Annotated in this window: 53 protein-coding genes, 2 tRNA genes, 1 pseudogene and 1 other annotated feature (1 of these 57 running past the window's edge); of the genes and pseudogenes, 27 read left to right on the top strand and 29 right to left on the bottom strand. The window is 54.8% G+C overall.

From position 1 onward, the window contains the following. Nucleotides 1–1,018, bottom strand: the 5' portion of a protein-coding gene (locus QLG07_RS07410) for a YeaH/YhbH family protein (protein ID WP_282468889.1). It extends 263 nt beyond the left edge of the window; 1,018 of the gene's 1,281 nt are visible here — the first part of the coding sequence; it begins with the start codon at nt 1,016–1,018; its stop codon lies beyond the left edge, outside the window. A gap of 69 nt (nt 1,019–1,087) precedes the next feature. Then, a complete protein-coding gene (gene yeaG, locus QLG07_RS07405; protein WP_048915903.1) occupies nt 1,088–3,022 on the bottom strand; it encodes a protein kinase YeaG in 1,935 nt (644 codons plus the stop codon). Between the two features lie 422 nt (nt 3,023–3,444). On the opposite strand from yeaG, the gene QLG07_RS07400 reads away from it, so the two are divergent. Next, nucleotides 3,445–4,194: a MipA/OmpV family protein gene (locus QLG07_RS07400; RefSeq protein ID WP_048915904.1), complete on the top strand. Its 750-nt coding sequence runs from the start codon at nt 3,445–3,447 to the stop codon at nt 4,192–4,194. Nucleotides 4,195–4,276: 82 nt separating this feature from the next. After that, on the top strand, nt 4,277–5,128 hold the full coding sequence (locus QLG07_RS07395) for an aldo/keto reductase (RefSeq protein WP_282468888.1): 852 nt from the start codon (nt 4,277–4,279) through the stop codon (nt 5,126–5,128). Between the two features lie 27 nt (nt 5,129–5,155). Here QLG07_RS07395 and QLG07_RS07390 read toward each other — a convergent pair whose 3' ends face one another. Both QLG07_RS07390 and gapA read right to left on the bottom strand, forming a co-directional pair. Next, entirely contained in the window at nt 5,156–6,034 is an 879-nt protein-coding gene (locus tag QLG07_RS07390) for a D-hexose-6-phosphate mutarotase (protein ID WP_282468887.1), read from the bottom strand. 70 nt (nt 6,035–6,104) lie between these two features. Then, complete coding sequence (gapA, locus tag QLG07_RS07385) at nt 6,105–7,100, bottom strand: glyceraldehyde-3-phosphate dehydrogenase (RefSeq protein ID WP_048915907.1); 996 nt, start codon at nt 7,098–7,100, stop codon at nt 6,105–6,107. Nucleotides 7,101–7,441: 341 nt separating this feature from the next. Between gapA and msrB the strand changes: the two genes are divergently transcribed. Continuing rightward, the gene (gene msrB, locus QLG07_RS07380) at nt 7,442–7,852 is read left to right on the top strand and encodes a peptide-methionine (R)-S-oxide reductase MsrB (protein ID WP_048915908.1); all 411 of its coding nucleotides are present in this window, start codon (nt 7,442–7,444) and stop codon (nt 7,850–7,852) included. A gap of 6 nt (nt 7,853–7,858) precedes the next feature. After that, the gene (locus tag QLG07_RS07375) at nt 7,859–8,137 is read left to right on the top strand and encodes a DUF1315 family protein (RefSeq protein WP_282468886.1); all 279 of its coding nucleotides are present in this window, start codon (nt 7,859–7,861) and stop codon (nt 8,135–8,137) included. Nucleotides 8,138–8,211: 74 nt separating this feature from the next. On the opposite strand, the gene pncA is transcribed toward QLG07_RS07375, so the two are convergent. From pncA to sppA, 3 genes are all read right to left on the bottom strand, one after another. Next, nucleotides 8,212–8,826 (bottom strand): bifunctional nicotinamidase/pyrazinamidase, encoded by a 615-nt coding sequence (gene pncA / locus QLG07_RS07370; protein WP_282468885.1) that lies wholly within the window; start codon nt 8,824–8,826, stop codon nt 8,212–8,214. A gap of 15 nt (nt 8,827–8,841) precedes the next feature. Continuing rightward, on the bottom strand, nt 8,842–9,855 hold the full coding sequence (gene ansA, locus QLG07_RS07365) for an asparaginase (protein ID WP_048915911.1): 1,014 nt from the start codon (nt 9,853–9,855) through the stop codon (nt 8,842–8,844). A gap of 99 nt (nt 9,856–9,954) precedes the next feature. After that, entirely contained in the window at nt 9,955–11,811 is a 1,857-nt protein-coding gene (gene sppA / locus QLG07_RS07360; RefSeq protein WP_282468884.1) for a signal peptide peptidase SppA, read from the bottom strand. A gap of 170 nt (nt 11,812–11,981) precedes the next feature. Between sppA and QLG07_RS07355 the strand changes: the two genes are divergently transcribed. The 4 genes from QLG07_RS07355 (at nt 11,982) to QLG07_RS07340 (ending at nt 16,002) form a co-directional block, all read left to right on the top strand. Beyond that, nucleotides 11,982–12,533 carry an NAD(P)H nitroreductase gene (locus tag QLG07_RS07355; protein ID WP_048915913.1) on the top strand — a complete coding sequence of 184 codons (552 nt, stop codon included), beginning with the start codon at nt 11,982–11,984 and terminating at the stop codon, nt 12,531–12,533. Between the two features lie 155 nt (nt 12,534–12,688). Next, entirely contained in the window at nt 12,689–13,735 is a 1,047-nt protein-coding gene (selD, locus tag QLG07_RS07350) for a selenide, water dikinase SelD (protein WP_282468883.1), read from the top strand. An 18-nt stretch (nt 13,736–13,753) separates the two neighbouring features. Next, nucleotides 13,754–15,676, top strand: a complete 1,923-nt coding sequence (locus tag QLG07_RS07345; RefSeq protein ID WP_282468882.1) for a DNA topoisomerase III — start codon at nt 13,754–13,756, stop codon at nt 15,674–15,676. After that, a complete protein-coding gene (locus QLG07_RS07340) occupies nt 15,676–16,002 on the top strand; it encodes a YnjH family protein (RefSeq protein WP_048915915.1) in 327 nt (108 codons plus the stop codon). Before QLG07_RS07345 ends, QLG07_RS07340 begins: the two co-directional genes overlap by 1 nt. A 132-nt stretch (nt 16,003–16,134) precedes the next feature. On the opposite strand, the gene xthA is transcribed toward QLG07_RS07340, so the two are convergent. The 5 genes from xthA to QLG07_RS07315 form a co-directional block, all read right to left on the bottom strand. Further along, a complete protein-coding gene (xthA, locus tag QLG07_RS07335; RefSeq protein ID WP_048915916.1) occupies nt 16,135–16,941 on the bottom strand; it encodes an exodeoxyribonuclease III in 807 nt (268 codons plus the stop codon). Nucleotides 16,942–17,096: 155 nt separating this feature from the next. After that, a tRNA-Tyr gene (locus QLG07_RS07330) sits at nt 17,097–17,181 on the bottom strand. Nucleotides 17,182–17,258: 77 nt separating this feature from the next. Next, nucleotides 17,259–17,343, bottom strand: a tRNA-Tyr gene (locus QLG07_RS07325). Nucleotides 17,344–17,487: 144 nt separating this feature from the next. Beyond that, nucleotides 17,488–18,336 carry a formyltetrahydrofolate deformylase gene (gene purU / locus QLG07_RS07320; protein WP_048915918.1) on the bottom strand — a complete coding sequence of 283 codons (849 nt, stop codon included), beginning with the start codon at nt 18,334–18,336 and terminating at the stop codon, nt 17,488–17,490. 40 nt (nt 18,337–18,376) lie between these two features. After that, nucleotides 18,377–18,838, bottom strand: a complete 462-nt coding sequence (locus QLG07_RS07315; protein WP_230048640.1) for a YchJ family protein — start codon at nt 18,836–18,838, stop codon at nt 18,377–18,379. Between the two features lie 105 nt (nt 18,839–18,943). Between QLG07_RS07315 and rssA the strand changes: the two genes are divergently transcribed. The 5 genes from rssA (at nt 18,944) to QLG07_RS07290 (ending at nt 24,453) form a co-directional block, all read left to right on the top strand. Then, nucleotides 18,944–19,855 carry a patatin-like phospholipase RssA gene (rssA, locus tag QLG07_RS07310; protein WP_048915920.1) on the top strand — a complete coding sequence of 304 codons (912 nt, stop codon included), beginning with the start codon at nt 18,944–18,946 and terminating at the stop codon, nt 19,853–19,855. Between the two features lie 93 nt (nt 19,856–19,948). Next, entirely contained in the window at nt 19,949–20,962 is a 1,014-nt protein-coding gene (gene rssB, locus QLG07_RS07305) for a two-component system response regulator RssB (protein WP_282468881.1), read from the top strand. A 193-nt stretch (nt 20,963–21,155) separates the two neighbouring features. After that, entirely contained in the window at nt 21,156–22,064 is a 909-nt protein-coding gene (gene galU / locus QLG07_RS07300; RefSeq protein ID WP_048915922.1) for a UTP--glucose-1-phosphate uridylyltransferase GalU, read from the top strand. A gap of 26 nt (nt 22,065–22,090) precedes the next feature. Continuing rightward, nucleotides 22,091–23,431 (top strand): UDP-glucose/GDP-mannose dehydrogenase family protein, encoded by a 1,341-nt coding sequence (locus tag QLG07_RS07295; RefSeq protein WP_048915923.1) that lies wholly within the window; start codon nt 22,091–22,093, stop codon nt 23,429–23,431. A gap of 14 nt (nt 23,432–23,445) precedes the next feature. Beyond that, a complete protein-coding gene (locus QLG07_RS07290) occupies nt 23,446–24,453 on the top strand; it encodes an NAD-dependent epimerase (RefSeq protein WP_282468880.1) in 1,008 nt (335 codons plus the stop codon). Nucleotides 24,454–24,578: 125 nt separating this feature from the next. On the opposite strand, the gene hns is transcribed toward QLG07_RS07290, so the two are convergent. Further along, entirely contained in the window at nt 24,579–24,986 is a 408-nt protein-coding gene (hns, locus tag QLG07_RS07285) for a histone-like nucleoid-structuring protein H-NS (RefSeq protein WP_048915925.1), read from the bottom strand. A 358-nt stretch (nt 24,987–25,344) separates the two neighbouring features. On the opposite strand from hns, the gene tdk reads away from it, so the two are divergent. Next, on the top strand, nt 25,345–25,962 hold the full coding sequence (gene tdk, locus QLG07_RS07280; RefSeq protein ID WP_048915926.1) for a thymidine kinase: 618 nt from the start codon (nt 25,345–25,347) through the stop codon (nt 25,960–25,962). A 126-nt stretch (nt 25,963–26,088) separates the two neighbouring features. On the opposite strand, the gene adhE is transcribed toward tdk, so the two are convergent. After that, a complete protein-coding gene (gene adhE / locus QLG07_RS07275) occupies nt 26,089–28,773 on the bottom strand; it encodes a bifunctional acetaldehyde-CoA/alcohol dehydrogenase (RefSeq protein ID WP_099753649.1) in 2,685 nt (894 codons plus the stop codon). A 475-nt stretch (nt 28,774–29,248) separates the two neighbouring features. Here adhE and QLG07_RS07270 point away from each other — a divergent pair, with 475 nt between their 5' ends. The 7 genes from QLG07_RS07270 (at nt 29,249) to oppF (ending at nt 37,914) form a co-directional block, all read left to right on the top strand. Further along, nucleotides 29,249–29,896, top strand: coding sequence for a YchE family NAAT transporter (locus tag QLG07_RS07270; RefSeq protein WP_048915928.1), 648 nt, complete (start codon nt 29,249–29,251; stop codon nt 29,894–29,896). Between the two features lie 626 nt (nt 29,897–30,522). Beyond that, entirely contained in the window at nt 30,523–32,157 is a 1,635-nt protein-coding gene (locus QLG07_RS07265; protein WP_282468879.1) for an ABC transporter substrate-binding protein, read from the top strand. Nucleotides 32,158–32,329: 172 nt separating this feature from the next. Beyond that, nucleotides 32,330–33,961 (top strand): oligopeptide ABC transporter substrate-binding protein OppA, encoded by a 1,632-nt coding sequence (gene oppA, locus QLG07_RS07260; RefSeq protein ID WP_048915930.1) that lies wholly within the window; start codon nt 32,330–32,332, stop codon nt 33,959–33,961. 84 nt (nt 33,962–34,045) lie between these two features. Next, the gene (gene oppB / locus QLG07_RS07255; RefSeq protein WP_048915931.1) at nt 34,046–34,966 is read left to right on the top strand and encodes an oligopeptide ABC transporter permease OppB; all 921 of its coding nucleotides are present in this window, start codon (nt 34,046–34,048) and stop codon (nt 34,964–34,966) included. A gap of 14 nt (nt 34,967–34,980) precedes the next feature. Next, entirely contained in the window at nt 34,981–35,889 is a 909-nt protein-coding gene (gene oppC / locus QLG07_RS07250) for an oligopeptide ABC transporter permease OppC (protein ID WP_048915932.1), read from the top strand. Nucleotides 35,890–35,899: 10 nt separating this feature from the next. Then, complete coding sequence (locus tag QLG07_RS07245; protein ID WP_048915933.1) at nt 35,900–36,916, top strand: ABC transporter ATP-binding protein; 1,017 nt, start codon at nt 35,900–35,902, stop codon at nt 36,914–36,916. Further along, nucleotides 36,913–37,914, top strand: coding sequence for a murein tripeptide/oligopeptide ABC transporter ATP binding protein OppF (oppF, locus tag QLG07_RS07240; protein ID WP_048915934.1), 1,002 nt, complete (start codon nt 36,913–36,915; stop codon nt 37,912–37,914). Before QLG07_RS07245 ends, oppF begins: the two co-directional genes overlap by 4 nt. A 388-nt stretch (nt 37,915–38,302) precedes the next feature. On the opposite strand, the gene QLG07_RS07235 is transcribed toward oppF, so the two are convergent. Beyond that, entirely contained in the window at nt 38,303–38,632 is a 330-nt protein-coding gene (locus QLG07_RS07235) for an HI1450 family dsDNA-mimic protein (RefSeq protein ID WP_208864915.1), read from the bottom strand. 40 nt (nt 38,633–38,672) lie between these two features. Next, nucleotides 38,673–40,133 (bottom strand): cardiolipin synthase, encoded by a 1,461-nt coding sequence (gene cls / locus QLG07_RS07230; RefSeq protein WP_048915936.1) that lies wholly within the window; start codon nt 40,131–40,133, stop codon nt 38,673–38,675. 165 nt (nt 40,134–40,298) lie between these two features. On the opposite strand from cls, the gene QLG07_RS07225 reads away from it, so the two are divergent. Next, entirely contained in the window at nt 40,299–40,472 is a 174-nt protein-coding gene (locus tag QLG07_RS07225; RefSeq protein WP_099753651.1) for a YciY family protein, read from the top strand. 45 nt (nt 40,473–40,517) lie between these two features. Here QLG07_RS07225 and QLG07_RS07220 read toward each other — a convergent pair whose 3' ends face one another. Then, the gene (locus QLG07_RS07220; RefSeq protein ID WP_048915937.1) at nt 40,518–40,814 is read right to left on the bottom strand and encodes a YciI family protein; all 297 of its coding nucleotides are present in this window, start codon (nt 40,812–40,814) and stop codon (nt 40,518–40,520) included. A 203-nt stretch (nt 40,815–41,017) separates the two neighbouring features. Between QLG07_RS07220 and tonB the strand changes: the two genes are divergently transcribed. Then, nucleotides 41,018–41,740 carry a TonB system transport protein TonB gene (tonB, locus tag QLG07_RS07215; RefSeq protein WP_048915938.1) on the top strand — a complete coding sequence of 241 codons (723 nt, stop codon included), beginning with the start codon at nt 41,018–41,020 and terminating at the stop codon, nt 41,738–41,740. A 24-nt stretch (nt 41,741–41,764) separates the two neighbouring features. On the opposite strand, the gene yciA is transcribed toward tonB, so the two are convergent. The 3 genes from yciA to QLG07_RS07200 all read right to left on the bottom strand — a co-directional run bounded on the left by yciA (nt 41,765) and on the right by QLG07_RS07200 (nt 43,616). Further along, nucleotides 41,765–42,193, bottom strand: coding sequence for an acyl-CoA thioester hydrolase YciA (gene yciA, locus QLG07_RS07210; RefSeq protein WP_187497679.1), 429 nt, complete (start codon nt 42,191–42,193; stop codon nt 41,765–41,767). A gap of 69 nt (nt 42,194–42,262) precedes the next feature. Next, nucleotides 42,263–42,802, bottom strand: coding sequence for a septation protein A (locus QLG07_RS07205; RefSeq protein WP_048915940.1), 540 nt, complete (start codon nt 42,800–42,802; stop codon nt 42,263–42,265). 76 nt (nt 42,803–42,878) lie between these two features. Further along, nucleotides 42,879–43,616 carry a YciC family protein gene (locus QLG07_RS07200; RefSeq protein ID WP_282468878.1) on the bottom strand — a complete coding sequence of 246 codons (738 nt, stop codon included), beginning with the start codon at nt 43,614–43,616 and terminating at the stop codon, nt 42,879–42,881. 343 nt (nt 43,617–43,959) lie between these two features. On the opposite strand from QLG07_RS07200, the gene ompW reads away from it, so the two are divergent. Further along, entirely contained in the window at nt 43,960–44,595 is a 636-nt protein-coding gene (ompW, locus tag QLG07_RS07195) for an outer membrane protein OmpW (protein WP_187497678.1), read from the top strand. A 55-nt stretch (nt 44,596–44,650) separates the two neighbouring features. Here ompW and QLG07_RS07190 read toward each other — a convergent pair whose 3' ends face one another. The 6 genes and pseudogenes from QLG07_RS07190 to QLG07_RS07165 form a co-directional block, all read right to left on the bottom strand. Continuing rightward, nucleotides 44,651–44,965 carry a BON domain-containing protein gene (locus tag QLG07_RS07190; RefSeq protein ID WP_048915943.1) on the bottom strand — a complete coding sequence of 105 codons (315 nt, stop codon included), beginning with the start codon at nt 44,963–44,965 and terminating at the stop codon, nt 44,651–44,653. Between the two features lie 154 nt (nt 44,966–45,119). Then, entirely contained in the window at nt 45,120–45,923 is an 804-nt protein-coding gene (trpA, locus tag QLG07_RS07185; RefSeq protein ID WP_191149370.1) for a tryptophan synthase subunit alpha, read from the bottom strand. Further along, entirely contained in the window at nt 45,923–47,116 is a 1,194-nt protein-coding gene (gene trpB, locus QLG07_RS07180) for a tryptophan synthase subunit beta (RefSeq protein ID WP_099754611.1), read from the bottom strand. The genes trpA and trpB overlap by 1 nt, the downstream gene beginning before the upstream one ends. Before the next feature lie 13 nt (nt 47,117–47,129). Continuing rightward, nucleotides 47,130–48,491, bottom strand: coding sequence for a bifunctional indole-3-glycerol-phosphate synthase TrpC/phosphoribosylanthranilate isomerase TrpF (trpCF, locus tag QLG07_RS07175; RefSeq protein ID WP_099754612.1), 1,362 nt, complete (start codon nt 48,489–48,491; stop codon nt 47,130–47,132). A gap of 2 nt (nt 48,492–48,493) precedes the next feature. Next, nucleotides 48,494–50,088, bottom strand: a pseudogene (trpD, locus tag QLG07_RS07170) (bifunctional anthranilate synthase glutamate amidotransferase component TrpG/anthranilate phosphoribosyltransferase TrpD). Further along, nucleotides 50,088–51,650, bottom strand: coding sequence for an anthranilate synthase component 1 (locus QLG07_RS07165; RefSeq protein ID WP_099754613.1), 1,563 nt, complete (start codon nt 51,648–51,650; stop codon nt 50,088–50,090). The pseudogene trpD and the gene QLG07_RS07165 overlap by 1 nt, the downstream one beginning before the upstream one ends. A gap of 23 nt (nt 51,651–51,673) precedes the next feature. Beyond that, nucleotides 51,674–51,772 (bottom strand) — a sequence feature (Trp leader region). A gap of 157 nt (nt 51,773–51,929) precedes the next feature. On the opposite strand from QLG07_RS07165, the gene QLG07_RS07160 reads away from it, so the two are divergent. After that, on the top strand, nt 51,930–52,805 hold the full coding sequence (locus tag QLG07_RS07160; RefSeq protein WP_048915950.1) for a PHP domain-containing protein: 876 nt from the start codon (nt 51,930–51,932) through the stop codon (nt 52,803–52,805). A gap of 33 nt (nt 52,806–52,838) precedes the next feature. Further along, on the top strand, nt 52,839–53,459 hold the full coding sequence (locus QLG07_RS07155; RefSeq protein WP_048915951.1) for an L-threonylcarbamoyladenylate synthase: 621 nt from the start codon (nt 52,839–52,841) through the stop codon (nt 53,457–53,459). Between the two features lie 55 nt (nt 53,460–53,514). On the opposite strand, the gene QLG07_RS07150 is transcribed toward QLG07_RS07155, so the two are convergent. Then, nucleotides 53,515–54,129 carry a trypsin-like peptidase domain-containing protein gene (locus QLG07_RS07150; protein WP_048915958.1) on the bottom strand — a complete coding sequence of 205 codons (615 nt, stop codon included), beginning with the start codon at nt 54,127–54,129 and terminating at the stop codon, nt 53,515–53,517. A gap of 975 nt (nt 54,130–55,104) precedes the next feature. Here QLG07_RS07150 and rluB point away from each other — a divergent pair. After that, nucleotides 55,105–56,016, top strand: a complete 912-nt coding sequence (gene rluB, locus QLG07_RS07145) for a 23S rRNA pseudouridine(2605) synthase RluB (protein ID WP_048915952.1) — start codon at nt 55,105–55,107, stop codon at nt 56,014–56,016. Nucleotides 56,017–56,059: 43 nt separating this feature from the next. On the opposite strand, the gene cobO is transcribed toward rluB, so the two are convergent. Next, a complete protein-coding gene (cobO, locus tag QLG07_RS07140) occupies nt 56,060–56,650 on the bottom strand; it encodes a cob(I)yrinic acid a,c-diamide adenosyltransferase (protein ID WP_099754614.1) in 591 nt (196 codons plus the stop codon). Beyond that, nucleotides 56,650–57,411 (bottom strand): YciK family oxidoreductase, encoded by a 762-nt coding sequence (locus QLG07_RS07135; protein WP_282468877.1) that lies wholly within the window; start codon nt 57,409–57,411, stop codon nt 56,650–56,652. Before QLG07_RS07135 ends, cobO begins: the two co-directional genes overlap by 1 nt. Nucleotides 57,412–57,448 lie beyond the last annotated feature (37 nt).

Here is a 57,448-nt window from a genome sequence, read left to right as displayed (position 1 = left end):
AGATATTCCACTGCGCCGGGTCATAGCGCTCTTTAACCACTTCATCCATCAGTTTTAACGCGCTGGAGACGATAGTGCCGCCGGTCTCCTGCGAGTAGAAGAACTCCTGTTCATCCACTTCTTTCGCCTGAGTGTGATGACGGATATACACCACATCCACGTTCTTGTAAGTGCGGCTGAGGAACAGATACAGCAGGATATAAAAGCGCTTCGCCATATCCTTGGTAGCCTGATCCATGGAACCCGAAACGTCCATCAGGCAGAACATCACCGCCTGGCTGGAGGGCTCCGGGCGCTTCTCGAAGTTCTTATAACGTAAGTCAAAGGTGTCAATAAACGGCACGCGTTTAATGCGCGCGCGCAGTTCGGCAATCTCTTTACGCAGCCGCTCTTCTTCCAGCAGCTGAGCCGGTTCGCTGTTCTCCACTTTCAGCAGGGTGGCTTCCAGTTCGCCCAGCTCGCGCCGCTTGCCGGCGGTCATGGCGGTGCGCCGCGCCAGAGAGTTTTGCAGTGACCGCACCACGCTGATGTTGGCTGGAACGCCGTTAGCGGTGTAGCCGGCGCGGTGGGTTTTATATTCATTCATCTGCCGGTGCTGATTTTTCTTCAGGTTAGGCAGTGCCAGATCTTCAAACAGCAGGTCGAGATACTCATCTTTCGAGATATTGAAGACAAATTCATCCTGTCCCTCACCATCCTGTCCGGCATTTCCCTGACCGCTACCGCTGCCACCGCCGCCGCCCTGCGGGCGCTCAACGCGGTCGTTTTGTACAAAGTGGTCATTACCTGGATGAACGCGATGACGCTGGCCGCCGCGCCCCTGGTGGAAACTCGGTTCATTGATATCTTCTACAGGAATAGAGACGGATTCGCCGCTTTCAACGTCGGTAACCGAACGCTTATTAATGGCCTCGGAGATCGACTGTTTGATTTGCGACTTATAGCGGCGCAAGAAGCGCTGGCGGTTCACCGCGCTCTTGTTTTTGCCGTTAAGACGCCGATCGATAAAATAGGCCATAGCTCCCCCAAACAACGTTGCAATCCGGGGCAGGGACCGGCCCTGACCCGATTGGATGCGACTTTCTGGTTACGACGATTTTCTCACGCGCAGATACCATTCGCACAGCAGACGTACCTGTTTGCGGGTGTACCCTTTTTCCATCATACGGTCGACGAAATCGTCGTGTTTCTTCTGTTCGTCGGTCGACGTTTTGGCGTTAAATGAAATGACCGGCAGCAGCTCCTCAGTATTCGAGAACATTTTCTTCTCGATCACGGTGCGCAGCTTCTCGTAGCTGGTCCAGTTCGGATTACGACCATTGTTATGCGCCCGGGCGCGCAGCACGAAGTTGACGATCTCATTACGGAAGTCTTTCGGGTTACTGATCCCGGCCGGCTTCTCAATTTTCTCCAGTTCGGCATTCAGGGATTCACGGTCAAACAGCTGGCCGGTGTCCGGATCGCGGTACTCCTGATCCTGAATCCAGAAGTCAGCGTAGGTGACATAGCGATCAAAAATGTTCTGGCCATATTCGGAGTAGGACTCCAGATAGGCAGTCTGAATCTCTTTGCCAATAAACTCGGCGTATTTCGGGATCAGATAGCCTTTCAGGTGCTCGAGATATTTCTCTGCCTGCTCCTGTGGGAACTGCTCACGGTCAATCTGCTGTTCCAGCACGTAAAACAGATGCACCGGGTTAGCTGCCACTTCGACATGGTCAAAGTTAAACACGCGCGACAAAATTTTGAAGGCAAAGCGGGTAGATAACCCGTTCATTCCCTCATCGACGCCAGCGTAATCACGATACTCCTGGTAAGACTTCGACTTAGGGTCGGTGTCTTTCAGGCTTTCACCGTCATACACGCGCATTTTAGAGTAAGTGCTTGAGTTTTCCGGCTCTTTAAGGCGCGACAGGATAGAGAAGCGTGCCAGGGTTTCCAGCGTGCCGGGCGCGCAAGGTGCATGGGTCAGCTCACTGTTGACCAGCAGTTTCTCGTAGATTTTTATCTCTTCAGAAACGCGCAGGCAGTAAGGCACTTTGACGATGTAGACACGGTCTAAGAACGCTTCGTTGTTCTTGTTATTACGGAACGTTACCCACTCAGATTCGTTCGAGTGCGCAAGGATAATCCCGTTAAACGGCAGGGCGGAGATACCTTCCGTCCCGTTATAGTTCCCTTCCTGGGTGGCGGTCAGCAGCGGATGCAGCACTTTAATCGGTGCTTTAAACATCTCGACGAATTCCATAATCCCCTGGTTAGCACGGCATAACGCGCCTGAATAACCGTAAGCATCCGGATCGTTCTGGGCGTGGTTCTCCAGTTTACGGATGTCGACTTTACCCACCAGTGCGGAGATATCCTGGTTGTTTTCATCGCCCGGTTCAGTTTTGGCAATCGCCACCTGTTCCAGAATTGACGGCCAGACTTTCACCACTTTGAAGCGGGTGATGTCACCGCCAAATTCATGCAGGCGTTTAGCCGCCCACGGCGACATGATGGTGCCAAGATAACGGCGCGGGACGCCATACTCTTTATCCAGGATATTGGCATCTTCCTGCGGGTTAAACAGGCACAGCGGATGGTCATTAACCGGGCTGCGCTCACCGTCGGCGGTCAGCACGTAAATGGGTACGCGCTGCATTAAAGATTTCAGCCGTTCAGCCAGTGAGGATTTACCGCCACCGACCGGGCCGAGCAGATAGAGAATTTGTTTCTTCTCTTCCAGCCCCTGCGCCGCATGCTTCAGGTAGGAGACGATCTGTTCAATCGCATCCTCCATACCATAAAACTCTTCGAACGCCGGGTAGCGTGCGACCACACGGTTAGAGAACAGTCGGGAAAGGCGTGGCTCCAGGGCGGTGTCCACCATTACTGGCTCACCGATAGCCATTAACAGTCGTTCCGCCGCGTTGGCGTATGCACTGCGATCCTGCCGGCAAACCGCAAGGAACTCCTGCAGTGTGAACTCTTCGTCCTTGGCAGCTTCATAACGCTGACGATAGTGATCGAATATATTCATGGCGATGCCCGTCCTTTCGTTTTTAGCACAGGTACCAGGAGCCTAATTGGGGTCAGCCCCTGAAGGAACTTGTTAATGAGTACAGCAACCCTTATGCCAACCTGACTGTTTTAGCGGAAAACACAATTTTTTTTGGTTACTCTGCTCGTCAAAATTTAGCGTCTTACAATTAAGCGTAGATCGCATTTAGGAAATTTCCTGAACCGCTCGACATTTTCAATGAAATTTCAATAACAAAGTCATTTTGTCACTAAGCGCTGGCCTTAACTGATGCGGGCTGAGGCGGTTTTTGTCAGAACAATGGTCAATTTTTAACAGTTCAATTGATTCTGAGTGCTACCAGTTGTGTAAATATCTGACTAACAATCCACTTACTGTTTAAACTATTACGCTAATTGTTATATTTATGGAACGGATAAATTGTGAACCATTTCAAAGTTACCGCGCTTGCTGCCTTTTTACCTCTCTGTTTTGCGGCACCCTTCGCACAGGCGAACCCACTGACGCTGGGCGCTTCACTGCTTTATAGCCAGAGCCCATATAAGAGCGGCCAGGACCGTTATTACCCTGTTCCCATCGTCAATTATGAGGGCGACAGTTTCTACATTCGCAGCCTGCAGGCGGGTTATTACCTGTGGAAAGACAGCCAGGATCAGCTGTCATTAACCGTGCTGGGTTCCCCGCAGAACTTCGACCCGGATGATGTGGATGATGGTGATATGAAGTCGCTGAATAAGCGTCATATGACTCTGATGGGCGGTGTGGCTTATCGTCATAGTGCCGACTGGGGTATCGTGCGTACCACGCTGGTTGGCGATATGCTCGATAACAGTAACGGAATCATCTGGGATCTGACCTATCTGTACCGCTTCGAATTTGGCCGTTTCAGCCTGACGCCGGGCATCGGTGCGCTGTGGAACAGCTCGAATCAGAACGACTACTATTACGGGATTTCCTCTGCTGAATCTCGCCGCAGCGGGCTGGACAGTTACGATCCTGACAGCAGCTGGAGCCCCTATCTGGAAGTGACTGCCGGCTGGAAAATTGCCGACAGCTGGAATGCCACGCTTTCAGGTCGCTACACCCGTCTGGGCAGTGATATCAAAGATAGCCCGATGGTGGACCAGGACTCTCAGGTTCTGCTCTGGACCGGAGTCAGCTATACCTTCTGACGCCGCAGGTATGCACTGATAAAGGGCGCTCTGCGCCCTTTTGCACATCTGTAGCGCACCAATAAAGTGCATGGAGATTGCGATGAGCCGAATTGTTACCTTTGCTGATGGAACCCCCTTGCCTGCGATTGGACAGGGGACCTGGTATATGGGGGAGAGCCCGGATTTGCACCGCCAGGAAGTGAGCGCATTACAGGCCGGACTGGATTGCGGGTTAACGCTGATTGATACTGCTGAAATGTATGCTGACGGCAGGGCGGAAGAAGTGGTTGGCGTGGCGCTGAAACAGCGCCGTGACCAGGCGTTCGTCGTGTCAAAAGTTTACCCCTGGCACGCCGGGCAGTTGGAGGCTATTGAAGCCTGCGAGCGTAGCCTGCAACGTCTGCAAACGGATTATCTCGATCTCTACTTGCTGCACTGGCGCGGTAATATCCCGCTGGAGGAGACGCTACGGGCAATGGAACAGCTGCAGAGCCAGGGCAAAATTCGCCGCTGGGGCGTATCCAATTTTGACGTCGAGGATATGCAGGAGCTGCTGGCTGAAGAGGGCGGAGAGCATTGCGCGACCAATCAGGTGCTGTACCACCTGGCCTCACGCGGTATTGAGTATGATCTGCTGCCGGAATGTCAGCAGCTGGCAATGCCGGTGATGGCCTACTGCCCGCTGGCACAGGCCGGAAAATTGCGCAGCGAACTGATGCAACACCCGACGCTACGCGATATTGCACAACAAAAGGGCATCAGCGTCGCTCAGCTGCTGCTGGCATGGGCAATCCGCAAGGAAGGGGTACTGGCCATTCCTAAAGCCAGCACTATTGCCCATGTGCAGGAGAATGCGGCTGCACTTGAGGTGACTTTATCCAGTGCAGAGCTGGCGCTGATTAACCAGGCTTACCCGCCCCCGGGCAGCAAAATGCCGCTGGATGTGGTGTAAGGAGCGGCGTTAGCCGCCCCTGAGCGATTAAACTTTGCTACGCACCCGGAAGGTGGTTGCCAGCCGCGCCGGGTTTTCTCCGGCACTTTTCATCGCGCTGCTGACGTGGGCGGTTTCAACACAGACCATGGTTTGATAGCCGTCATTCGCCATATCCCCCATGCTGCATGAGAGTTCAGCCCCCGGGTTCCACGTGACAACGTCACTATTATGATGGTGGTAGACCTCAATAACGCGCTGACCCGCCTTGTCGTTAATGACGCTGCAATCCGCTGGCGCGGTATAGATGCGGTCAATGCGCTGCGGATAGGTCTGCTTACCGTCGTCTGAGTGCCCCTCTACGCCGTGATTAACCTTATCGATAAAGCGGTTGCCAAGCCCGCTCACCTCTACGCCCTGAATATCCGCGACTGCAAAGTAGCTGTGCAGGGCCGCTGTCGCCTCAAAGTCACCGTGGGCTTCCAGCTCAATTTCGCAGCGGTCGCTGAAGCGGAAACGGGCAAACAGGGTGAAATCATGCGGCCACAGCTTCTTAGTCTGTTCATTGCTTTCCAGCACCAGCGTCAGCACCACGCTGTCGGCATTCTCATCGTGGGCGGAGAGTTTCCACGGCAGGTTACGGGCGAATCCATGCGCAGGTTCACCGGCAGGGCCGAACCATGGCCAGCAGATCGGGACGCCGCCGCGAATGGCTTTCCCACTGTTCCACGCGGTTTTGTCGCTGAGCCAGATGACCGGCTTCTCGCCTGAAGGCTGCCAGGCAATCAGCTGGGCGCCCTGCAGGGTGACGGCAGCGCGGACTTTAGGATGGGTGACGACGATTGTCGGCAATTCACCTATCTGGCGCTGGGTGATGTAGGGGCTAATTTGGTTAATGACCGGCAGTGAAAAAAGTTTCTCGTTCATGAGTCAGCCTTCTGAAATTTAACCATAAAAAAAGGGCGACTCACGTCGCCCTCAGATTCTCTCGCGTCGCTTATTTAGCGATGTGAGCAACCAGGTCCAGGACCTTGTTGGAGTAACCAGTTTCGTTATCGTACCAGGAAACCAGCTTAACGAAAGTGTCGCTCAGTGCGATACCGGCTTTCGCATCGAAGATAGAAGTCAGCGTTTCGCCGTTGAAATCGGTAGAAACAACTTCGTCTTCGGTGTAGCCCAGAACGCCTTTCATTTCGCCTTCGGCAGCAGCTTTGATTGCAGCACAAATTTCTTTGTAAGATGCAGGCTTAGCCAGACGTGCAGTCAGGTCAACAACGGAAACGTTAGGGGTAGGAACGCGGAACGCCATACCAGTCAGTTTGCCGTTCAGCTCAGGGATCACTTTACCTACGGCCTTAGCAGCACCGGTAGAAGAAGGGATGATGTTCTGGGATGCGCCGCGGCCGCCGCGCCAGTCTTTGTGAGACGGGCCATCAACAGTTTTCTGAGTCGCGGTGGTTGCATGCACAGTGGTCATCAGGGCTTCAACGATGCCGAACTTGTCGTTGATCACTTTAGCCAGTGGTGCCAGGCAGTTGGTGGTGCAAGATGCGTTAGAAACGATATCCTGGCCAGCGTATGACTTGTGGTTCACGCCCATAACGAACATTGGGGTGTCATCTTTAGATGGGCCAGTCAGAACAACTTTCTTAGCGCCAGCTTCGATGTGTTTACGGGCAGTTTCGTCGGTCAGGAAGATACCGGTCGCTTCTGCAACCACATCCACACCGACTTCATCCCACTTCAGGTTAGCCGGATCGCGCTCAGCGGTAACACGGATGGTTTTGCCGTTAACAACCAGGTGGCCGTCTTTGACTTCCACGGTGCCGTTGAAGCGGCCGTGAGTTGAGTCATATTTCAGCATGTAAGCCATGTACTCGGCGTCCAGCAGATCGTTGATGGCAACGATTTCTACATCAGAACGTTCCTGAGCAGCACGGAAAACAATGCGACCGATACGGCCAAAACCGTTGATACCTACTTTGATAGTCATATATTCCACCAGCTTGTTGATAGTGAATAAAAGGTTGGCTGTAAAATTACAAAAACCTTACCAGGCGTCAAGCGGAATCGTGTCAATTGTTGCGACAAATCAAACTGTCGAGCAGGAATTATTCGACACAAAACCTATTTCTTGACCCGCGAACTACATTGATATTGGGATACTGTGCCCGAATATAAAGGGATGGGCGATCCGAATGGTGATCTGCATCACAGTTTGAGATATGACAGAATTCTCTCAGCGCCCGGACGCGAAAAATTCACCTGATCTTGTTAAGTATTTGTTAGAATACCCACCGATCTTTTCAGAACAACACTGCCAGAGAGTCTAGCATGGCTAATGAAAATACACCTTTCTCACCCGAAAATGAGTTGAATGAGATGCAGCGCTACGTTACTCAGCAGCGCGGCACCGAACCTCCGTACTCCGGTAAACTGTTGCATAACAAAGACGCAGGCATATACCACTGCCTGGTGTGCAAAGCTCCGCTGTTCCTGTCGGGCAGTAAATATGATTCCGGCTGCGGCTGGCCGAGCTTCTACGAACCCTACAGCGATGAGGCTATCCGCTATCTGGAAGACGATTCCCACGGTATGCAGCGCGTTGAAATCCGCTGTGGCAGCTGTGATGCCCACCTGGGGCATGTGTTCCCGGATGGCCCGCAGCCGACCGGTGAGCGCTTCTGCGTGAACTCTGCCTCGCTGAGCTTCACCGACGAAGACGGCAACAGTACTCAGGGGTAAGGCGCAATGGAACTGGATGAAATGATTGCCAGCATGACGCCGGAAGTGTATCAGCGTCTGGCGACTGCGGTAGAAACCGGCAAGTGGGCTGACGGCGTGGCATTAACCGCAGAGCAGAAAGAGAACAGCCTGCAGCTGGTATTGCTGTGGCAGGCGCGTCACAACGATAATCCGCAGCACATGAGCGTGGCGAAGGGCGGGGAGATCGTGACCAAGAGTAAGAAACAGCTGAAAGAAGAGTTTGGCATTGGCGATGACGACGTCACGCACATTACGCTGCAGTAAATTATTCCTGTAGGAATAATTCGTACAAAGAATCGCCGGTCCGCTCTGTTGACGTCCCGGCGTTTTTCATCCATTCAGAGGATCACCGCTCCGGCGTTGGCCATCTCTTGCAGCGCTTTCTGGCTGTCATCCGGCCTAAGGTTGACACCACGGCAGCCTGCCGACACCAGCGTGACCTGATAACCGAGTGCCAGCGCATCCAGCACGCTGTACTTCACGCAGTAGTCCGTTGCCAGCCCCATTACCGTCAGTGAGGTGACAGCGTGCTGCTGCAGCCACGCGTGCAGATGCGTCTGCTGACGCTGCCCGTTATCAAAAAACGCGCTGTAGCTGTCAATCTGCGGATTTTCGCCTTTACAGATCTGCGTGCTAATCAGCGAGCGGTCCAGTTCAGGGTGCAGCTGGGCGCCTGGGCTGTGCTGGATGGCGTGATCCGGCCACCACACCTGGGGTAAACCCTGCAGTTCACCCACGGTGCCGGGGATATTACCCGCCGTGGAGGCAAAACTGCCGTGCCCGGCAGGGTGCCAGTCGAGCGTGGCGATGACCGGCTCACCGCGCGCGCAGAACTCAGCCGTCAGACGGTTAGCCACCGCGATGGTCTGATCACCTTCGGCCACCGCCAGCGCGCCGCCCGGACAGAAATCATTCTGTAAGTCGATGAGTAACAGTGCCTGACGTGCGCTCATACCACTCTCCACGGGTTAATCCTGAGTTAATTCGCCGCGCAGGTTCTGCGTCATCAGCTGGCGGATCTCTTCACTGCTCAGATCCTGGCTCAGCAGGAAGTGCAGCTTGGTCAGCGTTGCTTCCACGGTCAGGTCAGCTCCGCTGATCACTCCGGCGTGCGCCAGGGCATTGCCGGTGGCGTAACCGCCCATATTCACCTTGCCTGACATGCACTGGGTCAGGTTAACCACCACGATCCCGCGGTCAGATGCTTCCTGAAGTTCGCGCAGGAACTCTTTATTCTGCGGCGCGTTACCGACGCCGTAGGAGCGCAGGATCAGCGCTTTCACCGGCTGCTGCAGGAAGTTACTCACCACTTCGGACGAAATCCCCGGGTAAATCGTTACCACGCCGATCGGCTGCGGCGTGATTGGATGCACGATCAGCTCGCCGTTGCCGGTTGGGGCCGCAGGTGTATTGAGGCGGCGAATATGAATACCGGCTTCCAGCAGCGGGGCAAGGTTGGGCGAAGCAAAAGCGTTAAAGCCATCGGCGTGCGCCTTAGTGGTGCGATTACCGCGGAACAGGGTATTGTTGAAGAACAGGGTGACTTCGTTGATCGGGTAGTTTGCCGCCACAAACAGCGAGTTGAGCAGGTTCTGCTGCCCGTCAGAGCGCAGCTGCTCCAGCGGGATCTGTGACCCGGTGACAATGACCGGCTTCGCCAGATTCTCCAGCATAAAGGAGAGCGCAGAGGCGGTGAACGCCATGGTGTCGGTGCCATGCAGGATCACGAAACCATCGTATTTGTCATAGTTCTGGCGAATATCATCCGCAATCGATTGCCAGTCCTGCGGCGTCATGTCCGAGGAGTCAATCAGCGGGGCGTATTCGTGGATGGTGAAATCCGGCATTTCCGGGCGATGGAATTCTGGCATATTTGCCAGCTGATTTTGCAGGTGGCCAGAAACAGGGATAAAGCCATGTTCGGAACGCTGCATGCCGATGGTACCGCCGGTGTAGGCGACATAAATCGATTTCTTTTGCATTGGTTAACTCAGGGCTTGCCGAAAAGGCGCAGTATAAGGGGAATTGTCAGGAAAACCAGCCCGACCAGAGGTAGCCGGGCTGTTTAGTGCGTCAGTTCACTATTTTACATCGCCACAGGTCAGGCAGAATGCATAGCGATTTTGCGGATCGTTGAGATTATCCAGCAGGCTTGGCTGTTTCTTCATCGCGGCCATAACGTCGAACATGGGGGCAGGCAGGTAAGCGCGCAGCGCCGCAGGCAGTGCTGCCTGTGCTGAAGCATCTACCTGGCTAAACAGCACGTCGACCATGCTCGGTTCATCCTGATACCAGTTCAGCTGTGGCTGTTTGATCTTCGCCAGCTCGGCAGCTTTTGCCACTGCATCGTCGAAATCGCCCAGCGCATCCACCAGACCGTTAGCTTTGGCATCGCTGCCGGTCCAGACGTGACCCTGTGCGATCTGATCGATCTGTTCGGGCGTTTTGTTGCGTGATTTTGCCACCAGACCGAGGAAGTTTTTATAGCCGTTTTCGATGGTCAGCTGCATCAGCTGCTGAACTTCCGGCGGCAGGGCTTTGGTACTGGCGACATCCGCCAGCGGAGAAGTTGCTACGCCGTCGGTATGCACGCCGATAGCATCCAGTGAGTTCTCCACGGTGTTGATCACGCCGAAGATGCCAATAGATCCGGTCAACGTATTCGGGCTGGCAATAATATAGTTAGCCGGAGTTGAAACCCAGTAGCCGCCTGATGCCGCCATGCCGCCCATGGAAACCACCACCGGTTTACCCGCGGCTTTTGCCGCCGCCAGCTCTTCACGGATAGTTTCAGAAGCGGTCACGCTGCCGCCAGGGCTGTTGACGCGGAACAGAATGGCTTTGATCTTCGGATCGAGGCGCGCTTCACGAATTTCCAGCGCGGTGGTATCACCACCGACGCTGCCCGGGGTCTCTTCGCCGTCCATAATCGCACCGTTCGCCACGATCACCGCGATATTGCCGTCGGTAGTAGGGGTGTTTTTCAGCGGATAGTCATAGATGCTGGTGCCGTTGTAATCCTTCGCCTCTTTATCCCAGCCAAAGGTTTTCACCAGCTGCTGGTCGACCACTGAAGGTGAGGCCAGCTCATCCACCAGCTTATTGTCTTTGGCGTACTGCGCGCTGTCGCCGCCCACTTTGTTCAGACCATCGAGCACGCCCTGAGCGCCAGGGAACACCTGATTGGCAGTGATCTGACGGTTTGCCGCCAGCGTATTGACATAGTTCTGCCACAGCTCGCCAACCCAGCGGCTGTCGGCATCGCGCGCGGCAGGGGACATGTCATCACGCAGGAACGGCTCTACCGCCGATTTGTAGGTACCGACGCGGAACACGTGCGAGCTGACTTTCAGCTTGTCCAGCAGGGTTTTGTAATAGAGGCTGTTGGTGGCAAAACCGTGCAGATCGACAGTGCCCTGCGGCGAGAGGGTGATCTTGTTGGCGAAGCTGGCGAGGTAGTACTGTGCCTGGCTGTAGCTGTCGCCGCGGGCATAGATTGGCTTACCGCTGTCGCGGAACTCACGCAGCGCTTTACCAATATACTGCAGCGACGGCTGGTCAGCGCCCGCAAAGTTGTGCAGGTCGAGCACCATGCCGGTAATTTTATCGTCGTCTTTCGCCTGGCGAATGGCATCCACCACGTCGAACAGTGAGTTCTCTTTCAGACGATCGCTGCTGGCGCCTAACAGCTGGCGGCCAATCTTACTCAGCTTGTTGCTGACGGAAGGTTTATCTACCACCACGCCGCTGAGATCGAAGATCAGTGCGCCTTTCTGCACTTCAGCCGGTGCATTGGCGCTGCTGACGTGCAGCCAGATACCCACGCCAACCACGATCAGCAGAATAAGGAAGAGATTAAGGATAAATTCGCGAACAAAATTCAGGACTCGCCATGTCCACTTAAAAATGCCAGCGATCATTCGCCATAACACGCGCATAGATACTCCAGGGTCGCAATGAAATGCCAGAAGCAGAGGTCCGGGCAGGAATAGCACACATCCTAATTAGCAAGGGGGCAATTGTCAGCATGAAAAAGCGCAATGCTGTAACAAAACATCATCCTGTGCTAGTTTTTGCGGGATGAGAATCACTATCACAGGAGGACATCATGGACGCTCTGGATTTACTGGTTAATCGTCGTTCCGCATCACGGCTGGCAGAACCTGCGCCGACAGGTGAAGCGCTGGAGAACATTCTGCGCGCCGGTATGCGCGCGCCGGATCACGGCACTTTGCAGCCGTGGCACTTCACTATTGTCGAGAATGAAGGGCGCGATCGCCTGAGCGCGCTGCTGGAGAAGGTATCGCGAGATGCGCAGCTGGAAGAGAAAGCTATCGATAAGGCAAAAAATGCACCCTACCGTGCGCCGATGATTATTACGGTGGTCGCGCGTTGTGAAGAGCACCCGAAAGTGCCGCGCTGGGAGCAGGTGGTGTCGGCAGGGTGTGCCGTGATGGCGATGCAGATGGCCGCTGCCGCACAGGGCTTTAACGGTATCTGGCGCAGCGGGGCGTGGACCGAAGATGAAGCGGTGCGCAGCGCGTTTAACTGTCGCCCTCAGGACGCCATCGTCGGTTTCCTCTACCTGGGAACCCCGCAGCTGAAATCATCCACCACCGTGTTAGCGCCCGACAGCGCCCCGTTTGTCAGTTATTTCTGAATGACATTTTCGCTGTTAGCAGGCAGGGTTGTGAGCGGCCCTGCAATTCGCCGGGATAATGAGCAAACAACGGGCATAATCGTCGGTTAGTCTTATCACTCTCTGGCGAAAACGCTACCATGACTTCCGGTGAAGCTAACAGGGAACAGATCTTCATGAACTTAGATAATGTCCGTCTGACTCAGTACAGCCACGGCGCAGGCTGCGGTTGTAAAATCTCGCCTGCGGTGCTGGATACCATTCTGCACAGCGACCACCCGTTACGTAAGGACCCGCATCTGCTGGTGGGTAACGAAACCCGTGACGACGCGGCCGTATACGATCTCGGCAATGGCACCGCGGTGGTCAGCACCACCGACTTCTTTATGCCGATCGTGGATGACCCTTTTGACTTTGGGCGCATCGCCGCGACCAACGCCATTAGCGATATCTGGGCGATGGGGGGCAGACCGATTATGGCGATCGCCATCTTCGGCTGGCCGGTTGACCAGCTGCCGCCGGAGGTTGCCCGTAAAGTGATCGAAGGCGGGCGCAGCGTCTGCGAGCAGGCGGGGATTACCCTGGCGGGCGGGCACTCTATCGATGCCCCGGAGCCGATCTTCGGCCTGGCGGTCACCGGCGTCGTGGCCACCGATCAGGTGAAGCGCAACAGTGAAGCACGGGCAGGATGCCGCCTTTTCCTCACCAAGCCACTGGGCATTGGCGTTCTCACTACTGCCGAAAAGAGATCTCAGCTCAAGCCGGAGCATCAGGGGCTGGCGACGGCCACCATGTGCCAGCTCAATCAGATTGGGGCCGAGTTTGCCGGTGAAGCGGGCGTCAGCGCGATGACCGATGTCACCGGCTTTGGGCTGCTGGGGCACCTCAGCGAGATGTGCCAGGGTGCCGGCCTGCATGCCGACCTGTGGTACAGTGCCATCCCGCGTTTGCCGGGAGTGGATGAATATATCGCCGCAGGCTGCGTGCCGGGCGGTACCGAAAGAAATTTCGCCAGCTACGGGCAGCTTATCGGCGCCATGACGCCCGCGCAGCGCCAGCTTCTCTGCGACCCGCAGACATCGGGCGGGCTGCTGCTGGCAGTACTGCCGGAAGCAGAGGCTGCGGTGCAGGCGATTGCCGCCACGCAGCAAATTACACTCACCCCGATTGGTGAACTCCTGACGGCTCAGGCCGGAAGGGCCGTTATTGAAGTCAAACCCTGAGCAGGAACTCACCCCAGCATGCGTTTGTTTATTGCCGAAAAACCCAGCCTTGCCCGCGCGATAGCGGACGTTCTGCCTAAGCCGCACCGTCGTGGCGACGGCTTTATCGCCTGTGGGCAGGATCAAATGGTGACCTGGTGCGTAGGCCACCTGCTGGAACAGGCGCAGCCTGACAGCTACAACAGCCGCTTTGCCCGCTGGTCGCTGGCCGATTTACCGATTGTGCCGGAAAAGTGGCAGCTGCAGCCGCGTCCGTCGGTGGCAAAGCAGCTCAACGTGATTAAAGGTCTGCTGGAGCAGGCCAGTGAAGTGGTCCATGCCGGTGACCCGGATCGTGAAGGACAACTGCTGGTGGATGAGGTGCTCGACTACCTGACCCTGCCGGCAGAAAAGCGGGCGAAAGTGCAGCGCTGCCTGATTAACGATCTCAACCCGCAGGCGGTTGAACGCGCCATTGGCCGCCTGCGTGAAAACCGCGAGTTTATTCCCCTGTGCGTCTCCGCGCTGGCGCGCTCGCGTGCAGACTGGCTTTACGGTATCAACATGACCCGCGCCTACACCTTACTGGGGCGCAACGCGGGCTATGACGGTGTGCTCTCCGTTGGGCGCGTTCAGACCCCGGTGCTGGGGCTGGTGGTACGGCGTGATGAAGAGATTGAGAACTTTGTCGCCAAAGACTTCTTCGAGGTCAAAGCGCATATCGTCACCCCGCAGGATGAACGCTTCGTGGCGCTGTGGCAGCCGAGTGACTCCTGCGAGCCTTATCAGGATGAGGAGGGCCGCCTGCTGCATCGCCCGCTGGCCGAGCATGTGGTGGCGCGTATCGACGGCCAGCCCGCGCTGGTGACCAGCTATAACGACAAGCGTGAAAATGACACTGCGCCGCTGCCGTTCTCGCTTTCGGCGCTGCAGATTGAGGCCGGCAAGCGCTTTGGCCTCAGCGCGCAGGCGGTGCTGGATACCTGCCAGCGCCTGTATGAGACCCACAAGCTGATTACCTATCCACGTTCCGACAGCCGCTATCTCCCTGACGAGCATTTCGCCGGACGTCATGCGGTTTTGAATGCAATCAATGTTCATCAGCCGGACCTGACGCCTCCCGCTGATTTCAATAGCGATCAAAAAAATCGCTGCTGGGACGACAAAAAAGTCGACGCGCACCATGCGATTATCCCGACTGCGCGCAGCAGCAAGGTCAACCTGTCGGATAATGAGCAGCAAATCTACCGTTTGATTGCCACCCAATACCTGATGCAGTTCTGCCCGGATGCGGTGTACCGCAAATGCGTGATCGAGCTGGATATCGCCGGAGGCAAGTTTATCGCCAAAGCGCGTTTCCTGGCTGAGGCTGGCTGGCGTGCCTTACTCGGCAGCAAGGAGCGGGATGAGGAGAATGACGGTACGCCGCTGCCGGTGGTGGCCAGGGGTGATGAGCTGCTGTGCGAGCGTGGCGAAGTGGTCGAGAAGCAGACCCAGCCGCCGCGCCCGTTCACCGACGCTACGCTATTATCGGCGATGACCGGTATTGCCCGCTTCGTACAGGATAAAGATTTAAAGAAAGTGCTGCGCGCGACCGATGGTTTAGGTACGGAGGCAACGCGCGCCGGGATTATCGAGCTGCTGTTCAGACGCACCTTCCTGTTTAAGAAGGGGCGCTATATTCACTCCAGCCCGGCCGGACGTGCGCTGATCCATTCACTGCCGGAGATGGCCGCGCGGCCAGATATGACCGCGCAATGGGAGTCAACGTTGACTAAAATCAGTGAGAAGCAGTGTCGCTACCAGGACTTTATGCACCCTCTGGTGGAAACGCTGCACAGTTTGATCTCTCAGGCCCGTCAGCAGCCCGCCGCACATGCGTTTCGCGGCGTTACGGCTCCGGCAACGGTCGCCAAGAAAAAACCGCGACGTAAAGCGGCGAAGGAAAAGGAAAGCGAGTAATGAAAATGCATCTGGCACTGGCACTGCTGCTGGCCGTTAGCTCATCGGCAATGGCCGAGCGCTATATCAGCAGCGGGCAAGGGCATGGCAACAGCGGCGGCAATAACGGTAACGGCGGCGCTAATGCGGACGTGGTAGTCGATATGCCGCCAGAAGTCTGGACGCAGGGGCAAAACAACAGCCAGCCCTGTAACCGCTGCTGCATCTATGAAAACCGCAACTACACGGAAGGGGCGGTGCTGAAGAGTGAAGGGGTACTGTTGCAGTGCGCGCGCGACCCGCAGTCGCTGGGCACTAATAATCTTATCTGGCGCATCGTCAAATAAATCCCCTTCCTCTTTCACGCTGCAGGTGTGTTGGCTGCCTCTATTCCCCCGGTCACTGACTCAGGTAAGCTCCCGGGGATTTATTCAGTTGCCGCCTTCCTGCAGCGCGAAATCGATTGGGGATTATAACAATCAGTAGCTAAACTGGGCCCAGATCGGTGCATGATCGGAGGGCTTTTCCATCGCGCGAATATCGTAATCAATCCCGGTTGCTATGCAGCGTTCCGCCAGCGGCTTGCTGGCCAGCACCAGGTCAATGCGCAGGCCGCGGTTATCGTCAAAGCCTTTTGAGCGGTAGTCGAACCATGAGAAGCGGTCGTTAACTTCGCTGTTCTGCGCGCGCCAGGTATCGACCAGGCCCCAGTTCATCAGGCGGTCCATCCATTCGCGCTCTTCCGGCAGGAATGAGCACTTACCGGTGCGCAGCCAGCGCTTGCGGTTATCCTCGCCAATGCCGATATCCAGGTCGGTGCTGCTGATATTCATGTCGCCCATAATCAGTACCTGATTTTCCACTTTCTGCTGCTGCTCAAGGTAGCTTTGCAGGTCGCGATAGAACTTCTCTTTCGCCGGGAATTTGGTCGGATGGTCGCGGCTTTCCCCTTGTGGAAAATAGCCGTTAATCACGGTGAGCGGACCGGCTGGCGTTTGAATGTCCGCCATAATGATACGGCGCTGGGCGTCTTCGTCATCACCCTCGAAACCGCGACGCACGGCGATCGGCGGCTCTTTAGTCAGCAGTGCCACGCCGTAATGCCCTTTCTGACCGTGATAAAACACGTTATAGCCGAGTTTCGCCACGTCTTCGAGCGGGAACATGTCATCATGAACTTTGGTTTCCTGCAGGCCAATCACATCTGGCTGATGCTGTTCGACAATAGCGGCAAGTTGATGAGGGCGAGCACGCAGCCCATTGATATTAAAAGAAACAAATTTCATAGCGCAGGCCATTTAGCGTCGGAAAAGATGGCGGAATGGTAGCAGAAGTCGGGGCGAGAAAGAAATATTGCTGCGATAGATGATTCAGCTTCTCATCCTTCCCATCGGGAAAATGAATGAGTCGTGCAAGTTTGAAATATCCGGGGACTTGAAGATGGTGGTGGGGGAAGGATTCGAACCTTCGAAGTCGATGACGGCAGATTTACAGTCTGCTCCCTTTGGCCGCTCGGGAACCCCACCAGGGGAAGCGTGTTAACAAACTCAGCGTAGTGATATGAACGCGGTGTGACAGGCATTTCATATCGTGAAACAGGAAATGGTGGTGGGGGAAGGATTCGAACCTTCGAAGTCGATGACGGCAGATTTACAGTCTGCTCCCTTTGGCCGCTCGGGAACCCCACCACTGGCCTTACTGCTGTGCTTGTTAAGCGGGGCGCATCATATCAGATGAACTGACGCTGTAAAGCCCCGTTTAAGAGAAAGCGTTGCGATTGCCGTTTTTTTGCCCGCGCTGCTGTTTTGTCATACAAAACAGCAGCATCCGGCTTACAGGATGATGGTGCGGTTGCCGTAAACAAATACCCGCTGCGCCAGCACCTGGTAAAGTGCGCGGCTCAGCGCATTCTTCTCTACGTCACGCCCGGCACGCATCATATCTTCTGCGGTATAGGTATGATCGACGTGAATAACATCCTGCATGATGATTGGGCCTTCATCCAGATTGTCATTCACGTAGTGCGCTGTCGCACCGATGATCTTCACGCCGCGTTCATACGCCTGGTGGTAGGGACGAGCACCAATAAAGGCAGGCAGGAAGGAGTGGTGAATATTGATGATCTGGTTCGGATAACGCTGCACAAAGGCCGGGGTCAGCACGCGCATGTATTTTGCCAGTACCACATAGTCTGGCTGATAGCGGTCAATTTCCGCCGCCATATTATTGTCGTGCTCTTCCCGGGTTAAGCCTTCGTGACTGACCAGAACAAACGGCACATCGAAACGCTCAACCAGCGTACGCAGCGTTTCGTGATTACCGATCACCGCCGCAATTTCAACATCCAGACCACCGTACGCGCTTTTCATCAGCAGATCGCCAAGGCAGTGCGCCTCTTTGGTCACCAGAATAACAATACGGCGGCGGCCCGCTGGCTGCAGCTCGCGCACTGAACCGGCCGGCAGCGCGCTGTCAAGGTCGGCCAGCAGCGTGGTGTCGTTGAAAATGCCTTCCAGCTCGGTGCGCATGAAGAAGCGCCCGGTGCGGTGATCAACAAACTCATTATTCTGTACAATGTTCAGTTCGTGCTTGTAGCAAATATTGGTGATTTTGGCGATCAGCCCTTTTGCATCCGGGCAGATGGTCCGTAAAACTTTTCGTTGCAGTGTTTGCGCTTGCATTGCGATGGTAATCCTGTCGATACAATTGGGAAATCAGGGGTCAAGAGTGACCGCAGCATTTCTTGTATTTCTTGCCGGAGCCACATGGGCACCGATCGTTGCGCCCGATTGGCGGGAAGGTTCCGTCGATATAGTACCAGCGTTGCTCCTCGCGAAGAAAGCGTGAACGTTCATGAATAGAGCGTTCGCGCTGATTTTCAGAGAACCTGGCAAAAAAAGTCACATAACCCTGTTGGCCATCCGCGATAACTTCGCTGCTTAATACCTTCAACCCGAGCCATTCGGTGTGGGCAAAACTCTCTTCTATACTGGCTGCAAAAGCAGAGGCTTGACATGACGGGTGCCAGGTTGCAACCAGGTAACCCACATCCTGTTTGACATAAGCACAGTAGCGCGAGCGCATTAATGCTTCAGGATGAGAAGGTTGCGCCGCACCGCTTAGAAACGGCTGGCAACATAGGCTATACTGCGATCCGCTACCGCACGGACAAAGTTCAGACACGTAAACTCCGATTAGCTAATAACAGGGTTAAAATTTTAGGCATCATGATAACCGGGCAGCATCGGTGATGCCATTTTGTTAGTGAATTTCATGCCAGAGGGTGGAATGAGACAGGTTAAAATCGGGCTAGCGCTGGGGTCGGGTGCCGCAAAGGGATGGGCACATATCGGGGTGATAAACGCTCTTGAACGCGCTGGCATCCGTATCGACGTCGTGGCCGGATGCTCCGTGGGTGCCCTGGTCGGGGCCGCATATGCCACGCAGCGACTGACGCTGATGGAGCGCTGGGTGCGCTCATTCAGCTACTGGCAGGTGATACGCCTGATGGATTTTTCATGGCAACGTGGTGGGCTGCTGCGCGGTGAGCGCGTGTTCAGCCACGTGCGTGAGCTGATCGGCAAAAATAATATCGAACAATGCGGTTTACCTTTCGGTGCTGTGGCGACTAACCTTAGTACCGGCCGTGAGCTATGGCTGACGGAAGGCGACCTGCATCAGGCCGTGCGCGCATCCTGCAGCATGCCCGGTTTACTGGCACCTGTGAGCTGGAACGGTTACTGGCTGGTGGATGGCGCGGTGGTCAACCCGGTGCCTATTTCCCTGACGCGTGCGCTGGGCGCTGATATTGTGATTGCCGTGGATTTGCAGCACGATGCGCACCTGATGCAGCAGGATTTGCTGTCAGTGACGCCAGAATCCGGCGATGAGCATCCTCAACCGCAGCCTGACAGCTGGAGCGGCCGCCTGCGTCAGCGCATTAGCAACCTTAAGCTACGTAGAGTTAATCACACACCCGGCGCCATGGAGATTATGTCTACCTCTATCCAGGTGCTGGAAAATCGGTTGAAGCGCAATCGTATGGCGGGTGACCCACCAGATGTGTTGTTACAACCCTTCTGCCCACAAATTTCTACCCTGGACTTCCACCGGGCTGAAGAGGCCATTGAAGCGGGGAGACTGTCCGTTGAGAAAAAAATGGATGAATTGTTACCTCTGGTTCGCGACAGGCAACAATAGCGTGGTCAAAAAGCGACGACTTCAGCCAATTCTGAGAGGCGCAAAGAGCGTTTATAGACCACTATTGAGGTATCTGTTATGCAGGGGGAAGCAATGGAAAAACCATTAAGTGGAAAACATATTCTCATCGTTGAGGACGAAGTCGTTTTCCGTTCCCTGCTGGATAATTTTCTCTCTGCGCTCGGTGCGGTGGTCACTTTGGCTGATGACGGCATACACGCACTTGAATCCCTGAGCCGTACTCTGCCGGATTTGATGATATGCGACCTTGCCATGCCACGCATGGACGGTATCAAACTGGTGGAGCATCTGCGCAGCAAGGGAAACACATTGCCCATCCTGGTTATCTCTGCCACGGAAAATATGTCGGATATCGCCCACGTGCTGCGTCTGGGCGTGCAGGATGTGCTGCTCAAGCCGGTTAAAGATCTTGCTCGCCTGCGTGAAGCGGTGTTCGAGTGCCTCTATCCCTCAATGTTTACGTCTAAAGTGGAAGAGGACGAACAGCTGTTTCAGGACTGGGACGCGCTGGTCAGTGACCCGCAGGCTGCCGCCAAGCTTCTTAAACAGCTGCAACCGCCGGTGCAGCAGACAATCGCTAACTGTCGCATCAACTATCGCCAGCTGACGATGGCAGAGCAGCCTGGACTGGTGCTTGACGTGGCGGCATTATCGGAACGCGATCTTGCTTTCTATTGTCTCGATGTCACCCGTGCCGGTGATAACGGCGTGCTGGCCGCACTACTGCTACGCGCTCTGTTCAATGGACTGCTGCAGGAGCAGCTTTCCGGTCAGGGGCAGCGCCTGCCCGAGCTGGGCGGCCTGTTAAAGCAGGTCAATTTACTGCTGCGCCAGGCCAACCTGAAAGGTCAATTTCCACTGCTGGTGGGCTACTACCATCAGGGTTTAAAGAATCTGATCCTCGTTTCTGCTGGTTTAAACGCCACTCTCAACATTCATACCCACCAGATCCAGCTGAGCAATGGTGTCCCTCTTGGCACCATGGGCAGCACACATCTTAATCAAATCAGCCAGCGGTGTGATGCCTGGCAGTGTCAGGTTTGGGGCGCCGGAGGCCGACTGCGCCTGATGTTGTCTACGGATTAACCGCTGCTTCACTATTTTCATCTGGCCCTGGAAGACAGGGCCAGAGATAAGCTTTACACTTGGGTAATAGTCTTAATTTGCACTGAAAAGGTTTATCCAGGATAAATCCGCGTGGGTTCAACTGGTATACTCAACTCGTTTTTAACTCGACATATCAAGTAATAACTTGAACGGCCTAAAGAGAGGTACTTAGATGTCTGCCTATAAGTCCAAAGTAAAAAAAGCGGTTATCCCTGTTGCTGGTTTGGGAACGCGTATGCTGCCAGCCACCAAAGCTATTCCAAAAGAAATGCTGCCGCTGGTTGATAAGCCGTTAATTCAGTATGTCGTTAACGAGTGTATCGCTGCTGGGATCAACGAGATTGTGCTGGTTACGCACTCTTCTAAAAACTCGATTGAAAACCACTTCGATACCAGTTTCGAGCTGGAAGCGATGCTGGAAAAACGCGTTAAGCGCCAGCTGCTGGAAGAGATTCAGTCTATCTGCCCACCGCACGTCACCATCATGCAGGTTCGTCAGGGTCTGGCGAAAGGCCTGGGTCACGCGGTTATGTGCGCATGGCCAGTGATTGGCAATGAGCCCGTTGCGGTGATCCTGCCGGACGTTATTCTCGACGAATATGAGTCAGACCTGTCGAAAGATAACCTGGCTGAAATGATGAAGCGCTTCGACGAAACCGGTCACAGCCAGATCATGGTTGAGCCAGTCGCTGACGTGACCGCTTACGGCGTGGTTGACTGCCAGGGTGCAGAGCTGAAGCCTGGCGACAGCGCACCAATGGTGGGTGTGGTTGAGAAGCCAAAAGCGGACAAAGCGCCGTCTAACCTTGCGGTTGTTGGTCGCTACATTCTCTCTGCGGACATCTGGCCACTGCTGGCGAAAACCCCTCCGGGCGCCGGTGATGAGATCCAGCTGACTGACTCCATCGCCATGCTGATGGAAAAAGAGACCGTAGAAGCTTATCACCTGAAAGGTGTGAGCCATGACTGCGGCAACAAGCTGGGCTATATGCAGGCCTTCGTTGAGTACGGTGTGCGTCACAACACGCTGGGCAGCGATTTCAAAGCGTGGCTGGAAAGCACCGTAGGCAATAAAAAGTAAGTTTAATTTCTAACCGGGACAATTCAATGAAAGTCACCGTATTTGGTATCGGCTATGTTGGTCTGGTTCAGGCTGCGGTTTTGGCCGAAGTCGGACATGACGTTCTTTGCATCGATGTCGACGAAAATAAAGTCGAGAATCTGAAGAAAGGGATCATTCCTATTTTTGAACCGGGCTTGACGCCGCTGGTTATGCAGAACTATGAGGCCGGACGCCTGAAGTTCTCCACTGACGCAGCAGCTGGCGTTAACCACGGGGTTATGCAGTTTATCGCGGTGGGTACGCCGCCTGATGAAGACGGTTCAGCAGACCTGAAATATGTTACCGCCGTGGCGCGTACCATTGCTCAGCATATGCAAGAGCATAAAGTGGTGCTCGACAAGTCAACTGTGCCAGTGGGTACGGCTGACCGCGTGCGTCAGGTAATGGAAGAGACGTTGAAAGGGCGAGGCGTAGAGCTGACCTTTGACGTGGTCTCCAACCCTGAGTTCCTGAAAGAAGGGGCAGCAGTCAGCGACTGTATGCGTCCTGAGCGTATTGTTATCGGTACGGATAACGACGAAGTGGTTGAACTGCTGCGCGAGCTGTATGAGCCGTTTAACCGCAATCACGATCGCATGATCCTGATGGATATTCGTAGTGCTGAATTAACCAAGTATGCGGCCAACTGCATGCTGGCGACCAAAATCAGCTTTATGAATGAAATCTCTAACCTGGCTGAACGCCTGGGTGCAGATGTCGAAAAAGTGCGTCAGGGCATTGGCTCCGATTCACGCATCGGCTACTCATTCATTTATCCTGGCTGTGGCTACGGCGGCTCCTGCTTCCCGAAAGATGTTCAGGCGCTCATCCGCACCGCAGAGCAGATCGGCTACAAGCCACGTTTGCTGCAGGCGGTTGAAGACGTTAACGATTCGCAGAAGACCAAACTGCCGACGTTTATCAAGCGTCATTTCGGTGAGAATTTGCAGGGCAAAACCTTTGCGCTGTGGGGGCTGTCATTTAAGCCAAACACCGACGACATGCGTGAAGCTTCCAGCCGCGTGCTGATGGAGTCACTGTGGCAGGCGGGCGCAACCGTGCAGGCTTTCGACCCGGAAGCGATGGACGAAGCGCAGCGTATCTACGGTCACCGCAGCGATCTCAAGCTGATGGGAACCAAAGAAGCTGCCCTGCAGGGCGCAGATGGCCTGGTGATCTGTACCGAATGGCAGAACTTCCGCGCACCTGATTTTGACGTGATTAAAAATGCTCTAAAAGAACCCGTGATTTTTGATGGTCGTAACCTGTATGATCCAGAAAGAATCAGCAAGCGCGGTTTTGTTTATTATGCAATCGGCCGCGGAGCATCTCTTCAAACTGCATAATAAATGAGGGTAGTATGAAATATCTGGTTACCGGCGCAGCAGGCTTTATTGGCTTTCATGTCACCCAACGTCTGTTGGCTGCCGGTCACCAGGTTGTCGGTCTCGACAACCTGAATGACTATTACGATGTTAATCTTAAGACAGCCCGTCTTGACCTGATTAAAAACCATCCCGAATTCACCTTTGTGAAAGGCGATCTCGCCGATCGTGAAGGCATTGCCGAACTGTTCCGCGCTCAGCGCTTCCAGCGTGTCATTCACCTCGCCGCGCAGGCGGGCGTACGTTATTCATTAGAGAACCCACTGGCTTATGCCGACGCCAATTTAATTGGCCATCTCAATATTCTGGAAGGGTGCCGCCATAACCAGGTTGAGCATCTGTTATATGCATCATCCAGCTCGGTGTATGGATTGAATCGCAAGATGCCGTTCTCAACCGACGACTCGGTTGACCACCCGGTATCGCTGTATGCCGCGACCAAAAAAGCCAATGAGCTGATGTCCCATACCTATTCACATTTATATGGTATTCCTACCACTGGCCTGCGCTTCTTCACCGTTTATGGTCCGTGGGGGCGTCCGGATATGGCGCTGTTTAAATTTACCCGCGCGATGATTGCCGGTGAAAAAATCGACGTCTATAACCACGGCCAGATGCGTCGTGATTTCACCTATATTGACGATATTGCCGAAGCTATTCTGCGTTTACAGGATGTTATCCCACAGGCGGATATTAGCTGGACGGTTGAAAGCGGCAGCCCGGCAACCAGCTCTGCGCCTTACCGCGTATACAATATCGGCAACAGCCAGCCCGTTACGCTGATGTCGTATATCGAAGCGCTGGAGAGTGCGCTGGGGCAGACCGCGCAGAAAAATATGCTGCCTATGCAGCCGGGTGACGTGATGGAAACCAGCGCCGATACCAGCGCATTATATAAGGTGATCGGCTTCAAGCCGCAGACGTCAGTCGAAGACGGCGTGGCGCGCTTTGTGGCGTGGTATAAAGATTTCTACCGCGTATAAGCCCACCAGCCCAAAGAAAAAGGAAGCCGTGATGGCTTCCTTTTTTTCTTTGCCTGGTGGCTGTAACAAAATGGGACGAAACGCCCCATTAAATTTAGGTCTAAAGAACCGGAGTTTGAGCGAAATTACAGCAGAAAGTCTTCCAGCTTCTTGCCTTGCTCTTCAATGGCTTTTTTGATTACGGCAGGTGTACGACCCTGGCCGGTCCAGGTTTTGCTTTCGCCATTCTCATCGACATAAGAATATTTTGCCGGGCGCGCTGCACGCTTAGCTTTACCAGGGGCTTTAGCCGCAGCCAGAGTAGACAGTAATTCATTCGGGTCGATACCGTCTGCAATCAGCATATCGCGATACTGCTGCAGTTTACGGCTGCGTTCTTCAACTTCAGCCTGTGCCTGGCTCTCTTCTTCGCGGCGTTCATTAACCACTACTTCCAGTTTTTCCAGCATTTCTTCCAGCGTTTCCAGGCTACATTCTCTCGCCTGAGCACGCAGCGTGCGGATATTGTTCAGGATTTTAAGTGCTTCGCTCATTGTCCAATTCTCTAAATTATATTGATGGGTTACTAATGCTCGATAATAATAGTGTCGGGCTATAAGAACTGCAATAGTTAATTTTGTAAGAAAAGTAGAAGTGCTAATAGTCAGGAATCTCTGACATGATAAAAGGCGATAAAATATGATTCGCTGGCTAAATATCCTGCTGTGAAAAGAAGGGTGATGGTATGGAAACAGTGAATTCCATATCATCAGAAAATTGAAAAATCCTGTTAAGTTGTGCTGAAGCCACCTGTTCAGCCACTATTTCTTCGGGTTATTGCAGGCGTGAAGGCTCTCGCTGCGGCGGTTTATGGTACACTGCCGCCATCTTGGTGATTCGGAGTAGGGGCTGATGGCTCAGCTATATTTCTATTATTCCGCGATGAATGCTGGAAAATCGACGGCTTTGTTGCAATCTTCTTATAATTATCGTGAGCGCGGCATGCGTACTCTGGTGTATACCGCAGAGATCGATAATCGCTTCGGCGCCGGTAAAGTGAGTTCGCGTATCGGCCTCTCTTCCCCAGCAAAATTGTATAATAAAGACACGTCGTTGTTTGCTGAGATAAGTGCTGAGCACCAGCGGGAAACCGTTCACTGCGTGCTGGTGGATGAAAGCCAGTTTCTGACGCGTGAACAGGTTAAAACATTATCCGAAGTGGTGGATGTTTTAGATATACCTGTACTTTGTTATGGCTTACGTACAGATTTTCGCGGCGAGTTATTTATCGGTAGCCAATACCTTTTAGCCTGGTCAGATAAACTGGTTGAATTAAAAACCATCTGCCACTGCGGCAGAAAAGCCAGCATGGTATTAAGGCTCGATCAGGACGGTAAGCCCTTTAAAGAAGGGGAGCAGGTGCAAATTGGCGGTAATGAGCGCTATGTATCCGTCTGCCGTAAGCATTACTACGAAGCGCTGGAGAGTGGTTCACTGCACGCCATTTATGGCAGCAAGGGGCCGGAGTAATATTGAACTGCCGCGGCGGTTAACGCAAAGAAATGTGCCGTCGATATTTCACAACTCTATAAGCGTTTCTTAATATTTCCTGATAAAAACCCGCCAGCTGGCGGGTTTTTATTCTTACGCTCGGGCTTAACGTTTCACTTTCTTTTCAACTTTCCTGGCTTCGACGGGCGCAGCGGCCACGGCTTCGGCAATGTTAGCGAAAGGTTCAACATAATCGCGGCCGTAGAAGCTATCCAGCATGATCTGTTTCAGTTCAGCAATCAGCGGGTAGCGTGGGTTAGCGCCGGTACACTGGTCATCGAAAGCATCATCAGCCAGCTTATCGACCTTCGCGAGGAAGTCCGCTTCCTGCACGCCTGCTTCGCGGATGGACTTAGGAATACCCAGCTCCGCTTTCATCCCGTCCAGCCAGCTCAGCAGCTTCTCAATTTTCTGTGCGGTGCGGTCGCCCGGTGCACTGAGGCGCAGGTGATCGGCGATTTCAGCGTAGCGGCGGCGCGCCTGCGGACGGTCATACTGGCTGAAGGCCGTTTGCTTGGTTGGGTTATCGTTGGCGTTGTAGCGAATCACGTTACAGATAAGCAGCGAGTTCGCCAGACCGTGTGGAATGTGGAACTCTGAACCCAGCTTATGCGCCATCGAGTGACAGACCCCAAGGAAGGCGTTAGCAAACGCGATACCGGCGATAGTCGCGGCATTGTGTACACGCTCACGCGCCACCGGGTTTTTCGCCCCTTCACGGTAGCTGGCCGGCAGGTTTTCCTGCAGCAGTTTCAGCGCCTGCAGGGCCTGACCGTCGGAGTATTCGTTAGCCAGCACCGAGACGTACGCTTCCAGCGCGTGGGTTACGGCATCCAGACCACCAAAGGCGCACAGTGACTTCGGCATATCCATCACCAGGTTGGCATCCACAATCGCCATATCCGGGGTGAGGGCATAATCAGCCAGTGGATATTTCTGACCGGTGGCGTCGTCGGTCACGACCGCAAATGGCGTAACTTCTGAACCTGTACCTGAAGTGGTGGTGACGGCAATCATTTTCGCCTTCACGCCCATTTTCGGGAACTTATAGATGCGTTTACGGATATCCATGAAGCGCAGTGCCAGCTCTTCGAAATGCGTTTCCGGATGTTCGTACATCACCCACATAATTTTCGCCGCATCCATCGGCGAACCCCCGCCCAGGGCGATAATCACGTCCGGCTTGAAGGAGTGCATCTGTTCAGCACCTTTACGCACGATGCTCAGCGTTGGGTCAGCTTCCACTTCGAAGAAGACTTCAGTTTCCACCCCGCGCGCTTTCAGCACGTTGATGATCTGGTCAGCGTAGCCGTTGTTAAACAGGAAGCGGTCGGTGACGATAAAGGCGCGTTTGGCTCCGTCGGTGGCCACTTCATCAAGGGCAATGGGCAGTGAACCACGGCGGAAGTAGATAGACTTAGGAAGTTTATGCCACAACATATTCTCAGCTCGCTTGGCCACGGTTTTCTTGTTAATCAGATGTTTTGGTCCGACGTTTTCAGAAATCGAGTTGCCACCCCACGAGCCGCAGCCCAGCGTCAGTGACGGTGCGAGTTTAAAGTTGTACAGGTCGCCGATACCCCCCTGAGAGGCCGGAGTGTTGATCAGGATGCGCGCTGTCTTCATTTTGTCGCCGAAGAAGTTAACGCGTTCACGCTGATTATCCTGGTCAGTGTACAGGCAAGAGGTATGACCGATACCGCCCATCGCCACCAGCTTCTCAGCTTTACTTACCGCATCAGCAAAATCTTTGGCGCGATACATCGCCAGAGTCGGTGACAGTTTTTCATGAGCAAAAGGTTCCGACTCATCGACCAGTTTCACTTCACCAATCAGGATTTTAGTGTTGCCCGGGACGCTGAGGCCGGCCATTTCAGCAATTTTCACCGCAGGCTGACCGACGATAGCGGCATTCAGCGCGCCATTCTTCAGAATGATATCCTGAACCGCTTTCAGCTCGCTGCCCTGCAGCATGTAGCCACCGTGGCTGGCAAAGCGCTCGCGCACCGCCTCATACGCGCTGTCGACCACAATAACTGACTGCTCAGAAGCACAGATTACGCCGTTATCGAAGGTTTTCGACATCAGGATAGAAGCCACGGCACGTTTGATGTCCGCCGTTTCGTCAATCACTACCGGAGTATTACCTGCGCCCACGCCGATAGCCGGTTTGCCGGAGCTATAGGCGGCTTTCACCATACCCGGGCCGCCCGTGGCGAGGATAAGGTTAATATCAGGGTGGTGCATCAGCTGGTTAGACAGCTCAACGGAGGGCACATCGATCCAGCCGATAATGTCTTTGGGTGCCCCGGCCGCAATGGCGGCCTGCAGTACGATATCGGCCGCTTTGTTGGTGGCATCTTTCGCACGAGGATGCGGCGAGAAGATAATCCCGTTACGGGTTTTCAGGCTGATCAGCGCTTTAAAGATAGCGGTAGATGTTGGGTTGGTTGTCGGGACAATCCCGCAGATGATGCCGGTGGGTTCCGCGATAGTGATGGTGCCGAAAGTGTCATCGGTTTCAAGAATACCGCAGGTTTTTTCGTCTTTGTAGGCGTTGTAGATGTATTCAGAAGCAAAGTGGTTTTTGATCACTTTATCTTCGACGATACCCATGCCAGATTCGGCAACGGCCATTTTAGCCAGTGGGATACGGGCATCAGCAGCTGCTAATGCCGCAGCCCGGAAGATTTTGTCTACTTGTTCTTGAGTAAAGTTGGCGTATTCACGCTGGGCTGTTTTAACACGTTCAACAAGTGCGTTAAGTTCAGCGACATTAGTAACGGCCATAATGCTCTCCTGGAAAGTTAAACTCTATTAGTAAACAAGTGAGAACTAGCAAGTATAGTCATGGCTGGTTACCGGGCCGTGTTAGGGCGGGCCAACCTGCTAAACAGGTTCTTCCGGGTTTACTGAAAGAGTCTGCGCTCTGCACGCGCTGTGGGTCACTTTCGGTAAGTTACTAACTCCTTTTGGTAACACTGAGCATAGCGCTTGTACTGGGGGCAAATAATGATTTGGATCATGTTTACTGGTGGCTGACACCTTTCAGCCTGTGATTAAAATATGACCAGCTTCAAACTATCGCAAACCTGGCGTCGAAAGTTAAGAATAAGTTTCATCTGCTAATCTTCAGCGTCGTAATGGCGATATCCACTGCCTGCGGCGCAGCACAATGGCGTGATATTCCAGGGGGCGGGGGATAGTCATTATCACGGATTTGAATTACATTAGCGCCCATCAATCAGCCCAACAGGAGCATGGTGTGAATCCTGCACTTTTAGACCTCTCTGGATATATTAAATTTTTCGTTGGCCTGTTCGCGCTGGTCAACCCGGTGGGGATCATTCCTGTTTTTATCAGCATGACCAGCTATCAGGTTCCGGCAGCGCGCAATAAAACCAACCTGACCGCCAACCTGTCCGTGGCGATTATCCTCTGGACGGCGCTATTCCTCGGCGACGGCATCCTGCACATTTTCGGGATCTCTATCGACTCATTTCGTATTGCGGGCGGCATTCTGGTCGTCACCATTGCGATGTCGATGATCAGCGGCAAACTGGGCGAAGATAAGCAGAATAAACAGGAGAAGTCAGAAACGGCTAACCGGGAGAGCATCGGGGTCGTACCGCTGGCGCTGCCGTTGATGGCGGGACCGGGGGCGATCAGTTCGACGATTGTCTGGAGTACGCGCTACCACAGCTGGCAAAACCTGCTGGGCTTTAGCGTGGCGATCGCGCTGTTTGCCTTCTGCTGCTGGCTCTGCTTTCGCGCTGCACCGTTAATGGTCAGAGTGTTGGGGCAGACTGGAATTAACGTGGTGACCCGTATTATGGGATTGCTATTGATGGCGTTAGGAATAGAGTTTGTGGTGACCGGGATAAAAGCGTTGTTCCCGGGGCTGGTCAACTAGCCTGTTTTAATTCTGAAATAATCATATTAAAGCGCATATTCTGCGCTTTTTTTATCTCTGTATTCTTGTGGTGCACTATATCAGGTCAACTTACCGTGCAGCCGCATCATTATGGTGCAATTATTCATGGCGCTTAATTGAGGTCGCTGATTATTAATGTAATTACTGCAACTGCCGGTTCAATCGCTTAGTTACCACCGTTTGTGAGATTTATTACATTTCAATCTGGCGGTGAGAGACGGATTTATCAAAATTTAATGCTAGTCGCCCGGCAAAACCCGGAATTTTTGTGACGAATTTAGTGTTTCCGGCAAAATTTGCTTATTTTTTGCTTTGAAATCGCTTTATTTATGTTCGAAAGTCAGGTTTTAGTCATTAAATTCATTTTCTTTCATAAGCTTAGCCGTTATTTCACAATGCTAAATAACACTTTGCCCCTGCTTTTTCTCATGATAAAAGAGAATTGGTTAACATTTTTGTTATTTTGCTTTAGCGCAAATGTCCCCCTTCTGATAATTTTTCTGCCAGTTGATAAAAACTGGCACCAGATGTGCAAAACGTTAACCTCATCCGTCCCGGCAGTTCTGACGGTAGTCGTTGGTATCACCACACAGGGTTTTAGCTGAATGAAATGTTTTACATCATTACGCCACATCGCGAGCGGAACAGGGTTACTGCTGGGCCTTATCACTCTCAACGCCGTGGCAGCTGACGTTCCGGACGGGGTCAGCCTGAGCAAGCAGCAAAATCTGGTGATCAACAATGGCACTGAAGTTTCATCTCTCGACCCGCAAAAAACAGAAGGGGTGCCCGAGACCGATGTGATCCTCAATCTGCTGGAAGGATTGGTCAGCACCGACAACAACGGCCACCTGGTGCCCGGCGTGGCACAAAGCTGGAGCAGCGAGCAGGGTAAGGTCTGGACCTTTACCCTGCGGCCAGATGCGAAGTGGAGCAACGGCGAACCCGTCACGGCCGGCGATTTCGTCTACAGCTGGCAGCGGCTGGTGGACGCTAAAACCGCATCGCCTTATGCCAGCTATCTGCAGGCCGCTCACGTGGCTAACGTTGATGAGATCCTGGCGGGTAAACGCCCGGCCAGCGATCTCGGGGTGAAAGCGCTCGACGATCGTCACTTCCAGGTCACGCTCAGTCAGCCGGTCCCTTATTTCCTTGCTATGGCGGCACACACCGCGTTGAAACCGGTCAACCGGGCTGCGATTGAACGCTGGGGGGAGAAGTGGACTTTGCCTGCGCACTACGTGGGGAATGGGGCTTATACCCTGAGCGACTGGGTGATCAATGAAAAAATTGTGCTCAAGCGCAATCCGCACTACTGGAACAACGGTAAGACGGTGATTGAGCAGGTGACATTCTTACCGATCGTCTCCGAAACCAGCGATGTTAACCGCTATCGCAGCGGGGAAATTGATATCACTAACAGCGCCTTGCCGCCCGAGCGTTTTCAGCAGCTGAAAAAAGAGCTTGGCCCGCAGGTCAGAGTCAGTCCTTATCTCTGTACCTTCTACTATGAACTGAATAACCGCCGTCCGCCGTTTGACGATGCGCGCGTGCGCACCGCGGTGAAGCTGACCCTCGACCGCGACATCATTACCGGGAAAGTGATGGGCCAGGGGCAGATCCCGGCATGGAGCCTGACGCCGCCGTTTACTGACGGCGCGCAGTTCAGCGCACCGCAGTGGTTCCACCTGACGCAGGATGAACGGAACCAGCAGGCTAAAGCGTTGCTCGCGCAGGCGGGCTACAGCGCGTCAAAACCGCTGCGTTTCTCACTGCTGTATAACACCTCTGACGTCAATAAAAAGCAGGCCATTGCGGCCGCATCGATGTGGAAAAAGAATCTCGGTGCCGACGTGACGTTACAGAATCAGGAGTGGAAAACCATGCTTGATACTCGTCATCAGGGGAATTATGACGTGGCCCGCGCCACCTGGTGTTCCGACTATAATGAACCCTCTACCTTCCTCACTATGTTGCTGAGCGACTCCTCAACCAATACGGCTTTTTACCGCAGCCCGGCGTTTGACCAACTGATGGCGCAGTCGCTCAACATGAGTGATGACGCCGAGCGGGCAACCGTCTATCAGCAAGCGGAGCAGCAGCTGGATAAGGATTCTGCCATTGTGCCGGTCTACTACCGGGTGAGTGCGCGGCTGGTGAAGCCGTGGGTAGGGGGCTTTACCGGTAAAGATCCGCAGGACCTTACCGATGTTAAATACTTTTATATAACCAGTCACTAAACCGTGCGGCTCTGCCGGGCGGTAAAGGGTGATAGCAAAGCAGTACCGATGAAATAAAAAAAGACAAGCCGGGTGGAATCGTTCCTCTACCCGGTGAAGTTTTCCCGCAAACGGGGGTAGCCACGGTGCCCGGCACACGTTGGCATTAATAAAAACTGGAGTAGGTAATAAGATGATCAACATCACGAAAAAAACTTTGATCGCCGCAGGCGTTATGGCCGCGCTGACTGGCAATATGGCCTATGCCGCCAATGTACCGGCGGGCGTTCAGCTGGCAGATAAGCAGGAGCTGGTCAGAGGTAACGGTGCTGAGCTGCAGTCGCTTGACCCGCACAAAATTGAAGGCGTCCCGGAATCTAACGTTAACCGTGATGTGCTTGAAGGCCTGGTGATTAACGATGCGGACGGGAAAATCATCCCTGGCGTTGCGGAATCATGGGAAAACAAAGACGGCGGTAAAGTCTGGATATTCCACCTGCGTAACACCGCCAAGTGGTCAAACGGCGAGCCGGTGACCGCGCAGGATTTCGTTTACAGCTGGCAGCGCCTGGCCGACCCGAAAACAGCGTCCCCTTACGCCAGCTATCTGCAGTACGGCCATCTGCTGAATGTGGATGACATCATTGCCGGTAAAAAAACGCCTGATACCCTCGGCGTTAAAGCACTGGACGCTCACACCCTGGAAGTGACGCTGAGCGATGCAGTTCCCTATTTCTATAAGCTGCTGATCCATCCATCTATGTCGCCGGTGTACAAGCCAGCGGTAGAGAAATTTGGCGAGAAGTGGACCCAGCCTGCAAACTTCGTTGGTAACGGTGCCTTCAAACTGAAAGAGTGGGTGGTGAACGAGCGCATCGTGGTTGAGCGTAACCCTGAGTACTGGGATAACGCGCACACCATCCTGAATCAGGTCACTTTCCTGCCGATCCCGTCTGAAGTCACCGACACCAACCGCTACCGCAGCGGCGGCAGCGATATTACCTACAACTACCTGCCAATCGAGCTTTACCAGAAGCTGAAAAAAGAGATCCCGAAAGAGATCCACGCCGATCCGTATCTCTGTACTTACTACTATGAGATCAACAACCAAAAGGCACCATTTAACGATGCGCGCGTGCGTACCGCGCTCAAGCTGGGCCTGGACCGCGATATCATCGTCAACAAAGTGAAAGCGCAGGATGAAGATCCCGCCTACAGCTTCACACCGCCATTCACCGACGGCATCAAGCTGGATAAGCCAGAGTGGATGAGCTGGACCCAGGAAAAACGTAACGAAGAGGCGAAAAAACTGCTGGCGGAAGCCGGTTACACTGCCGACAAACCGCTGACGTTCGACCTGCTGTATAACACCTCCGATCTGCATAAAAAACTGGCGATTGCTGCAGCCTCCATCTGGAAGAAAAACCTCGGTGTCAACGTTAAGCTGCAGAACCAGGAGTGGAAAACCTTCCTCGATACTCGCCATCAGGGTAACTTCGATGTGGCGCGTGCGGCCTGGTGTGCTGACTACAACGAACCGACCAGCTTCCTGAACATCATGCTGTCAGACAGCAGCAACAACACCTCGCACTATAAGAGCCCGGCATTTGACAAAATTATGTCAACGGCACTGAGCGCGAGTGATGAAGCGAAACGCGCGGAAGTTTACGCCGAAGCGGAGAAGCAGCTCGATAAAGATTCCGCCATCGTGCCGGTCTACTACTACAAAAACCTGCGTTTAGTGAAGCCTTACGTTGGTGGTTATACCGGTAAAGATCCACTGGATAACAGCCACGATAAAGATCTGTACATTATCAAGCACTAACAATTCGGGCGGCGATGCTGCTCTTTTAAAGCAATGTCACCGCAGGGGTTCGCCCCTGCGGTGTAAAGCCAGCAGGTACGGGCAATGTTAAAATTTATACTGCGTCGTTTTCTCGAAGCGATTCCGACGCTCTTTATTCTGATTACCATCTCCTTTTTCATGATGCGTATGGCACCCGGCAGCCCGTTTACCGGTGAACGTACGTTGACCCCGGAAGTGATGGCTAATATCGAAGCCAAATATCATTTAAACGATCCGATGTGGAAACAGTATCTCAACTATCTCCAGCAGTTGGCGCATGGGGACTTTGGACCGTCGTTTAAATACAAAGACTATTCGGTCAATGACCTGGTGGCGGGTTCATTCCCCGTATCCGCCAAGCTGGGCGCTGCGGCCTTTCTGTTTGCTCTGGTGTTTGGCGTGACGGCTGGCGTTATCGCCGCCCTCAAGCAGAACAGCAAATGGGACTATGCGGTGATGGGGGTCGCCATGACCGGCATCGTTATTCCGAGCTTTGTGGTGGCGCCACTGCTGGTGCTGCTGTTCTCGATCACCTTGAAATGGCTGCCGGGCGGCGGCTGGAACGGCGGGGCGCTGAAATATATGATCCTGCCGATGGTGGCGCTCTCCCTGGCCTATATTGCCAGCATTGCGCGCATCACCCGAGGTTCGATGATCGAAGTCTTGCACTCCAACTTTATCCGCACCGCGCGCGCGAAAGGGCTGCCGATGCACCGCATCGTACTGCGCCACGCGCTGAAGCCCGCGCTGCTGCCGGTTCTCTCTTATCTCGGCCCGGCCTTTGTCGGCATTATTACCGGTTCAATGGTTATCGAGACGATTTATGGTCTGCCGGGTATCGGTCAGCTATTTGTCAATGGCGCGCTGAACCGTGACTATTCGCTGGTGTTAAGCCTGACTATTCTGGTTGGGGCGTTAACCATTCTGTTTAACGCGATTGTTGACGTGCTGTATGCCGTTATCGATCCAAAGATTCGTTATTAATCCGGGAGCTGGCAATGATTTTAAGTAAAAAAAACAGCGAAGCTCTGGATAACTTCACTGAAAAACTCGAAGTGGAAGGGCGCAGCCTTTGGCAGGATGCGCGCCGCCGCTTTATCCATAACCGTGCGGCGGTTGCCAGCCTGTTTGTGCTGCTGCTGGTGGCTCTGTTTGTCACCTTTGCACCGATGCTGTCGCAGTTTACCTACGATGACACCGACTGGGCGATGATGTCGGCCGCGCCGGACCTGACCTCCGGTCACTATATGGGCACCGACTCCTCCGGGCGCGACCTGCTGGTGCGTGTGGCGATTGGCGGACGTATCTCACTGATGGTGGGGATTGCCGCGGCGCTGGTTGCTGTGGTGCTCGGCACGCTGTACGGCACGCTGGCGGGTTATCTGGGCGGCAAAACCGACTCGGTGATGATGCGCCTGCTGGAGATCCTCAACTCCTTCCCGTTTATGTTCTTCGTTATCCTGCTGGTGACGCTGTTTGGTCAGAATATCCTGCTGATTTTCGTCGCCATTGGCATGGTGTCATGGCTGGATATGGCGCGTATCGTGCGCGGCCAGACCCTGAGCCTGAAGCGCAAAGAGTTTATTGAAGCGGCAGAAGTGGGCGGGGTATCGACGATGAATATCGTACTGCGCCATATCGTCCCGAACGTGCTCGGCGTGGTGGTGGTGTATGCCTCACTGCTGGTGCCCAGCATGATCCTGTTCGAGTCCTTCTTAAGCTTCCTGGGGCTCGGTACTCAGGAGCCGCTCAGCAGCTGGGGCGCTTTGCTGAGCGACGGCGCTAACTCGATGGAAGTGTCGCCGTGGCTGCTGCTTTACCCGGCCGGCTTCCTGGTCGTCACCCTGTTCTGTTTCAACTTTATTGGCGATGGCCTGCGTGATGCCCTCGACCCGAAAGATCGTTAAGGAGTTCCCGATGAGCACGATTGAATTACAGCCAGCAATGGCCAAAACCAGGGAAAGCCAACGTCTGCTGGATGTTAAAGACCTGCGCGTGACCTTTAGCACCCCGGATGGGGATGTCACGGCGGTTAACGACCTTAACTTCAGCCTCAGCGCCGGGGAAACTTTAGGGATCGTCGGCGAATCCGGGTCCGGAAAATCGCAGACCGCGTTTGCCCTGATGGGCCTGCTGGCCAGCAACGGGCGCATTGGCGGCTCGGCCCGCTTTAACGGCAGCGAGATCCTCAACCTGCCGGAGAACAAGCTGAATAAGCTGCGCGCCGAGCAGATCGCGATGATCTTCCAGGACCCGATGACCTCGCTGAACCCGTACATGCGCGTCGGTGAGCAGCTGATGGAAGTGCTGCAGCTGCATAAGGGGATGAACAGCGCGCAGGCGTTTGAAGAGTCTGTGCGCATGCTCGACGCGGTGAAAATGCCGGAAGCGCGTAAGCGCATGAAAATGTTCCCCCATGAATTTTCTGGCGGGATGCGTCAGCGCGTGATGATCGCCATGGCGCTACTGTGCCGTCCTAAGCTGCTGATTGCCGATGAGCCGACCACCGCGCTCGACGTGACGGTGCAGGCGCAAATTATGACGCTGCTGAACGAGCTGAAGCGCGAGTTCAATACCGCGATTATTATGATCACCCACGACCTCGGCGTGGTGGCCGGGATCTGCGATCAGGTGCTGGTGATGTATGCCGGGCGCACCATGGAATATGGTAAAGCGCGCGATGTCTTCTATCGGCCTTCACATCCGTACTCCATCGGCCTGCTCAATGCCGTGCCGCGTCTGGATGCCGACGAGGGCGACTCGCTGCTGACGATCCCGGGCAACCCGCCGAACCTGTCGCGTCTGCCAAAGGGCTGTCCGTTCCAGCCGCGCTGCCCGCACGCGATGGATATCTGCGCCAGCGCACCGCCGCTGGAAGCGTTCGGCGAAGGCCGACTGCGCGCCTGCTTTAAGCCCGTGGAGGAGTTGGTATGACAACGGTTGCTGAGAAGAAAGTTCTGCTGGAAATTGCCGATCTCAAAGTGCATTTCGACATCAAAGATGGTCGGCAGTGGTTCTGGCAGCCGCCAAAAACGCTGAAGGCGGTCGACGGCGTCAGCCTGCGTCTGTATGAGGGGGAAACCCTCGGCGTGGTCGGTGAGTCCGGCTGCGGGAAATCCACGCTGGCGCGGGCGATTATCGGCCTGGTGAAAGCGACAGAAGGGCGCGTTGCCTGGCTGGGGCGCGACCTGCTGGGGCAGAGCGCAGACGAATGGCGCGCTGCACGCAGCGATATTCAGATGATTTTCCAGGATCCGCTGGCCTCACTGAACCCGCGTATGAACATCGGCGAGATTATCGCCGAACCGCTGCGCACCTATCATCCGAAGATGCCGCGCCAGGAAGTGAAAGAGCGCGTGAAGGCGATGATGATGAAGGTGGGGTTACTGCCCAACCTGATCAACCGCTATCCGCACGAGTTCTCCGGCGGCCAGTGCCAGCGTATAGGCATTGCGCGCGCGCTGATCCTGGAGCCGAAGCTGATTATCTGCGATGAGCCGGTGTCCGCACTCGATGTGTCGATTCAGGCGCAGGTGGTAAACCTGCTGCAACAGCTGCAGCGTGAAATGGGGCTATCGCTGATCTTCATCGCCCACGATCTGGCGGTGGTGAAGCATATTTCTGACCGCGTGCTGGTGATGTATCTGGGGCATGCTGTGGAGCTGGGAACTTACGATGAGGTGTATCAGAACCCGCAGCACCCTTACACGCGTGCATTAATGTCAGCGGTGCCGATCCCGGACCCGGACCTTGAGCGCAACAAGACGATACAGCTGCTGGAAGGTGAACTGCCGTCGCCGATCAATCCGCCTTCAGGCTGCGTGTTCCGCACCCGCTGCCCGATTGCCGGGCCGGAATGCGCCAAAACGCGTCCGCTGCTGGAGGGCAGTTTCCGCCATGCGGTCTCCTGCCTGAAAGTGGACCCGCTTTAATGACCTACCCAATCCTCTAAATATTTTGCGCTGAGACAAGGCGGCAATAAGGTGAATCCCCGGGAGCTTACTGAAGTCAGTGACCGGGGTGAACCGAGGAAGCCAACGCAGGATCGGGGGAAAATATGACATACCCAATCCTCTAAATATTTTGCGCTGAGACAAGGCGGCAACAAGGTGAATCCCCGGGAGCTTACTGAAGTCAGTGACCGGGGTGAACTGAGGCAGCAAACGCAGGATCGGGGGAAAATATGACATACCAAATCCTCTAAATATTTTGCGCTGAGACAAGGCGGCAACAAGGTGAATCCCCGGGAGCTTACTGAAGTCAGTGACCGGGGTGAACCGAGGCAGCCAACGCAGGATCAGGGGAAAATATGACGAGGATTTATTCCTTCCAAAGGATGTGGCACAGCTTGTGGTCCTTCTCGCGGCACAGCAGTACGCGGGCAAAGACATCGGTAATCGGTTCGCCATCCTCTTCGCCCAGGCCAATCACCACTTCAGCGAAAAAGTCCGGGTTAAGGTCGAAATCGACGTGTTCAGCCCAGTCCTCTGCCGGGTCATACAGCTCTGCACCACCGCGCTCCTCAAACTGCAGATTAAACAGAATCACGTCCGCCGGGTCGAGGTTATCGACGGCCAGCTCAAGAAAGATGTCGTAGGCCTGTTCCAGGGTTTCATCTTCGGTAAGGCGGTTATTTAGGTCCATAAAAATTCCTGTGTTGCCCCTTGGGCGCTGTGCATTTTCGCTCGTTTTACAGCAATGGGCTGAAGAAGTAAAACAGTCGTTCTACGATACGCTGCCAGTATGCGCGGCGCGACCAGCGTTGACCATCAACCAGTCTGGATCGTGCGATATAATCCTCCTGCACCCGGGCCAGATCGCTGCCAAAACCATCGTCATCAATCACCAGCGTAATTTCAAAGTTGAGCCACAGGCTGCGCATATCGAGATTCACGGTGCCCACCAGGCTGAGCTGACCATCTACCAGAATACTCTTGGTGTGCAGCAGACCGCCTTCAAACTGATAGATCTTCACCCCGGCGTCCAGCAGCTCGCCAAAGAAGGCGCGGCTGGCCCAGCCCACCAGCAGCGAGTCGTTGCGGCGCGGCACGATAATACTGACATCAACGCCACGATAAGCCGCGGTGCAGATAGCATGCAGCAGGTCGTCGCTCGGAACAAAGTAGGGGGTGGTCATGATCAGCTGTTCGCGCGCTGAATAGACGGCGGTTAACAGTGCCTGATGGATCATATCCTCCGGGAAGCCAGGGCCGGAAGCGATCGCCTGAATGGTATGGCCGCTCTCCTGCTCAAACGGCATCACATTGTCATCTGGCGGAGGCGGCAAAATGCGCTTGCCGGTCTCAATTTCCCAGTCGCAGGAGTAAATAATGCCCAGTGTGGTGGCGACCGGGCCTTCCATACGTGCCATCAGGTCAACCCACTGGCCGACGCCAGCGTTCTGCTTGAAGTAGCGTGGGTCAACAAGGTTCATGCTGCCGGTATAGGCGATATAGTTGTCGATCAGCACCACTTTGCGGTGCTGGCGCAGATCCATACGGCGCAGGAAAACGCGCAGCAGGCTCACTTTTAGCGCCTCGACTAAATCGATACCCGCGCTGCGCATCATCGCTGCCCATGGGCTGCGGAAGAATTCGACGCTGCCCGCCGAGTCCAGCATCAGGCGGCAGTGAACGCCGCGCCGCGCCGCCGCCATTAGCGCTTCAGCCACTTCATCCGCCTGCCCACCGGGCTGCCAGATATAGAACACCATCTCGATATTATGACGTGCCAGCTGAATATCACGCACCAGCGCGCGCAGGGTGTCATCGGTGCTGGTGAGCAGCTGGAGCTGATTACCTTTCACCCCGGCAATGCCCTGACGGTTTTCACATAGCTGAAACAGTGAACGGGCCACATCGCTGTTATCTTCGGCAAAAATATGGTGACTGGCTTTGAGATCGGTTAGCCAGCGGGCGGTAGAAGGCCACATGGTGCGCGCGCGCTCGGCACGCCGTTTGCCAAGGTGCAGCTCACCGAATGAGAGATAAGCAATGATGCCAACCAGCGGAATAATATAGATAATTAACAGCCAGGCCATGGCGGAGGGCACTGCGCGCCGCTTCATCAGGATACGCAGGGTGACACTGGCAATTAGCAACCAATAACCAAACACCAGCAGCCAGCTCATTACGGTATAAAAGGTGGTCATTAAGTGAAAATCCTGTTCACGCGGCAATTAAATGGAGTTTACGTGCAGATGACAGTACAGGAAACCTTTAACCACACTTTAAGGAATAAAGAGATCGGACCTGGTGAGGATTGATAAAGGTCTATACTGCGTCGCGAGTTTTTCCTGGGTCAATCAGAGGGTGTAATGAGACGAAGTAGAAATGAGGTGGCGCGCTGGCGCATGTTGCGGCAGGTTCAGCGGCGTCGGTCGCGTTGGTTGGAGGGGCAGTCTCGTCGCTACGGACGTATGCACTCTTTCCGCCATCAGGTGAGCCAGCAGCAACGCCGTTCTATTTTGTTTATTACACAGATTCCCTGAAGCGGGTAACAGGCCCGGCGATGGCGAGATCCCCGGGCTGTTTAATCAGAAAGCGCGTTTAAACGGCTTAATAGCAACCTGCTTATATACCCCGGCAGCAATATAGGGATCATCCTGCGCCCAGGACTGCGCGGCTTCCAGCGATGGGAACTCGGCAATAATGGTTGAACCGCTGAAACCGGCAACGCCAGGCTCGTTACTGTCTACCGCGGGCATCGGGCCGGCAATAATCAGACGACCTTCATCACGCAGCAGCTGCAGGCGGGCAAGGTGAGCAGGGCGCACGGCCGTGCGTTTTTCCAGTGAGTCACTATTATCTTCAGCGTAAATTACGTAGAGCACCTTCAGAACTCCTGTCTGGGGATGAGATTCGGCATCACGTTAAGTGATCGTTAACATTTGTGCAAACTAAAGCGTATCTGGCCTTGATAAAGGTCAGCCTGCGGCGTTTTAAAGGTGAAATCGACGAATCAGCGTGCGTGCTTATTGAAATTGATTGCTATTTGCATTTAAAATCAACGCTTCACATTTTGACCAGAAAGATTATGACGACGCTGACAACTGAACTACCTCGCCGCTCACCTTTACCATTGCTGATTTCGGTCGTACTGCATGGTTTAGCGATCGGGGCACTGCTGTATGCCTCATTTCATCAGGTGGTCGAAATGCCGAAAGCGTCTCAGCCTATCAGCGTGTCGTTAGTGGCACCTGAAGTGCAGCCGGAACCGCAGCCAGCCCCGCCTGAAGTGGTACCAGAACCTGAGCCAGAACCGGAACCGGAACCGGTGCCTGAACCGCCTAAGCCAGAGCCGGTACCGATCCCTAAACCGGAGCCAAAGCCGAAGCCAAAACCGAAGCCGGTGAAGAAAGAGGTGGTCAAGCCGAAGAAAGAGGTGAAACCACGCCCGGCAGCCGCGCCACAGGAGACTAAACCCGTTGAGCAGAGTAAGCCGTCCACCGCGCCGAAGACCTCCCAGGCGCCGTCTACCGCCGTCTCAACCGGGCCACGGGCATTAACCGTTGGTAAGCCAGCCTATCCGGCGCGTGCTTTTGCCCTGCGGGTGGAAGGGCGTGTGCGGGTGCAGTTTGACGTCGACAGCGCCGGCCAGGTAGATAATGTGCGCATTCTGTCGGCCGAACCGCGCAACATGTTTGAGCGTGAAGTGAAACAGGCGATGCGCAAATGGCGCTATGAAGCCGGTAAGCCTGGCAAAGACCTGACGATGAATATCGTGTTTAAGATCAACGGTGGGACATCCATCGAATAAAAAAAAGGGCGAAAGCCCTTTTTTTTATACCTGCGGGTCGAGCTCAAAGTGGCTCTTATCGGCGGGTAGCGGCCGCGGTTTGCCCTCCGGGTCGACGGCAACATAGATAAACACCGCTTCGGTGGTGCAGTAGCGCTGGCCAATGGGTTCAGACGACACCTTCTTGATCCACACCTCGATATTGATGGTGATGGAGCTGGTACCGGTTTTGATACAGCGCGCATGGCAGGTGACGACATCACCCACCGCGACCGGTTTCAGAAAGGTCATGCCGTCGGCGCGCACGGTGACCACGCGACCTTCCGCTATCTCTTTCGCCAGAATAGCGCCACCCATATCCATCTGTGACATCAGCCAGCCGCCGAAGATATCGCCGTTGGCGTTGGTGTCTGCAGGCATCGCCAGCGTACGCAGCACCATTTCGCCCTGCGGTAATCGTTGTTGTTCGCTCATTGTGTGCTCTCGAATTGCTTGCTTCCGGTCATTCAATTCGCCCGGGGTAAATGTCCGGGCAATGATGGGTTATTTTTCTTCTTGTTGTGGCATCAGACGATAAATGTAGACGCCGCTCAGTAGCGTAAACAGGAGCGTCAGGGCGCTCAGGCCAAAGACTTTAAAGTTAATCCAGATATCCTGCGACAGCCAGAAGGCGACATAGATATTCGCGAGGCCGCAGGCGAGGAAGAACAGTGCCCAGGCGATATTCAGGCGGCGCCAGGCGAATTCAGGCAGCTGAAGTTCTTTCCCCAGCATCTTCTGGATCAGCGGCTGTTTCATAAACCACTGGCTGAACAGCAGCGCAGCGGTGAACAGGCCATAGATGATAGTGACTTTCCACTTAATAAAGTCCGGGTTGTGCAGCGCAATCGTCAGCGTGCCAAACACCGCAACCAGCGCGAAGGTCACCAGCGACATCTTTTCAACTTTACGATAAAGCAGCCAGCCCGCCGCCAGTGCCAGCGCGGAGGCGGCAATCAGTGCGCCGGAGGCAACATAGATGTCGTAAAGCTTGTAGAAAACAAAAAACACCACGAGGGGAAGAAAGTCGAGTAACTGCTTCATAGCGGCTTCCAAATAACAGACGAATGCGAAATATCATTATCCAGCAGAATGCCTCTGTCGAGGCATTCCAGGTTAATTAACGTAACAGCATATACAGGCGTGACAAATAGATAATCAGTATGGCTGAAACCAGGTTGCTGAGCGCGTTGAGCACTACAGAAGCGACGTCCGGCGGCAGCACCAGCAGCGAGGAGGCCAGCAGCAGCACCACCAGTTTCGCCACAATCCATAAAATCACCGCCGGGGCGATCAGTTTCATCTGGCTCCAGCCGAGACGCATGCTGGCGCGCATAGAGGCGATCACTCCCACTTTTTCGGTCATCAGGATGATCGGGGAGAGTGCCAGGGTAACGGCCAGCAGCACGCCGGGAATCACCAGCACCATAAAGCCGAGCTGGATAAGCACGGTCATCAGGATGGTGAGCAGCAGCAGTGCCGGTAAGCGCGGAGCGGATGCGCCAATAGCCCGCAGCGCGCTGATGCGCTGGCCGGATGACGCCAGCGGGATCAGGCTCAGCATGCCGCCCAGCAGCAGGACATTACCTACCAGTGAAGCAAAAGTACCGGCAGCGGAAGCGTGCAGCAGTACCTGCTGCTGTTCGGGGGACATATTACGGATCATCTCCATCAGGCTGCTGGCGGAACCCGCAGCGCCTTCACCGAGGATCTGCATCTCATCAGCGCCTGGCGTGAATGCCTTGCCGATAAGCATAGTAATAAACGAAGTTAACAGCGCCATCAGCACAATAGTGACCGACTGATGGCGGAAGAAATTCCCCGTGTCACGGTATAGCGAACCCGCCGTGATAGACATGTACTCTCCTTGAAAGGCCGGTGTTATAGACCCGGCGATTGTACATGGTCTGGCAGGGTGCTGGCACCCAGATTGACATAACTTTCGATTTAAGAAGGTATTACCGCCATTCCGCGCTTGTTGACTTCAGCCATGCTGGTTGCGCTGTTTTTATCTGGCTCACTTCACCGCCAAAACCCGTGAAAATTGATCCAAATCAACTCTATGTTTTATATAAACTTTTTGTTAATTGATTTGCATGATCTCGCCGGTAAATCAGGGTAAATATAGGTCGGCTAAAAACGCATCAAGGCCTCAAAGCAGGTCGCATGCTTACAATAATTTGCAGAAAAAAGGAGTGGTTATGAAATTGAAAGCGCTGGTACTCGCCGTAATGAGCTTACTGCCCGTCGCCGCATCAGCCCACCAGGCTGGGGATTTCTTTATGCGTGTCGGTTCCGCGACCGTGCGCCCGACCGGAGGGTCGGATGACGTAATGGGCCTGGGTGAGTTCAACATTGATAACAACACCCAGATGGGCCTGACCTTCACCTATATGGCCACCGATTACATTGGCGTGGAACTGCTGGGTGCGACGCCGTTTAAACACCATGTTGGCCTGCAGGCGACCGGCACGCTGGCAACGGTTCACCAGTTGCCGCCAACGCTGATGGCACAGTGGTACCCAATGGGTAACAGCAGTAAGTGGCAGCCTTATGCGGGCGTCGGGGTCAACTACACTATGTTTTATGACACCGACTTTAACCAGACCGGGCGTGATGCGGGATTAAGCAATCTCAGCGTGAAAAACTCCTGGGGTTTAGCGGGGCAGGTAGGTCTTGACTATCAGTTAACGCCTGACTGGCTGATTAACGCCTCGCTGTGGTACATGGATATCAACACCAAAGTGCGCTTCGACTCTGCGGCGGCAGGCCGCCAGAGTATTGATACGCATATTAATCCGTGGGTGTTCTTCTTCGGCGCGGGCTACACTTTCTGAAGCGCTAAAATGCAAAAAGGCGCGAAATTCGCGCCTTTTAAGCCATTCAGAACGGTTATTTAATCTGCATATTATTCACAACAGATTTTACACCCGCCACGCCGCGCGTAATGCCGACGGCACGGTTAGCCATCTGCGGTGAGCTGACAAATCCACTCAGCTGAACGCGTCCTTTGAAGGTCTCAACATTGATCTCCGTCGACTTCAGCGAGTCATCGGCCAGCAGGGTTGATTTTACCTTGGTCGTAATGACGGTGTCGTCAATATAACCTCCGGTTCCCTCTTTAGTTGCCGTAGGCGCACAGGCACTCACTGACAGAGCCACTACGGCTGCAATAACCACACCTGATAAGACTTTGAACCATTTCACTATGTAATCTCCCTGTCATCATCATAAGGCTTTAACCGACACATTCATCGGTATCTATAGATTTTTAGCGAGGTTTGCCAGAAATGCAAATGGTTATGCGGGGAAAATTGAAAGAATATAATGCCTTATCCAGGAGATAAGGCATGGATTCTGCTTAGCGCGTTGCGGCTTTCAGTTTGCTAACGAAAGCGGTCAGCTCAGCGAGCATCACTTCCGGCTGTGCCAGGTTTTTCTCGATGATTTTCACAATGGCAGAGCCAGAGATAGCGCCGGCTGCGCCGCAACCCACCGCTTCCTGCACCTGCGACGCTTCAGAAATACCAAAGCCCTGCAGCGCCGGAGCAGCATGGTACTCGCGCAGTTTATCGACCAGATGCTTAAGCGGCAGATTGGCGCGCGTTTCCGAGCCGGTCACCCCGGCACGCGACAGCAGATAGGTGTAACCCCGGCCGTGGGAGGCAATTTCACGCAGCAGATCGTCACTGGCGTTCGGCGGGCAGATAAAGATTGGCGCGACGTTGTGGCGCAGCGCCGCCTGACGGAACGGGGCAGACTCTTCAATTGGCACGTCGGCAACCAGCACCGAGTCGACGCCAACCTGCTGGCAGCGGGCATAGAAGTTGTCGATGCCGTTGGAAAATACCAGGTTCGCGTACATCAGCAGGCCGATTGGCAGCTCCGGGTATTTCTGGCGGATGGCGGCCAGCATTTCGAAGCATTGTGACGGCGTCACGCCAGCCGCAAAGGCACGCAGGTTAGCATTCTGGATAGTCGGACCATCCGCCAGCGGATCGGAGAAGGGAATGCCCAGCTCCAGCGCATCGGCACCACCGGCCACCAGCGCATCGATAATCTGCAGCGAGAGTTCCGGCGTTGGGTCGCCCAGGGTGACGAAGGGCACAAAAGCGCCTTCTTTACGCTCTGCCAGACGTTTGAAACAGCTATCGTAACGTTCCATCAGATTTCTCCCTTCGCGGTCAGAATGTCATGCACGGTGAAAATATCTTTATCGCCACGGCCGGAGAGGTTGACCACCAGCAGCTGCTCTTTCTCAGGGTCGGCTTTCATCATCTTCAGGGCATGAGCCAGCGCGTGGGAAGATTCCAGCGCCGGGATAATCCCTTCGCTGCGGCACAGCGTTTTGAACGCATCCATGGCTTCGTCGTCGGTGATCGAGACGTATTCAGCGCGGCCAATGCTGTTCAGGTAAGCGTGCTGCGGTCCGACGGAGGGGAAATCCAGGCCGGCGGAGATGGAATACGACTCTTCAATCTGACCGTCTGCGGTCTGCATCATTGGCGACTTCATACCGAAGTAGATGCCGACGCGGCCATGCTTGAGTGGCGCACCGTGTTCACCGCTTTCAATACCGTGGCCAGCAGGCTCGACGCCGATCAGGCCGACGCTGCTCTCATCAATAAAGTCGGCAAACATGCCGATGGCGTTCGACCCGCCGCCAACGCAGGCGATGACGGCATCCGGCAGGCGGCCTTCTTTCTCCAGAATCTGCGCTTTCGTCTCTTCGCCGATCATACGCTGGAACTCACGCACAATGGTCGGGAACGGGTGTGGACCGGCGGCAGTGCCGAGCATATAGTGCGCGGTTTCATAGCTGCCGGACCAGTCGCGCAGCGCTTCGTTACAGGCATCTTTCAGCGTGGCAGAGCCGCTGTGCACCGGGATCACTTCCGCGCCCATCAGCTTCATACGGAACACGTTTGGCGACTGGCGCTCAATATCTTTTGCACCCATGTAAATGCGGCATTTCAGGCCCAGCAGGGCGCTGGCGAGGGCCGAGGCAACCCCGTGCTGACCGGCTCCGGTTTCAGCAATGATTTCGTTTTTACCCATGCGTTTTGCCAGCAGCGCCTGACCGAGTACCTGGTTAGTTTTGTGCGCGCCGCCGTGCAGCAGATCTTCTCGCTTCAGATACAGGCGAGTTTGGGTGCCTTTGGTGAGATTCTTACACAGCGTCAGCGCCGTTGGGCGCCCTGCATAGTTCTTCAGCAGGTCGGTAAATTCAGCCTGGAATTCCGGGTCGCTTTGGGCGCTGATAAAGGCGTCTTCCAGCTGTTCCAGAGCCGGCATCAGGATCTGCGGCACGTACATGCCACCAAACTCACCAAAATAGGGATTTAACTTAGTCATGATCGCTTCTCTTATATCAGTAGGCTTTCAGCGTCTGAAACACTGAAGCAATTTTACCGGCATCCTTAATTCCGGGGGCACTCTCCACGCCGGAATTAAAGTCGAGGCCTGCACAGCCGAGCTGAGCGGCCTGAACGCAGTTATCCGCCCCAAGACCACCGGCCAGCAGCACGTTATCGAGTTTCTCACCCTGCAACAGCTGCCAGTTAAACTGCTGGCCGCTGCCGCCACTGCCGTTATCAAACACATAGCGGTCAACGTGCGGCCAGTCGCGGGCGGGCAGGCTGGAACCTATGCTGAAGGCTTTCCAGATCTTCACGCTGGCCGGAAGTTCTGCGCGCAGCTGGCTGACAAATTGGCGATCTTCCTCACCGTGCAGCTGTACGGCAAACAGCTTCAACTGCTGCGCTTTAGTGACAATGTCACTGATGCTGTTATTGCGGAAAACGCCAACATATTTTAGCGCGCCGCCCGCCATCACGGCCGCAGCCTGAGCGCTATCGATTTTACGCGGTGAACCTTCGGCAAAGATCAGCCCACCATAATTCGCCCCGGCCTCCAGTGCGCAGCGGGCATCTTCGGCCCGCGTCAGTCCGCACACCTTATTGTCACCAAGGATCACCCGGCGCACGGCGGCGGTAAGATCCTCTTCTGACATCAGGGCAGAGCCAATCAGGAAGCCGTTGGCGAAGTGGCTAAGCTCACGTACCTGCGCGTAACTGTTAATGCCGGACTCGCTGATCACCGTGACCCCGTGCGCCACTTTCGGCGCCAGGCGGCGGGTGCGGTCCAGATCGATAGAGAGATCGCGCAGGTCGCGGTTATTAATGCCGACCACCTTCGCGCCCAGCGCAGTGGCGCGCTCCAGCTCTTCATCACTGATCACTTCGGTCAGCACGCCCATCTGCAGGCTATGCGCCACGGCAGAGAGCTGGCGATACTGCTCGTCGTCGAGCACCGACAGCATCAGCAAAATGGCATCGGCCTGGTGATAGCGCGCCAGATAGATCTGATAAGGGTCGATAATAAAGTCTTTACACAGCACCGGCTGGGTCACGGCTTTGCTGACAATCGGCAGAAAATCAAAGCTTCCCTGGAAGTACTTCTCGTCAGTCAGCACTGAAATCGCCGAGGCATAATGCTGGTAGACGCCAGCGATAACCGCCGGGTCAAAGTCTTCACGGATCAGACCCTTCGACGGGGAGGCTTTTTTGCACTCCAGAATAAACACGGTGCGGGCGCCCTGTAGCGCATGATAAAAGCCGCGCGTTGAGGGGACGATCTCATTTTGGAAGGTGGCCAGGGGCTGCTGCTGCTGGCGCTCTGCCAGCCAGATAGCTTTATCCTGGACGATTTTATTCAGTACGGTTTCCTGCATGATTATCTCCTTGCTGCCAGGGCGACAACCTGCTCGTAGGCACGGCCGCTGCGGATGGTTTCCAGCGCCTGCTGAGCATTTTGTCGCAAATCTTCATGGCCAAAAATTTTCAGCAACAGGGCGACGTTGGCCGCCACGGCTTCTTCATGAGCCAGCTCGCCATTACCCTGGAGTAAACGCGCCAGAATGTCACGATTTTCTTCCGGCGTGCCCCCGGCCAGCGCCTCCTGCGGATGGCTGCTCAGACCGAAGTCCTCCGCCGTCAGCTGGTAGCTGGTGATGTCACCGTCGCGCAGCTCCGCCACGTGGGTTGCGCTGTGCAGCGCCACTTCATCCATGCCGCCACCGTGCACTACGGCAGCGCGCTGATAGCCCAGCACTTTTAGCGTTTGTGCTACCGGCAGCACCAGCTCCGGGCTGTAAACGCCAATCACCGCCAGCGGCGGACGCGCCGGGTTGATCAGCGGGCCGAGCACGTTAAAGATAGTGCGGGTTTTCAACTCTTTACGTACCGGCATCGCATGGCGGAATCCGCTGTGGTACTGCGGCGCAAACAGGAAGCAGACATTGAGATCGTCCAGCGCCTGGCGTGCTTTCTCCGCCGGAAGATCCAGGCTGATGCCAAAGGCTGCCAGCAAATCTGAAGAACCGGATTTACTCGAAACGCTGCGGTTGCCGTGCTTGGCAACCTTCAGGCCGCAGGCCGAGGCGACAAACGCGCTGGCGGTCGAGATGTTAATGCTGTTGCTGCCGTCACCGCCGGTACCGACGATATCGGCAAACGCGTAGTCGGGGCGCGGAAAGGGTTTGGCATCTTCCAGCAGGGCGGTCGCGGCCCCGGCAATCTCCTGCGGCTGCTCACCGCGTACTTTCATCGCAATCAGTGCACCTGCCAGCTGGGTAGGTTCCAGCTGCCCGGTGATAATCGCCGAAAACAGCTGGTGGCTCTCAGCCTGCGTCAGGATCTCAGCCTGAAAGAGTTTTTCCAGAATAGTGTGCATCTCTTGTAACTCCTTGATTACGCCAGCGCCCAGGCGAGGGTTTGTTCCAGCAGGCGTGCCCCCTGGGTGGTAAGAATCGATTCCGGATGGAACTGGTAACCGCAGACGCGGTTGGCGTCGTCGCGCACGGCCATCACCATGCCGTTGAAGGTGGCGTTCACCGTCAGCCCGGCAGGAATGTTGCTGCCTACCAGCGAGTGGTAGCGGGCTACCGGCAGCGGGTTGCTCAGACCGGCGAACATGCCCTGATCGTCATGGGTTATCGCAGACGCTTTACCGTGCAGGATTTCGCCGGCCTGACCGACGTGACCACCGTAGGCTTCCACGATGGCCTGGTGGCCCAGGCAGATGCCGATAATCGGCAGGCGGCCGCGTAACGCGAGCAGCAGCTCCGGCATGCAGCCGGCTTCTGACGGCGCGCCCGGGCCTGGCGACAGCATCAGTACCGGATTTTCCATCTGTTGCAGGCGCTCAATCAGCGTCTGCGCCGGAACATTGTTACGGTAGACCATCACGTTATGGCCGAAGGTGCGTAACTGGTCGACGAGGTTATAGGTAAAAGAGTCGAAGTTATCGAGCAGCAGAATATCGGCCATCAGAAAATCTCCTTGCAGTGATGAGCAGTGGCAATGGCGCGCAGAACCGCACGCGCTTTGTTGCGGCTTTCATCCGCTTCCGCCTGCGGATTGGAGTCAAGAACCACGCCGGCACCGGCCTGTACGGTTGCCACGCCATCTTCAACATAGGCGGAGCGGATTACGATGCAGGTATCCAGATCCCCGCTGGCGGTAAAGTAGCCCACGGCGCCGCCGTAACTGCCGCGTCGCGTCCCCTCGGCTTTGGCAATCAGCTGCATGGCGCGTACTTTCGGCGCGCCGCTCAGGGTGCCCATATTCATACAGGCGCGGTAGGCGTGCAGCACGTCGATATCGTTACGCAGCTGGCCGACCACGCGTGAGACAAGGTGCATCACGAAGGTGTAGCGGTCCACTTTGGTCAAATCCGCGACATAGCGGGTGCCCGGCTGGCAGATACGCGCCAGGTCGTTGCGCGCCAGGTCAACCAGCATCAGGTGTTCAGCCATCTCTTTATGATCGGTACGCATCTCAAGCTCGATACGGCTGTCGAGGTCACGGTCCAGCGAACCATCCGCATGACGTCCGCGCGGGCGGGTTCCGGCAATCGGATAGATTTCAATCTGGTTGCTGCGCGCGTCATATTTCAGCGAGCTTTCCGGTGAGGCACCGAACAGGCTGAAGTGGCGATCCTGCATAAAGAACATATACGGGCTGGGATTGCTGTTCTTCAGCGTGTCATAGGCGGCCAGCGGCGACGGGCACGGCAGGGAGAAGCGGCGCGACGGCACCACCTGGAAGATCTCGCCGACGCGGATCGCTTCCTGCATTTCGCGCACCACCGCGCAGTAGTCTTCATCACTCTGGCTGATGCTCAGGCTCATGCTTTCCACTTTCTGCACTGGCAGCGGCGTGGCAGCCTGCTGCATCTGGCTGTGCAGCTGTTCGATGCGGCTTTGCAGGCGCATAAACTCGGACGGCTGGTGCGTGAACAGGCTGGCCTGCAGGCGTGCGCTCTGCGTCTGATGGTCGATTACCAGCAGGGTTTCAGCGAGGTAAAAACAGTAATCCGGGCAGCGCTGTTCGTTTTTCAGCGCCGGCAGCGCTTCGAAACCGGCAACCAGGTCGTAAGCGAACAGGCCGCCCAGCAGCACCGCTTCGCGCTCTTCTGCCGGGGCATTCACCAACTGTGGGATCAGGCGCAGCGCGTCAAATACCGACAAAGCGCGCAGGTTGGAATCTTCATCCTGGATTTCAGCATTAACGGGAAATACCAGCTCACGCCCGTCCGGACGCACGTGGTTCTCAACGCTGGCGGGCAGGGCAGCATCCAGCAGCGGTAGCAGAGCACGGCCATTTTCCGACAGCGCCTGCACCTGCACGCGATTATCCAGCGCGCTGAGACGCAGGGCGCTGTCAACAATCAGCAGGCTTTTCAGGTTGCATTTGCTGTCGACGTCGGCTGATTCCAGCAGCAGGGTTTCAGTGCGCGCCGCGCAAAGCTGATGAAAGACCGCAGCGGGATCTTCACGGTAAGGTGCGTTGCCGGTAATCAACTTCACTGTAGGTTTGGCATTTTGCATGTGATGTTCTCTGTTTTTTGCTCAAAAAAAAGCCCGCGGTAGGCGGGCTTAAGTATCTGCACTGCGTATTAACCGTGCATGACAGCTTCGCCCGTTCAGGGTGAAGTGTGCCACCAACCAGTCATCAGAGAGAATGAATACGTCATGATACAGACACCTTTGCTTGTGAACTTGCGTACTAGTTAACTGGTTCGCGGCAAAAAAGTCAATACTCTTTTTCCCTCAGTGGCAAATGTCGGTATCATGCTGCGATACTTCCCCGCGTTTTCCGGAGCCGTTTTGACAGCAGTCGCCACCTCAGTCAGTTCTTTCCCTATTTACGATCTCCACAGCCACACTCGCGCTTCCGATGGTCTTTTGACCCCGGAGCAGCTGGTATTGCGGGCAGTAGAGCACCGTGTGGGCGTGCTGGCCATTACTGACCATGACACCACCGCAGGTATTTCAGCCGCGCGTGAGGCGATTGCTCAGCATCAATTGCCACTCCAGCTGATTAACGGTGTGGAAATCTCCACCCTGTGGGAAAACCACGAAATCCATATTGTTGGCTTGGGAATTGATATCGAACACCCGGTGATGGTGGCGTTTCTGGCGCAGCAGGCCGAGCGGCGCATGGCGCGGGCGCAGCTGATTGCTGAGCGGCTGGAGAAAGCGCATATTCCCGGCGCGCTTGAGGGGGCGCTGGCGCTGGCCGAAGGCGGGGCGATTACCCGTGGTCACTTCGCCCGTTTTCTTATCGCGCAGGGCAAAGCAGACAACATGCAGCAGGTATTCAAAAACTACCTGGCGCGTGGCAAAACCGGCTATGCGCCGCCACAGTGGTGTACAATTAAACAAGCTATTGATGCTATTCATCATTCTGGCGGCCGTAGCGTGCTTGCCCATCCGGCGCGTTACGGGCTGTCGGCTAAGTGGCTGAAGCGCCTGCTGGCGCATTTCAGCGAGCAGGGTGGCGAAGCGATGGAAGTGGCGCAGTGCCAGCAGGCTCCGAACGAGCGCAGCCAGCTGGCGCGCTATGCACAGGATTATCAGCTGGCGGCGTCGCAGGGGTCTGACTTCCATCAGCCCTGTCCCTGGATTGAGCTGGGGAAAAAATTATGGCTACCTGGCGGTGTTGAAGCCGTGTGGCTAAGATTTCCTGAAATCGCACAATGAACCCGCGCAGAAAGCGCAGGTGAGAGGTTAGTTATGAGTCAATTTTTCTATATTCACCCGGATAATCCCCAGCCGCGCCTGATCAAGCAGGCGGTGGAGATGTTGAACAAAGGCAGCGTGATCGTTTATCCCACCGATTCCGGTTATGCGCTGGGCTGCAAGCTGGAAGATAAGAACGCGATGGAGCGTATCTGCCGCATCCGTCAGCTGGATGGCAACCACAACTTTACCCTGATGTGCCGCGATCTGTCTGAGCTGTCTACCTATGCTCACGTAGACAACACGGCATTTCGCCTGATCAAAAACAACACGCCGGGCAACTACACTTTTATACTCAAGGCGACTAAAGAAGTGCCGCGTCGTCTGATGAGCGAAAAGCGTAAAACCATCGGCCTGCGCGTGCCGTCTAACCCCATTGCGCTGGCGCTGCTGGAAGCGCTGAATGAGCCGATGATGTCGACGTCGCTGATGCTGCCCGGCAATGACTTCACCGAGTCGGATCCGGAAGCTATTCAGGATGAGATCGGCAAAATTGTCGACCTGATTATTCACGGCGGTTATCTTGGGCAGCAGCCGACCACCGTTATCGATTTAACGGAAAATACGCCGGAAGTGATCCGTGAAGGCGTGGGCGATATTCAACCCTTCCTTTAAGTGCAATTAACAGGCTCTGATGCGTGAGCCTGTTATTATTTATCGCTTAGTGTTATCACGATGTAGATTTTTCCAGCCACTCTTTAAAATCCTGATACGGAATATACAGCGAGACATCCTTAAGCGGAACTGGAGATTTCTTCGGTCGTTTTAACTCATTTGTAAAGCCAATAATGACGCCGCCGATGGTATCATCGCTGTTATAAACGGCGCCGCCGGACATCCCTTTCACCACGCCGGCATTCGATGCCATTGCCACGCACGGGCGCTTATTCCACTCATTACGTATCCCGGTCAGCGTGAGATTAACGCCGGATGATTCAACCGGCATGGCGGAAATAAAGCTGTAACCGTACATTTTAACCGACTCGCCGATTGCGCCATCGCGGAATTTCGGCAGGGTTTTAATGTCGTTCTTGTGGTAGATAATCGCGAGGTCGCAGTAAGGGTGGTAGGCCTTTACCTTCTGCACGGAGAGCTTGGCCACGTGCGCCGCAGTCAGGCTGTACTCAGGAGTGATAGGAATGCTGGTGCCGAGCGAACCGATACCGAGGACGGTCGGAATGCCGGTAAAATTCATGTCTACACGTTTCATAGCTTCGCTGCTGTAGTCATATTTGCCTACAGAGCAGCCGCTCAGTATTAGCATAGCCAATACCGGCAGGGTCATTTTAATTTTCATAATTGTCACATTCTTGTCGGACACGTCAGTAAGATCCCTGGTGAGGAGTAATGACGTGTAATGCCGATGCTGACTATATATCAGCGTATTTTAATGGGAACTTACGCTCCCGATTCGTGCCAACGAAGAAAATAAATCAAAGAATTTGTGTTACACGATGAACGTGTATTTATAATATATATTTAACAATCTATTTATATGGCGCTCTTCTGCCTGAGTGAATTCTACACAAACTTATTAGCCAGGCAAATTAATTAAAGGTCAAAAAAGGTAAAAGTCTAAATCATCCAGCGTTAACTCAATCCACGATATTTATAAACTGACTATTTGATGTTGAAGCTAATGTATCTTTTACACTAACTCTGCTTTGCAGCATAAAAAACTGCGCTGTCAAAATAAAATGGTGCTTAAGACCATGAAACTGCATAAATGTAGGTTAGCAATCTGGATTCGTTCAGCGATGCTGGAGTATTTGCTGGCAGCCTAACGCTGGGGCGGCCTGTAGCGCTGTTAGCCATACAGAAATATGCCCGGGCAAGTCGCTGTATTTACGCTAATTTCAGCAGAATGAGAATGAAGTATCATGCCTGAACTGATTAGCATTTAACGTCTTAAAACGATAAGCCACTGTTAAATCTTATCAATGCAAAATGAAATGATTTCAACCGTAAACGTGCGCAAACCGGTCTGAGCACGCCGCAACGGCAAAAGATGCTGCCTGCGCGCCTCGCGACAGGGATGTATTGATGCCGGTGCCAGACTGCGCTACACCAAATCAGCAAACTCCGGCTATAGCGTTATGATTGGCAAGGCAGATAGTGTAGAATGCGCTTCCCTGAAAAAGCGGGTCGCGAAACAGCATGGCTGCCTGGGGTAGCAGGCTGATATTCGTGCGAATCTCCACTTTGATGGCACCATCTTACCAATTAATGACGCCTGGGAAGGCGACACAGAGGTAGCTCCATGAGCGACAAGAGCGAAAAGTTACAGAAAGTATTAGCACGCGCCGGGCACGGTTCCCGTCGTGAAATCGAAACCATGATCTCCGCCGGGCGCGTCAGCGTTGACGGCAAGCTGGCCACGCTGGGTGACCGCGTTGAGCCAAGCGCATCTATGAAAATCCGCATCGACGGTCACGTTGTGCCGGTCAGCGAATCCATCACTGAAGTCTGCCGCGTACTGGCTTATTACAAGCCGGAAGGCGAACTCTGCACGCGCAATGACCCGGAAGGGCGCCCGACGGTATTTGACCGTCTGCCAAAACTGCGCGGCGCGCGCTGGATTGCCGTTGGTCGTCTGGACGTTAACACCTGCGGTCTGCTGCTGTTCACCACCGACGGTGAGCTGGCTAACCGCCTGATGCACCCGAGCCGCGAAGTTGAGCGCGAATACGCCGTGCGCGTATTCGGCGCTGTCGACGACGATAAGATCAAACAGCTGAGCCGTGGTGTGCAGCTGGAAGATGGCCCGGCGGCGTTTAAAACGCTGAAGTTTACCGGTGGTGAAGGGATCAACCAGTGGTACAACGTTACGCTGACCGAAGGGCGTAACCGCGAAGTGCGCCGCCTGTGGGAAGCGGTTGGCGTGCAGGTCAGCCGTCTGATCCGCGTGCGTTACGGCGATATCGATCTGCCAAAAGGCCTGCCGCGCGGTGGCTGGACCGAGCTTGAGCTGGGTCCGACAAACTACCTGCGTGAGCTGGTGGGTCTGGATGCAGAAACCGTCAGCAAGGTCGCGGTGGAGAAAGATCGTCGTCGCACCAAGGCGAATCAGATCCGTCGCGCCGTTAAGCGCCATACTACGACGGCGAAAGCCAGCAAGCCAGGCAGCAATCGCCGCCCGACGAAGTCGTCTAAGCGCCAGCAGCAGGGCTAAACGACTGACAGGGGCCGGGCATCATGCCCGGCCCTTTTTTTTTCTACCAGTCAATTCCCTGCTGTGCCTGGATCCCGGCATCAAACGCATGCTTAACCGGGCGCATTTCACTGACCGTGTCCGCCAGCGCCAAAATCTCCCGATGACATCCGCGACCGGTAATGATGACGCTCTGATGAGCAGGGCGCTGCTGCAGGGCGGCAATCACTTCTTCCAGCGGCAGGTAGTCAAAACTCACCATGTAGGTCAGCTCGTCCAGCACCACCAGGTCGAGAGTCGGATCCTGCAACATGCGTTTGCCGTGCTGCCAGACGGCCAGGCAGGCGGCGGTGTCCGTTGCACGATTCTGCGTATCCCAGGTAAAGCCGGTCGCCATCACCTGAAACTCGACGCCGTGCGGTTCCAGCAGATTGCGCTCGCCGTTTGGCCATTCGCCCTTGATAAACTGAATCACCCCGACGCGCTTCTGGTGGCCAACCGCCCGGCTGGCGGTGCCGAATGCCGCCGTGGTTTTCCCTTTGCCGTTGCCGGTAAATACCATCAGAATGCCGCGCACTTCGGTAGCCGCAGCGATGCGCGCATCAACCTGATCCTTCAGTTTTTGCTGCCGCTGCTGGTGGCGATCTTCGGCCATTATTCTGCCGCCCCGGGCTTGCGCCCCGGCTGGGCGTCAAAGCTGGTGCCGGTTTTGCGTTTGCTGTCATCACCCATCAGCCACAGATAGAGTGGCATAATGTCGGCGGGAGTTTTCAGCTTATTGGCATCTTCCTGCGGGAAGGCACTGGCACGCATTTTGGTACGCGTGCCGCCGGGATTAATGCAGTTAACGCGAAGCTGGCGTGGGTCATACTCTTCTGCCAGCACCTGCATCATGCCTTCGGTGGCGAATTTGGACACCGAGTACGCCCCCCAGCCGGCGCGGCCCTGGCGGCCCACGCTGGAAGTGGTGAACACCAGTGAAGCCCCCTCAGCTTTTAATAGCAGGGGCAGCAGCGCCTGCGTCAGGAAGAAGGTGCCGTCAATGTTGACGCGCATCACCTGCTGCCAGACAGCGGGATCCTGCTTATCCATCTGCACCACCTCACCGAGCAATCCGGCGTTGTGCAGCACGCCATCAAGTCGCGGCAGCTTTTCGGCAATAGCTTCTGCCAGCTGCTGGCAGCTTTGCGCCGTGGCGGTTTCCAGATCGAGGGTAAACCACAGTGCCGGAGCCTGACTGCGCTGGTTAACCTCGTCACAAACCTGTTGCAGTTTTTCCGCATTGCGCCCCAGCAGAACCAGCTGAGCGCCGTAGCGGGCATACGTCAGCGCGGCTTCGCGGCCAATGCCGTCGCTGGCCCCGGTGACAAGAATAATACGGTTATTGAGCAGATCGCTTTTCGGTTGATAGTGCACAAAGAATTCCTCTGGCGATGGGGGGATTTCCGCAGGG

This window comes from Erwinia sp. V90_4 (assembly GCF_029967685.1).
In the GTDB taxonomy this organism is placed as follows: domain Bacteria; phylum Pseudomonadota; class Gammaproteobacteria; order Enterobacterales; family Enterobacteriaceae; genus Erwinia; species Erwinia aphidicola.
The sequence above is the reverse complement of the archived record's forward strand: the minus strand, read 5'-3'. Positions and strand labels throughout refer to the sequence as shown.

Bases quoted from the DNA above. Each gene is read 5' to 3' on its own strand.
- xthA (WP_048915916.1), bottom strand. From the start codon at position 16,941: ATGAAATTTGTTTCTTTTAATATCAATGGGCTGCGTGCTCGCCCTCAT.
- QLG07_RS07245 (WP_048915933.1), top strand. From the start codon at position 35,900: ATGAGCACGATTGAATTACAGCCAGCAATGGCCAAAACCAGGGAAAGC.
- QLG07_RS07355 (WP_048915913.1), top strand. From the start codon at position 11,982: ATGGACGCTCTGGATTTACTGGTTAATCGTCGTTCCGCATCACGGCTG.
- pncA (WP_282468885.1), bottom strand. From the start codon at position 8,826: ATGAGCGCACGTCAGGCACTGTTACTCATCGACTTACAGAATGATTTC.
- QLG07_RS07340 (WP_048915915.1), top strand. From the start codon at position 15,676: ATGAAAATGCATCTGGCACTGGCACTGCTGCTGGCCGTTAGCTCATCG.
- cobO (WP_099754614.1), bottom strand. From the start codon at position 56,650: ATGGCCGAAGATCGCCACCAGCAGCGGCAGCAAAAACTGAAGGATCAG.
- rssA (WP_048915920.1), top strand. From the start codon at position 18,944: ATGAGACAGGTTAAAATCGGGCTAGCGCTGGGGTCGGGTGCCGCAAAG.
- QLG07_RS07290 (WP_282468880.1), top strand. From the start codon at position 23,446: ATGAAATATCTGGTTACCGGCGCAGCAGGCTTTATTGGCTTTCATGTC.
- QLG07_RS07345 (WP_282468882.1), top strand. From the start codon at position 13,754: ATGCGTTTGTTTATTGCCGAAAAACCCAGCCTTGCCCGCGCGATAGCG.
- oppA (WP_048915930.1), top strand. From the start codon at position 32,330: ATGATCAACATCACGAAAAAAACTTTGATCGCCGCAGGCGTTATGGCC.
- sppA (WP_282468884.1), bottom strand. From the start codon at position 11,811: ATGCGCGTGTTATGGCGAATGATCGCTGGCATTTTTAAGTGGACATGG.
- oppC (WP_048915932.1), top strand. From the start codon at position 34,981: ATGATTTTAAGTAAAAAAAACAGCGAAGCTCTGGATAACTTCACTGAA.
- adhE (WP_099753649.1), bottom strand. From the start codon at position 28,773: ATGGCCGTTACTAATGTCGCTGAACTTAACGCACTTGTTGAACGTGTT.
- msrB (WP_048915908.1), top strand. From the start codon at position 7,442: ATGGCTAATGAAAATACACCTTTCTCACCCGAAAATGAGTTGAATGAG.
- QLG07_RS07295 (WP_048915923.1), top strand. From the start codon at position 22,091: ATGAAAGTCACCGTATTTGGTATCGGCTATGTTGGTCTGGTTCAGGCT.
- QLG07_RS07395 (WP_282468888.1), top strand. From the start codon at position 4,277: ATGAGCCGAATTGTTACCTTTGCTGATGGAACCCCCTTGCCTGCGATT.
- rssB (WP_282468881.1), top strand. From the start codon at position 19,949: ATGGAAAAACCATTAAGTGGAAAACATATTCTCATCGTTGAGGACGAA.
- tdk (WP_048915926.1), top strand. From the start codon at position 25,345: ATGGCTCAGCTATATTTCTATTATTCCGCGATGAATGCTGGAAAATCG.
- tonB (WP_048915938.1), top strand. From the start codon at position 41,018: ATGACGACGCTGACAACTGAACTACCTCGCCGCTCACCTTTACCATTG.
- QLG07_RS07225 (WP_099753651.1), top strand. From the start codon at position 40,299: ATGAGACGAAGTAGAAATGAGGTGGCGCGCTGGCGCATGTTGCGGCAG.
- QLG07_RS07155 (WP_048915951.1), top strand. From the start codon at position 52,839: ATGAGTCAATTTTTCTATATTCACCCGGATAATCCCCAGCCGCGCCTG.
- trpA (WP_191149370.1), bottom strand. From the start codon at position 45,923: ATGGAACGTTACGATAGCTGTTTCAAACGTCTGGCAGAGCGTAAAGAA.
- QLG07_RS07265 (WP_282468879.1), top strand. From the start codon at position 30,523: ATGAAATGTTTTACATCATTACGCCACATCGCGAGCGGAACAGGGTTA.
- trpCF (WP_099754612.1), bottom strand. From the start codon at position 48,491: ATGCAGGAAACCGTACTGAATAAAATCGTCCAGGATAAAGCTATCTGG.
- yciA (WP_187497679.1), bottom strand. From the start codon at position 42,193: ATGAGCGAACAACAACGATTACCGCAGGGCGAAATGGTGCTGCGTACG.
- selD (WP_282468883.1), top strand. From the start codon at position 12,689: ATGAACTTAGATAATGTCCGTCTGACTCAGTACAGCCACGGCGCAGGC.
- yeaG (WP_048915903.1), bottom strand. From the start codon at position 3,022: ATGAATATATTCGATCACTATCGTCAGCGTTATGAAGCTGCCAAGGAC.
- QLG07_RS07205 (WP_048915940.1), bottom strand. From the start codon at position 42,802: ATGAAGCAGTTACTCGACTTTCTTCCCCTCGTGGTGTTTTTTGTTTTC.
- oppF (WP_048915934.1), top strand. From the start codon at position 36,913: ATGACAACGGTTGCTGAGAAGAAAGTTCTGCTGGAAATTGCCGATCTC.
- gapA (WP_048915907.1), bottom strand. From the start codon at position 7,100: ATGACTATCAAAGTAGGTATCAACGGTTTTGGCCGTATCGGTCGCATT.
- ompW (WP_187497678.1), top strand. From the start codon at position 43,960: ATGAAATTGAAAGCGCTGGTACTCGCCGTAATGAGCTTACTGCCCGTC.
- purU (WP_048915918.1), bottom strand. From the start codon at position 18,336: ATGCAAGCGCAAACACTGCAACGAAAAGTTTTACGGACCATCTGCCCG.
- oppB (WP_048915931.1), top strand. From the start codon at position 34,046: ATGTTAAAATTTATACTGCGTCGTTTTCTCGAAGCGATTCCGACGCTC.
- hns (WP_048915925.1), bottom strand. From the start codon at position 24,986: ATGAGCGAAGCACTTAAAATCCTGAACAATATCCGCACGCTGCGTGCT.
- QLG07_RS07390 (WP_282468887.1), bottom strand. From the start codon at position 6,034: ATGAACGAGAAACTTTTTTCACTGCCGGTCATTAACCAAATTAGCCCC.
- QLG07_RS07150 (WP_048915958.1), bottom strand. From the start codon at position 54,129: ATGACCCTGCCGGTATTGGCTATGCTAATACTGAGCGGCTGCTCTGTA.
- QLG07_RS07200 (WP_282468878.1), bottom strand. From the start codon at position 43,616: ATGTCTATCACGGCGGGTTCGCTATACCGTGACACGGGGAATTTCTTC.
- QLG07_RS07165 (WP_099754613.1), bottom strand. From the start codon at position 51,650: ATGCAAAATGCCAAACCTACAGTGAAGTTGATTACCGGCAACGCACCT.
- galU (WP_048915922.1), top strand. From the start codon at position 21,156: ATGTCTGCCTATAAGTCCAAAGTAAAAAAAGCGGTTATCCCTGTTGCT.
- rluB (WP_048915952.1), top strand. From the start codon at position 55,105: ATGAGCGACAAGAGCGAAAAGTTACAGAAAGTATTAGCACGCGCCGGG.
- cls (WP_048915936.1), bottom strand. From the start codon at position 40,133: ATGACCACCTTTTATACCGTAATGAGCTGGCTGCTGGTGTTTGGTTAT.
- ansA (WP_048915911.1), bottom strand. From the start codon at position 9,855: ATGCAAAAGAAATCGATTTATGTCGCCTACACCGGCGGTACCATCGGC.
- QLG07_RS07375 (WP_282468886.1), top strand. From the start codon at position 7,859: ATGGAACTGGATGAAATGATTGCCAGCATGACGCCGGAAGTGTATCAG.